The organism is Planctomicrobium stercoris, assembly GCF_051465655.1.
Classification (GTDB): Bacteria; Planctomycetota; Planctomycetia; order Planctomycetales; family Planctomycetaceae; genus Planctomicrobium.
Window position 1 is genome coordinate 5,806,872 of the sequence record NZ_CP195791.1, and the last position, 52,754, is coordinate 5,859,625.

General features: G+C 57.6%; 37 protein-coding genes (1 of these 37 only partly in view). 20 read left to right on the forward strand and 17 right to left on the reverse strand.

What is annotated here, in order from left to right; translation table 11 throughout:
* Positions 1-142, forward strand: the final stretch of a protein-coding gene (locus tag SH661x_RS23585) for an alkaline phosphatase family protein (protein ID WP_437226684.1). The gene continues 1,235 nt to the left of window position 1, outside the view; only the last 142 of its 1,377 coding nucleotides appear in the window; its start codon lies beyond the left edge, outside the window; it ends in the stop codon at positions 140-142.
* A 193-nt stretch (positions 143-335) separates the two neighbouring features.
* Entirely contained in the window at positions 336-5,024 is a 4,689-nt protein-coding gene (locus SH661x_RS23590; RefSeq protein WP_437231242.1) for a DEAD/DEAH box helicase, read from the forward strand.
* A gap of 173 nt (positions 5,025-5,197) precedes the next feature.
* Here SH661x_RS23590 and SH661x_RS23595 read toward each other — a convergent pair whose 3' ends face one another.
* On the reverse strand, positions 5,198-5,749 hold the full coding sequence (locus SH661x_RS23595) for an RNA polymerase sigma factor (protein ID WP_437226686.1): 552 nt from the start codon (positions 5,747-5,749) through the stop codon (positions 5,198-5,200).
* A gap of 1,047 nt (positions 5,750-6,796) precedes the next feature.
* Between SH661x_RS23595 and SH661x_RS23600 the strand changes: the two genes are divergently transcribed.
* From SH661x_RS23600 to SH661x_RS23635, 8 genes are all read left to right on the forward strand, one after another.
* Entirely contained in the window at positions 6,797-8,344 is a 1,548-nt protein-coding gene (locus SH661x_RS23600) for an alpha/beta hydrolase-fold protein (RefSeq protein WP_437226688.1), read from the forward strand.
* A 108-nt stretch (positions 8,345-8,452) separates the two neighbouring features.
* Positions 8,453-9,505 (forward strand): transaldolase family protein, encoded by a 1,053-nt coding sequence (locus tag SH661x_RS23605; RefSeq protein WP_437226690.1) that lies wholly within the window; start codon positions 8,453-8,455, stop codon positions 9,503-9,505.
* 12 nt (positions 9,506-9,517) lie between these two features.
* Positions 9,518-10,135 carry a YcxB family protein gene (locus tag SH661x_RS23610; RefSeq protein ID WP_437226692.1) on the forward strand — a complete coding sequence of 206 codons (618 nt, stop codon included), beginning with the start codon at positions 9,518-9,520 and terminating at the stop codon, positions 10,133-10,135.
* Positions 10,136-10,194: 59 nt separating this feature from the next.
* Positions 10,195-11,949: a glutamate mutase L gene (locus SH661x_RS23615; protein ID WP_437226694.1), complete on the forward strand. Its 1,755-nt coding sequence runs from the start codon at positions 10,195-10,197 to the stop codon at positions 11,947-11,949.
* 381 nt (positions 11,950-12,330) lie between these two features.
* Complete coding sequence (locus tag SH661x_RS23620; protein ID WP_437226696.1) at positions 12,331-13,293, forward strand: PhoH family protein; 963 nt, start codon at positions 12,331-12,333, stop codon at positions 13,291-13,293.
* A gap of 124 nt (positions 13,294-13,417) precedes the next feature.
* The gene (locus SH661x_RS23625) at positions 13,418-15,700 is read left to right on the forward strand and encodes an HD family phosphohydrolase (protein WP_437226698.1); all 2,283 of its coding nucleotides are present in this window, start codon (positions 13,418-13,420) and stop codon (positions 15,698-15,700) included.
* The gene (ybeY, locus tag SH661x_RS23630) at positions 15,700-16,179 is read left to right on the forward strand and encodes an rRNA maturation RNase YbeY (RefSeq protein WP_437226700.1); all 480 of its coding nucleotides are present in this window, start codon (positions 15,700-15,702) and stop codon (positions 16,177-16,179) included. Before SH661x_RS23625 ends, ybeY begins: the two co-directional genes overlap by 1 nt.
* 96 nt (positions 16,180-16,275) lie before the next feature.
* Positions 16,276-17,571, forward strand: coding sequence for a hemolysin family protein (locus SH661x_RS23635; RefSeq protein WP_437226702.1), 1,296 nt, complete (start codon positions 16,276-16,278; stop codon positions 17,569-17,571).
* Between the two features lie 73 nt (positions 17,572-17,644).
* On the opposite strand, the gene SH661x_RS23640 is transcribed toward SH661x_RS23635, so the two are convergent.
* Both SH661x_RS23640 and SH661x_RS23645 read right to left on the reverse strand, forming a co-directional pair.
* The gene (locus SH661x_RS23640) at positions 17,645-18,259 is read right to left on the reverse strand and encodes a superoxide dismutase (RefSeq protein WP_437226704.1); all 615 of its coding nucleotides are present in this window, start codon (positions 18,257-18,259) and stop codon (positions 17,645-17,647) included.
* A 113-nt stretch (positions 18,260-18,372) separates the two neighbouring features.
* Complete coding sequence (locus SH661x_RS23645) at positions 18,373-21,696, reverse strand: YCF48-related protein (RefSeq protein WP_437226706.1); 3,324 nt, start codon at positions 21,694-21,696, stop codon at positions 18,373-18,375.
* Between the two features lie 328 nt (positions 21,697-22,024).
* Between SH661x_RS23645 and SH661x_RS23650 the strand changes: the two genes are divergently transcribed.
* Both SH661x_RS23650 and SH661x_RS23655 read left to right on the forward strand, forming a co-directional pair.
* Positions 22,025-22,831: a phosphoribosylformylglycinamidine synthase subunit PurQ gene (locus tag SH661x_RS23650; protein ID WP_437226709.1), complete on the forward strand. Its 807-nt coding sequence runs from the start codon at positions 22,025-22,027 to the stop codon at positions 22,829-22,831.
* A gap of 313 nt (positions 22,832-23,144) precedes the next feature.
* Positions 23,145-24,242, forward strand: a complete 1,098-nt coding sequence (locus SH661x_RS23655; protein WP_437226711.1) for a peptidylprolyl isomerase — start codon at positions 23,145-23,147, stop codon at positions 24,240-24,242.
* Positions 24,243-24,278: 36 nt separating this feature from the next.
* Here SH661x_RS23655 and SH661x_RS23660 read toward each other — a convergent pair whose 3' ends face one another.
* The 3 genes from SH661x_RS23660 to clpX form a co-directional block, all read right to left on the reverse strand.
* On the reverse strand, positions 24,279-25,352 hold the full coding sequence (locus SH661x_RS23660) for an esterase/lipase family protein (RefSeq protein WP_437226714.1): 1,074 nt from the start codon (positions 25,350-25,352) through the stop codon (positions 24,279-24,281).
* A gap of 9 nt (positions 25,353-25,361) precedes the next feature.
* On the reverse strand, positions 25,362-26,186 hold the full coding sequence (locus tag SH661x_RS23665) for a sialate O-acetylesterase (RefSeq protein WP_437226716.1): 825 nt from the start codon (positions 26,184-26,186) through the stop codon (positions 25,362-25,364).
* Between the two features lie 169 nt (positions 26,187-26,355).
* Positions 26,356-27,627 (reverse strand): ATP-dependent Clp protease ATP-binding subunit ClpX, encoded by a 1,272-nt coding sequence (clpX, locus tag SH661x_RS23670; RefSeq protein WP_437226718.1) that lies wholly within the window; start codon positions 27,625-27,627, stop codon positions 26,356-26,358.
* A gap of 868 nt (positions 27,628-28,495) precedes the next feature.
* Here clpX and SH661x_RS23675 point away from each other — a divergent pair.
* Together SH661x_RS23675 and SH661x_RS23680 are read left to right on the forward strand one after the other, a co-directional pair.
* Positions 28,496-28,981 carry a CBS domain-containing protein gene (locus tag SH661x_RS23675; protein WP_437226721.1) on the forward strand — a complete coding sequence of 162 codons (486 nt, stop codon included), beginning with the start codon at positions 28,496-28,498 and terminating at the stop codon, positions 28,979-28,981.
* Positions 28,982-29,158: 177 nt separating this feature from the next.
* The gene (locus SH661x_RS23680) at positions 29,159-30,826 is read left to right on the forward strand and encodes a HEAT repeat domain-containing protein (protein ID WP_437226723.1); all 1,668 of its coding nucleotides are present in this window, start codon (positions 29,159-29,161) and stop codon (positions 30,824-30,826) included.
* Between the two features lie 102 nt (positions 30,827-30,928).
* Here the strand turns inward: SH661x_RS23680 and SH661x_RS23685 are convergent, their stop codons facing one another.
* Together SH661x_RS23685 and SH661x_RS23690 are read right to left on the reverse strand one after the other, a co-directional pair.
* A complete protein-coding gene (locus tag SH661x_RS23685; protein ID WP_437226725.1) occupies positions 30,929-32,842 on the reverse strand; it encodes an ATP-binding cassette domain-containing protein in 1,914 nt (637 codons plus the stop codon).
* A 171-nt stretch (positions 32,843-33,013) separates the two neighbouring features.
* Positions 33,014-33,994, reverse strand: a complete 981-nt coding sequence (locus tag SH661x_RS23690; RefSeq protein WP_437226728.1) for an ABC transporter permease — start codon at positions 33,992-33,994, stop codon at positions 33,014-33,016.
* A gap of 253 nt (positions 33,995-34,247) precedes the next feature.
* Between SH661x_RS23690 and SH661x_RS23695 the strand changes: the two genes are divergently transcribed.
* Both SH661x_RS23695 and csrA read left to right on the forward strand, forming a co-directional pair.
* Positions 34,248-34,628: a hypothetical protein gene (locus SH661x_RS23695; RefSeq protein ID WP_437226730.1), complete on the forward strand. Its 381-nt coding sequence runs from the start codon at positions 34,248-34,250 to the stop codon at positions 34,626-34,628.
* 233 nt (positions 34,629-34,861) lie between these two features.
* On the forward strand, positions 34,862-35,068 hold the full coding sequence (gene csrA, locus SH661x_RS23700) for a carbon storage regulator CsrA (RefSeq protein WP_437226732.1): 207 nt from the start codon (positions 34,862-34,864) through the stop codon (positions 35,066-35,068).
* 104 nt (positions 35,069-35,172) lie between these two features.
* On the opposite strand, the gene SH661x_RS23705 is transcribed toward csrA, so the two are convergent.
* The gene (locus tag SH661x_RS23705; protein WP_437226734.1) at positions 35,173-39,777 is read right to left on the reverse strand and encodes an outer membrane protein assembly factor BamB family protein; all 4,605 of its coding nucleotides are present in this window, start codon (positions 39,775-39,777) and stop codon (positions 35,173-35,175) included.
* Between the two features lie 329 nt (positions 39,778-40,106).
* Complete coding sequence (locus tag SH661x_RS23710) at positions 40,107-40,643, reverse strand: hypothetical protein (protein WP_437226736.1); 537 nt, start codon at positions 40,641-40,643, stop codon at positions 40,107-40,109.
* A 319-nt stretch (positions 40,644-40,962) separates the two neighbouring features.
* Between SH661x_RS23710 and SH661x_RS23715 the strand changes: the two genes are divergently transcribed.
* Together SH661x_RS23715 and SH661x_RS23720 are read left to right on the forward strand one after the other, a co-directional pair.
* Entirely contained in the window at positions 40,963-41,847 is an 885-nt protein-coding gene (locus SH661x_RS23715; RefSeq protein ID WP_437226738.1) for a phosphoribosylaminoimidazolesuccinocarboxamide synthase, read from the forward strand.
* 224 nt (positions 41,848-42,071) lie between these two features.
* Positions 42,072-42,851, forward strand: coding sequence for an enoyl-CoA hydratase (locus SH661x_RS23720; RefSeq protein ID WP_437226740.1), 780 nt, complete (start codon positions 42,072-42,074; stop codon positions 42,849-42,851).
* A gap of 67 nt (positions 42,852-42,918) precedes the next feature.
* Here the strand turns inward: SH661x_RS23720 and SH661x_RS23725 are convergent, their stop codons facing one another.
* The 7 genes from SH661x_RS23725 to hisI form a co-directional block, all read right to left on the reverse strand.
* The gene (locus tag SH661x_RS23725; protein ID WP_437226742.1) at positions 42,919-43,410 is read right to left on the reverse strand and encodes a hypothetical protein; all 492 of its coding nucleotides are present in this window, start codon (positions 43,408-43,410) and stop codon (positions 42,919-42,921) included.
* A 259-nt stretch (positions 43,411-43,669) separates the two neighbouring features.
* Positions 43,670-44,806, reverse strand: a complete 1,137-nt coding sequence (locus SH661x_RS23730) for a DUF6754 domain-containing protein (protein ID WP_437226744.1) — start codon at positions 44,804-44,806, stop codon at positions 43,670-43,672.
* 218 nt (positions 44,807-45,024) lie between these two features.
* Positions 45,025-46,146 carry a hypothetical protein gene (locus SH661x_RS23735; protein ID WP_437226746.1) on the reverse strand — a complete coding sequence of 374 codons (1,122 nt, stop codon included), beginning with the start codon at positions 46,144-46,146 and terminating at the stop codon, positions 45,025-45,027.
* A 280-nt stretch (positions 46,147-46,426) separates the two neighbouring features.
* A complete protein-coding gene (ftsY, locus tag SH661x_RS23740) occupies positions 46,427-47,371 on the reverse strand; it encodes a signal recognition particle-docking protein FtsY (protein ID WP_437226748.1) in 945 nt (314 codons plus the stop codon).
* A 42-nt stretch (positions 47,372-47,413) separates the two neighbouring features.
* Complete coding sequence (gene rhaB, locus SH661x_RS23745) at positions 47,414-48,907, reverse strand: rhamnulokinase (RefSeq protein WP_437226750.1); 1,494 nt, start codon at positions 48,905-48,907, stop codon at positions 47,414-47,416.
* An 83-nt stretch (positions 48,908-48,990) separates the two neighbouring features.
* A complete protein-coding gene (gene hisG / locus SH661x_RS23750) occupies positions 48,991-49,869 on the reverse strand; it encodes an ATP phosphoribosyltransferase (protein WP_437226752.1) in 879 nt (292 codons plus the stop codon).
* Positions 49,870-49,967: 98 nt separating this feature from the next.
* Positions 49,968-50,351 carry a phosphoribosyl-AMP cyclohydrolase gene (gene hisI, locus SH661x_RS23755; RefSeq protein ID WP_437226754.1) on the reverse strand — a complete coding sequence of 128 codons (384 nt, stop codon included), beginning with the start codon at positions 50,349-50,351 and terminating at the stop codon, positions 49,968-49,970.
* A 275-nt stretch (positions 50,352-50,626) separates the two neighbouring features.
* On the opposite strand from hisI, the gene cysC reads away from it, so the two are divergent.
* Both cysC and SH661x_RS23765 read left to right on the forward strand, forming a co-directional pair.
* Entirely contained in the window at positions 50,627-51,292 is a 666-nt protein-coding gene (cysC, locus tag SH661x_RS23760; RefSeq protein ID WP_437226756.1) for an adenylyl-sulfate kinase, read from the forward strand.
* A gap of 120 nt (positions 51,293-51,412) precedes the next feature.
* Positions 51,413-51,814, forward strand: a complete 402-nt coding sequence (locus SH661x_RS23765) for an HU family DNA-binding protein (RefSeq protein WP_437226758.1) — start codon at positions 51,413-51,415, stop codon at positions 51,812-51,814.
* The last annotated feature ends 940 nt before the right edge of the window (positions 51,815-52,754 follow it).

Consider the following 52,754-nt stretch of genomic DNA (forward strand, 5'->3'; position numbering starts at 1 on the left):
AGCCGGTATCAAACCCGGAGTCAAACTCGGAGTGTTCGAGAATACTCGTGTCGCTCCGACGATCGCGCGGCTGCTGGGGGTTGAACTGAAATCCGCCACAGCCGAGCCGCTGAACGAGATTTTGCTGGCTCCAGCACGCTAGACCAGTTTGGTCTATCATGTGTAGGCGATTCAGGATTCCCATCGCATGAAAGTCCATATTATCGCCTGCGGAACGCGATAGATCTTTTGCAAAACCGCTCTGAAGAGCGAATTCGGCAGCCCCGTCACCTGCGTGGATGGAAAACACGGGGCTGCCGGAATATCATGTTCGGGCGTACAGGAGGTGAGTTCTGATCGCTCGAGATGCGTTAGCTTCGTTTCACCCGGTCATTCAGGACTGGTTTCGTTCCCGGTTTCAGGGTCCGACCGAGCCCCAGGCTCAGGGATGGCCATCGATCGCGGCGGGCGAGCACACTCTGATTTCCGCGCCGACCGGAAGTGGAAAGACTCTGACGGCTTTTCTCGCAGTGATTGACCGGCTCTTCCGCCAGGCTGCCGCAGGCGAACTGGAACCGGGCCTGCAGGTCGTTTACATCTCCCCGTTGCGAGCCCTCTCCAACGACATGCAGCGGAATCTCGAAGGGCCGCTCGCGGAGATTCACCAGACTGCCGCTGAATGGGGCATCGACATTTCCCCTCTGCGAACGGGACTGCGGACCGGTGACACGAGTGCCTATCAACGGGCACAGATCGTCAAGAACCCTCCTCACATTCTCGTGACCACTCCGGAGTCACTGTATCTGCTGCTCACTTCCGAAAAGAGTCGGGAGATGCTGCGGAGCGTGAATACGGTCATTGTGGATGAAATTCATGCACTCGTGCGGGACAAGCGGGGTTCACACCTGGCACTGTCACTCGAACGACTGGAGGCGCTGACCAGCCAGAAGCTGCAGCGGATCGGACTCTCCGCCACGCAGAAGCCGATTGAACGCATGGCGGACTTTCTGGTGGGTGTTGAGAGACGAGAGTTGAGTGTTGAGTGTCAGGAAAAGCTGAACGGATCGCTCCCTGAAAACTCCTCTCAACGCTCAACCCTCAACACTCAACACTCTCTGCTCAACGTGCAACGCTCAGCCCGCATCGTCAACGTTGGTCACTCGCGCGAGCTGGATCTCGCGGTGGAAGTTCCTCCCAGCGATCTGCAGGCAGCCTGCTCCCACGAACAATGGGCCGAGGTGAACGCTCGAATCGTCGAGCTGATCAACTCGCATCGCAGCACACTCATCTTCGTCAACACGCGTCGACTGGCCGAGCGACTCACCCATCAGCTGACGCAGCTTCTGGGAGAAGAGGCTGTCGGCAGCCATCACGGATCGCTTTCGAAAGAGATTCGACTTGATACAGAACAACGCCTGAAGAATGGCGAGCTGAAGGCTGTTGTCGCGACATCGTCATTGGAACTGGGAATCGATGTCGGGTATATCGACCTCGTGATTCAAATCGGTTCGCCCCGAGGGATCGCTCCGTTTTTGCAGCGAATCGGGCGGTCGGGACATGCGCTGGGACTGGTGCCGCGAGGCCGTCTCTTCGCCCTGACCCGCGATGAACTGGTCGAGTGCATGGCGCTGATCCGCGCGGTGCGAAACGGGCGTCTCGATGTCACCCCGATTCCCATTGCCCCGCTGGACATTCTGGCTCAGCAGATTGTGGCTGAGCTGGCAACAGCCGAATGGGACGTCGATCAACTCTACTCGACGTTCACCCGGGCCTGGCCCTATCAGTCGCTCACCCGTGAGTCCTTTGAGCAGACTCTGGACCTCCTCAGCACCGGTCTGACCGGCACCGAGGGACGTGGCCGGGCCATGATCTACTACGATCGCATCAACGGGCGGGTCAAAGGGAGGCGAGCTGCGCGGCTGCTCGCCCTGAGCAACGGCGGAGCGATCGCAGAAATCGATTCGGTGCGAGTCGTCCTCGAAGATGAAAACACGGTCGTCGGATCAGTCGATGAAGAGTTCGCGGTCGAGAGCTCATCGGGCGACATCTTTCTGCTCGGGAACACGTCATGGCGGATACAGCGTCTGCGTGGAAACGACCTGATTGTCACCGACGCTCAGGGAGCTCCGCCCACGATCCCGTTCTGGCGCGGAGAGGCCCCCGGCCGCACCATTGAACTTTCTGAAGAGATTGCCCGGCTCCGCGAAGAAGTGGAACGACGACTGATTCAGGCTGACCAGGAGCATGGGAGTTATTCTCCATCCGAGGAATCGCCCACTGAAGATGTTGAACGCCCCGCGAAATGGCATCCCATTGCAGGTTGGCTCCAGCAGGAAACGCTCTCTTCAGAATTCGCAACCTGGCAGGTTGTCATTTACATGGCCTCTCAGCGGGCCGCAATCGGACTTCTCCCAACTCAGAACAAGATTGTCTTTGAACGGTTCTTCGATGAATCCGGCGGGATGCAGCTGGTCGTGCACGCCCCGTTCGGTGGACGGATCAATCGCGGGTGGGGTCTCGCCTTTCGAAAACGATTCTGCCGGTCCTTCGATTTCGAACTGCAGGCATCGGCAGACGATGACGGATTCCTGCTCTCACTCGGACCACAGCACAGCTTCCCCATCGAATCGCTGTTCCCGATGATGCGGACCGACAATGCCCGCAATCTGCTCGAACAGGCACTGCTGGTCGCCCCGATGTTTCATCTCCGCTGGCGATGGAATATCACACGTTCGCTCTTTCTCGAACGGATGCGCAGCGGCAAGAAAGTCCCGCCGGCACTTCAACGATTCCGTTCTGAAGACATGCTGACAGCCGTCTTCCCAAAGCTGACGGGCTGCCAGGAAAACATCGTCGGGGACCACGAAATTCCCGATCATCCACTGATGCGACAGACAGTCGAGGACTGCTTGTTCGAAGCTCTGGATATCGACGGTCTCACCGCCGTGCTGGGGAAGATTGAGGCGGGAGAGATCACCCTGATCGGTCGGGACACCCGTGAACCGTCCCCATTTGCCTACGAACTGCTGAATGCGAATCCCTATGCATTTCTCGATGGAGGAGAAGTGCAGGAACGCCGTGCCCGCGCCGTCGCCACGCGTCGTTCACTCAGCGTTGAAGGGATGCGGGATCTGGGCCGTCTCGATCCCCGTGCGATTCATGATGTTGTCGCTGAAGCGCAGCCTGAAGTCCGCGATGCAGATGAACTCCACGACCTTCTCGTCAGCAGAATTCTGATTCCGATCGGGCAACACTGCGACTCCCCGGCCGCAGCCACACTCGCACTCGCTGCAAATCAACTCCGGGAGAAAGAGGAGTTGTTCGAAGAGCTGCGCGAACAAGGCCGCGCGGTTCGCGTGAGCTATCAGGGGAATGAGAAAGCCCATCAAGGATGGATTGCCACAGAATGCTGGTCAGCGATCAGCACACTGTTCCCGGAAGTCATCGCTGAAGACCCGGTCTCGCTCCCCGCTTCGCTTGTCAAAACCTGGGAAGCGACCGAAGCATTGGTCTCACTTCTGCGCGGCTGGCTGGAGACCTGTGGCCCCGTGACGGCATGTCAGCTGGCCGACCTGCTCGGACTGCCGGAAAGCCGGATCTCCGCATCACTGGAAGCGATCGAAGGGGAAGGACTCATTCTCCGCGGACGGTTTCTGGAAACGGTTGAAAGCGCAAGTGGACCGCCCCCACTCTCAACACTCAACGCTCAACCCTCAACGCCCCCCGAATGGTGCCATCGCCGACTGCTGGCCCGCATCCATCGCCGTACGATTTCCGGTCTCCGACAAGAGATTGAAGCGGTCGATCCTTCGGTGTACCTGGAATTCCTTGCCCGGTCTCAAGGGGTTCTGTCCGGCCATCACAAACAGGGAGTCGATGGGCTGCACGAGGTGATCTCCCAGCTGCAGGGGACCGATGTGGCAGCGGGAGCCTGGGAGCAATCGATCCTGCCGCTGCGAGTGGAAGGCTATCGCAGCTCCTGGCTGGATGAACTTTGTCTTTCCGGCAGCGTCGGCTGGGGGAGACTGGAACCACAGGCGAAGCGGAAATCCTCAGGTCGCCCCATGGCCTCCATGACGCGAGCCATCCCGGTCTCGCTCTTTCTGAGAGAAGACCAGCCGTGGCTGATGCAACGTTCGGTGGACGCTCCCGTCGAAGAGTTATCCCCCTGCGCACAGGAATTACTGGCGTTGCTGCAGACTCAGGGGGCACTGTTTTCCTCGGATCTCTGCCAGCGACTGAAGCTGCTCCCCTCGCAGCTTGATGAACTGCTCGGAGAACTGGTCGCCTACGGATGGTTAACAGCCGATGGCTTTGCCGGTCTGCGACAGTTGATCAACTCGGGCACAAACGACTCCCGACCCGGTTTACCCAGCCGATACCGAAGAGTCCGTCAGAGAACACAGGGACTCGGTCGATGGACGTTGATGAACCGGCCGGAATCCGACCTGACGCCGGATCAACATGTTGAAGAATGGGCGTGGCAGCTGATTCGCCGCTGGGGAGTCGTCTTCCGGGATCTGGTTCTCCGGGAATGTCTGGCCCCGCAATGGTGGGAACTGCTGAAGGTCTATCGCCGACTGGAGGCACGCGGCGAATTACGCGGCGGTCGGTTCATTCGCGGAGTGAGTGGAGAACAGTTCGCCACCAGTGAGGCGATTCGAGAACTCCGCTCGATCCGTTCGGACGAGTCCCCTGCGCAGCTTCTCATTCTCTCCGGAGCCGACCCGTTGAATCTCACCGGCGTGGTCGGTTCGGGCATGCGAATTCCAGGCCTGGCGGCCCATGGAGTCGCCTATCGCAAAGGACAGGTGGTCGGTTGGAAGAAGGGGGAAGACCACTGGATCTTCTCCGGACTGTCGAAATCCGAACAGCACTTGCTGGCGAGCCAGTGGGGAATCGTCGGAACTTCTGAAACGGTGCAAGGGCCAGAGCACCGCGAAACGGAACGAACCAGTACCGAAGCAGAGCTGCAGGCCGAAAAGAAGAAGCGTCGAAACCGGACACCGGCCCGCGCGGGGATTCCCAAGCCGTTTCCGTTCTGAAGAAAAAGACCGAGCCGCGAAAGAGAATCTCTCGCGGCTCGGGAAAAGGTCAACGTGAAAACTGAATCGACAGGTGGGGCAATCAACTGTGACTGCGCGAACCTGAAAGACTCAGACACTTTCGAACAGGCAGAAATGCCTGTTCCACCTGGTCAGATTTGAGTCATACGAACTCAAACCAGTTGCGGCTCGTCCAGCGCCTCACGCAACCGATGACGGGCGGTGTGGAGGCGACGCTTGATCGTCCCCACCGGGCTGCTGAAACGATCACTCATTTCCTTCAGCGACTGCCCTTCAAAGTAGAAGGCCAGCAGCGTTTCACGGTCGAGCGTCCGGAGTTGTCTTAAACCCACGCGAACCTGATCAGCCCGTTCACGCTGCAGAACGCCGTCCACAGGAGTCGCCCGACTCGCGACCACCGTAAAGGTTTCGGGGGCCTGACAGGTTTCGCGAGGTCGTCGCACGGCACGATTGATCGACATCCGCACGGCAATCCGCTTCAACCAGCCGACGAATCGCTCCGGCTCCCGCAGCTGCGGCAGTTTTCGCATCGCCCGCAGGAAGACTTCCTGGGTCACTTCGACCGCTTCCGCCTGATTTCGCAGACGTCTGACACAGACCGCGAAGACCATGGATTCATATTCTCGTGCCAGTGCACCAAACGCATCGCGATTGCCTTGCTGAGCGCGGAGCACCAGCGTTAACAACTCGTTCTCATCGAGCATAGCTTCCTCCCCTTCATGGGGACTCTTTCAGGAGTCAGCAGCCGGCCAGGACACCCCTTCGTCAATTGCGAGAGCGGGTGAGCGAACTGCAAGTCGTTCAGATCAGATCCGTTCAAAACTTCCCGCTCGTTCGAACGGGATGAACACCTCTGGCAAGTCAGGCTGCGACAAAGCGTCCCTGCGGGAAACGACAGCACGACCAGCTGTCCGCTTTCAACAATCTGACTCCGGTCCCTGCTGAAGCGGGATTTGAAAGCAATGTTGTCCAGCAGCACATGTGCAATGGACGAGTTGTTTCAGATCCGAATGCTTGAGATCAGGACCGGGGACACTCTCCGAATTCGGGTCTCAGCAGATCACGACGAAAAATGATGGGTATGAAACGGCAGGCAACACACCTGCAGAGACTGCATCACTCTTCGAAATGAACCGGCTGTTCCCCGGGAATCGCTGGGGCGATTCAGACGGAGGTCGTTCGATTCAGGACGAACGCCGCCCACGCGGCTGCCGGCAAGTCAAAAGACGCCGTTTGCCACATTGCCGTCGGTTGTTCCGCAGTGAGGCATTTCGCAGTTGGTCGCTCGCAAAGCGACCCGGTAACTGGGCCTACTGGGACCTCGACTTTTTTAGGTAGCCGTTTCCCGGTGCGCATGTCAGACGCATGCAGACCACGAGCGGCGACAATGGCGCGGACGGAGCTGTTGCTCACCGAAATGCCAGTGTTGTTGCTGTGATTGATGGCGTGACGCATGGCTGCACTCCCTGCGAACAAGTCGCAGTCAGGAAACACAATTAAGACGGTTCCGCACATCCGGAACCAGGTCATGATGGATTGGCTCATCCCTGACCGGTCATACACAACCGGAAATTCCAGCGGGCTTCTCCCGGCTGGTCTTTGCCAACACTCTCCTCTACGGTACTTTGACCCCCATTCGATCAAAATGGTTCGCGGAAAATACCAAAAGTCAAAGATTTTTCGAATCCCGTTTTCCGACGGCCTTTGCCGCGCGCTCTCACCTTTTCCGCCAGTCATCAGGACCTTCCTCCGTGCTGCGAATTATTCGTAAGTGCCAATACACAATCCTCTTAGGACTACTCCTTGTCACCGCCAGCCCCGCCTGGAGCGACGAGCCGAAGTGGTCCTTCAAGCTCCAGTCCTCCCCTTCCGTTCACCAGACTCCGTTCACCGGACGGGTTTACGTCTTTTTGAAGCCGGCCGACCAACGGGACCGGAAAGAACCGAAATCGGGTCCTGACTGGTTTCAACCGCAACCCATGATTGCCATGGACGTTACGAACTGGAAACCAGGCGAGGAGCTCGTTCTCGATCTGGACAATCCAGCCGTTTTGAAGTTTCCAAAAGACCTGAACGCGGAAATGATTCGCTGGACCAATGCTCAGGCCGTGGTCCGGGCACATCCGGAAGAACGGGAAGTCGGGGACGGCCCGGGGAACTGGTACAGCCAGGTCGTCACGCTGCAGAATCCAACCGCTGTCACCTTTCAGTTGAACCGTGTCGTTCCGTCTCCGCAGTTTCCGGAGACCGCCTGGACGAAGCTCCTGCGGGTTCGCTCGGAACTGCTCAGCCAGTTTCATCAGCGTGACATCTTTCTGAACGGAGCAGTCACCCTTCCAGCGAGTTACTTTTCCCAGCCGGGGCGTCGTTACCCGGTGATCTACGAAATCCCCGGCTTCAGCGGCAGCCACTTTCATGGCGTTCACCGGCAGCCGGTCCGTGAAACAAACCGGCTGGGAGTCGAATTCATCCGGGTCATGCTCGACCCGAACTGCCAGCTGGGTCACCATGTCTTCGCGAATTCCGCGAACAACGGTCCCTGCATGGATGCGCTCCTGCAGGAATTCATTCCAGCGATGGATGCTGCCTATCGAACGGACGCCCGTCCGGAAGGCCGGTTTCTCACAGGACATTCCTCCGGCGGCTGGGCCAGTCTCTGGTTGATGATCAATGCTCCAGATCAGTTTGCGGGCACATGGAGCACAGCTCCGGATTCGGTGAGCTTCCGGGACTTTCAGCTGATCAATCTTTATCGAGACGGCGAAAACATGTTCCACGATGAAAACGGACAGCGACGCCCCATTGTCCGTCTGCGAAACCGTCCGGTGGTCTACTACGACACCTTTTCGAATATGGAAGATGTACTGGGCCACGGGTGTCAGCTTCAAAGCTTCGAAGCAGTCTTCAGTCCGAAAGCTGCCAATGGTGAACCTGCAAAACTCTGGAACCGTGAGACAGGCGCGATCGATCCGGAAGTCGTCGAAGCCTGGAAGAAGTACGACATCCTGATGCTTCTGGAGGAGAACTGGGAGACACTCGAGCCGAAACTCCGAGGGAAGCTGCACGTCTTCATGGGAACGGAAGATACGTTTTATCTCGACGGAGCAACCCGTCTGATGCAGCAGTCCTTGCAGCAACTCGGCAGCGATGCTCACATCGAACTGATCCCCGGACGCGACCATATGAATCTGTTCGTCGGCGGACTGGACCAGCGCATCAATCAGGAAATGGCTGCGAAGTATCGTGAAGCGCCTGCCCAAAACTTGCAGAACAGTCCCGGATCGACGATGGTGAAGTAGTCAGGAAAAGTGGGCAGCTGCATGTGGATCGGATTCAGCGTTTCGAAAATTCCTGCCCACCACTCCCTGTCGACTCCCCACATCTCATCTCGTCGAAAGCTGCTCATCATGACCTCTCTCGAATCTCTCGTTTCCACGGGCACTAAACTCTGGCTGGATTCGATCGATCCGGATCTGGTCAAAGAGAACTTTCAGTTCGGCGCGACCGGAGCGACTTCGAACCCCATCATCATCTCGGATCTCATCAAGACAGGACGGTTCGATTCTGAAATTGCCCGCCTTGTCGAAGAAGGACTCGACGACGATGCCATCGCCTGGAAACTGACAGATGACCTCGTGCAGCGGGCCCAAAACGTCTTCCTTCCCGTGTGGGAAAAGACCAAGGGAAACGACGGGTACGTCAGCTTCGAACTGGATCCGCTCATCGAAGACGTCGACGTTCAGCTCCCCACGGAAGAACGCGCCCAAAGATACATCGACCTCGGACTGAAGTGGTCCACCGGACAGAAGAACCGGATGATCAAAGTCCCGGCCACGCCCGGAGGACTGGCAGCCCTGGAAGAGCTCTCCGCCGCCGGAGTGACGATCAACGTCACCCTCATCTTCAGCGAGCGGCAGTACCATGCTGCCCGTGAAGCCATCTGGCGGGGAGCCCAGCGACGCAAGGACCCGAAATCGCTCAAGTCTGTCTACAGCATCTTTGTGAGCCGGATTGACGTTTACACCAGCAAGCAGATTCCGGATCTCTCACCAGCTGCCCAAGGTCAGGTAGGCATCCTCAATGTGAAGCGGCTGTGGAAGGACAACGAAGAGTTCTGGAAAGACAAACAGCTGCCCCTCAAGCAGGAAATCATCTTCGCCAGCACCGGGACGAAGATGCCGGAAGATCCCAAAGACAAGTACGTGGCAGCCCTGGCCGGTTCTGACATCCAGACCAATCCTCCGGAAACAAACGACGCAGTCCAGAAGCTGGGCCACACCTATACCCGGCAGGTCGACAAGCTGCTCCCGCAAGAGGTGATGGACGAGATCGATCAGAAGGTGGACTTCCAGAAAATGGAAGAGGTGCTGATGGAAGAAGGGCTGGAGAAATTCGCCAAACCCCAGAAGGCGCTGCTGGACCTGATCGCAAAGAAGAGAATGCTGCTGCGTTCGGAGTAACGCATTCGGTGCATGCAGATGCACCTCAGCACGGAACACGTCTATCCTCTGGTGCATTTCCCTGCACCAATCGGGCTCAACATGCACATCGACTTCAATGTCACCGCCGAGGATTACCTCGCGTTCCTCGAATATTTACTGGCGAAATCTCCTACCTTCAGGCGTCAGAAGCTTCGCGGCGCGCTCCTGGCCTGCCTGATACTCTCCATTCTGCCGTTCATGATTCTACGGGGAAACCAGAAACCGCTTTTGCAGACGGCAGCGGCAATTTGGCCACTCCTGATCGGCCCGCTGGTCGTCATCCCCCTGTACTATGTGATGATCAATCGAACGGCACGCCGGGCGATGCGAGAGATGTCACAAGGCCCCGAGGCCCAGGGGGTGTTAGGGGCTAAGTCGATCTCGCTTGGCGATGAGGGACTGATTGAGCGAAGCGAGTCAGGAGAGCAACGGGTGAACTGGACGGCGATCAAGAACCTGGCTGTGGGCGCGCGCCGGCTGTTCATCGTCCTCGACAACGCCAGCGGGTTCGTCATCCCTGTCGATGCGTTCGACAGCGAGCAGAAGTTTCAGGACTTTCTGGCGGAGTTGACCAGGTATACGAAACTGACTCCGGAGGTGATAAAGTAGGCATCAACGGCTTCGCCCAGCTTCAACCGCTCGGGTCACTCACCAACCCTTGAGACCGTATGCCTCCGCTCAATCCCGATGACATCAACGTGATCCTGGCCACCGACTGCGGGAGCACAACGACCAAGGCCATTCTGATCGAGAAAATCGACGGCCATTATCGCCAGACCTATCGGGGTGAAGCTCCGACGACCGTTGAAGAGCCGGTGGCGGATGTCACTGTTGGAGTCATCAACGCTGCCACTGAAATTGGTGAGCTGGCCGGTCGAAGACTGATCGATGAGAACGGCAATATCATCCGTCCCGCGCGAGGCAAGGATGGCTGTGACATCTACATTTCCACCTCCAGTGCCGGCGGGGGCCTGCAGATCCTCGTGACCGGGGTGGTCAAGGAAATGTCGGCAGCCAGTGCCGAAAGGGCTGCTTTGGGAGCGGGGGCTATTGTTCTGGATCTCATCGCCTCCAATGATCGACGGCGACCTCATGAACAGATCCAGAGAATCCGCGATCTGCGACCTGACATGGTCGTCATGGCGGGGGGAACCGATGGTGGAACAGTCAAGCACGTGGTGCAGATGGCCGAACTGATCGCCCCTGCGAAGCCCAAGCCACGATTTGGCGACAACTATCAGATGCCGCTCATCTACGCCGGGAACAAGGCCGCTGCCGACGATGTCTCGAAGACGTTCGATGAATCGGTCGCACTCTCCGTGGTCGAGAACGTGCGTCCCTCACTCGAGCGGGAGAATCTCGCCCCGGCGCGAGACATGATTCACGATCTGTTTCTGGAGCATGTCATGGCACACGCTCCGGGATACGACAAGCTGATCGCCCTGGCGGATGTCCCGATCATGCCGACTCCCGGAGCTGTCGGGGACATTCTACAGGCAATTGCAAAGGCCCGGGGGATCAACTGTGTCGGCGTCGACATCGGCGGTGCGACCACGGATGTCTTCAGCGTCTTTGCCGGTGCGGATGGAGCTCCCGTTTTCAACCGGACCGTCAGTGCGAATCTCGGGATGAGTTACTCGATCTCGAATGTCTGCTCCGAAGCGGGGATGCCCAACGTTCTTCGCTGGGTCCGCCATAAAATGGACGAACGCGAGCTGCGAAACCGGGTCAAGAACAAAATGATCCGCCCGACAACGATCCCCCAGACTCTCGAAGCACTGGAGTTTGAGCAGGCGGTCGCCCGTGAAGCACTGCGACTGGCGTACAAGCAGCACAAGGAATTCGCAACGACACTCAAAGGAGTGCAGCAGCAACGGACTGTGGGAGACACCTTCAGCCAGAAAGGGGGCGGGGAATCGATCGTCAACAACATGACACTGAATCTGCTCGTCGCTTCCGGAGGAGTCCTTTCACACGCACCTCGCATGGAACAGACCGCGCAGATGATGATCGACGCGTTCGAGCCGGAAGGGATCACCGAGCTTGCCAAGGACAGCATCTTTATGATGCCGCATCTGGGGGTGCTCGCCTCTGTTCATCCGCAGGCAGCCATGGAAGTGTTCGAGAAAGACTGCCTGATCGCGCTGGGAACGGTCGTAGCTGCGAAGGGATCAGGCCGTCGCGGCAAACCCTGTTTTCGTTACCGCATGACCGGGGCACTGGAGCGGAGCGGGGAGATCAACGTCGGCGAACAGCAGATCCTCGAACTTCCGCATTCAGAAAGTGTCCAGATTGAACTGGAGCCGATGCGAGGCTTCGATCTGGGAAACGGTCCCGGCAAGAGAGTGACCGCAACCGTGCGGGGGGGGACGGTGGGGCTGATTCTGGATGGCCGCGGCCGACCGCTGTGGCCGGACCATTAACTACTCAGGTATGAAACCTCGGGAGATTCATCTGAAATGGACCTCTCTCGTTTAGGTCAGCAGACAGGCCCGTTGTCAAGACCTTCGAGCCGCGATTTTCGGCCTTCCTTCTCCGGTTTCAGAATCCGTTACGAAATCCTTTCCAACAGAGGCTGTCCCTTCTAAAATTCTGATGTCGCAAATTGAACCACGGATCACCGCTACGGTGACCAAGCTGACAAGCACAGACGATCCTCCGAAGTAAATCGCGACTGGAGGAGGCTTCCTGATCTGAAACAGGAAGCCGGCGGACAGGACAGTCCGTATTATTGACCTTCACCTTGTTCACGATCCCACACGTCGAACTCAGACCGGTCTGTGCCCCTCTTCCTGGCTCAATGCATGTCTCACGCGTCCACACTGATCCAACTTCCCCATCCTGACGAAGCTCGACTGCTCTTCGGTCCCGGAGATACGCACGTGCGTAAGATCCGTGAAGCCCTCGGAGCCAGCATCGTGCTGCGGGGAGATTCTGTCGTCATCGAGGGGACCAGCGACCAGGTTCGCCAGACGAACAACGTCTTCAAGCGTCTTCGCGAAATCCTCCGCAGAGATGGCGTTATCAACGAAGATGCCGTCACGCGACTGCTCGCGGGGACTGCCCAGAACGATGGTCCCAGCAGCGAACTGGCCATCGACCTGTTCGAGAAAGCCAAGAAGGTCCGGGCCCGGACAACCGGACAGCAGCGTTACATCGACGCCATCCGCCAGCACGATCTGGTCTTCTGCAAGGGTCCGGCCGGCTGCGGCAAGACCTATCTGGCAGTCGCCATGGCTGTGAACGCCCTGCGATCGGAGCAGGTGCGGCGGATCGTCCTTGTCCGACCGGCAGTGGAAGCGGGAGAGAAACTCGGCTTCCTCCCCGGAGACATGCTCGCCAAAGTCAATCCGTTCCTGCGACCGCTGCTGGACGCAATGAACGACATGCTGAATTTCGAACAGGTCCGCCTGTACATGGAAAACGATGTTGTTGAGATTGTCCCTCTTGCGTTCATGCGGGGACGAACTCTCAACGACACCTTCATCATTCTGGATGAAGCTCAGAATACGACCGTTACCCAGATGAAAATGTTCCTGACCCGAATGGGGGAAGGTTCCAAGATTGTTGTGACGGGCGATGCCACCCAGACCGACCTGCCGGACAATGTCGCTTCCGGATTCAACGATGCCATGCAGCGACTGCAGGGGATCCAGGGAGTAACGCTCGTTGAGTTAAGCGGGGAAGACATCGTCAGACACCGACTGGTACGTGAAATTGTCAAAGCCTATGACCAGGGTCCCGCCGCCGGACCTGCTGGAAATTAACACACAGGAGTCGTGATCGCGTGTTGTGCGCGATCCGCCAACAGATATGTTCGGGATTGGCCAGAAACGTTCTCGTATTCCACGTTCGGTGACGCTCCGTCGTCCCGTGACGATCTGGACGAGATTGTCGAGTCTGTTCCAGAATCGCAGCCTGCAGCTTCGCCTCAGCATCACGCTCATGGCGCTCTTTCTGCTCGTGGTCGCATTGCAAAGCTGGCGCGCCCCCTTCCCGTTCCGGCAGGGGGACTATGTTCCACACGGAATCTCCGCGAAGATCCCTTTTGAGCGCATCGATCAGGAAGATACCGAACGGGCCCGGGACCGTGCCGAAGATAATGTCGCTTTCATCTTCCGCAACAATCCTGCCCCGCTGCAGTCGCTGGCCGAGGAACTTCGGGCCCAGCTGGGTGACCTTGCCCAGGCCGACTCTCTGAGCAAACTCAATACAGACACGCTGGAAGATTTCGGTCTCACGACAGCCGGTCCCCAGAACGAAAAGGCGCGGGAAGCTGCCGAGCGCTTTGGAGCAAAGTCTCCGGAAGACCGCTTTGAGAAGCTGCGGGCGGCCATTGTCGGTCCGGACATGAGCATGGCTCAAAGCCGCATCGATGAAATGGTGGAAGAGTTTCGGCAGTTCATCGCTCCGCTGTTCGAAACAGGGATCATCGATCCCAAAGATGTTCGGCGCGGCATCACCGCGGACAAGACGCTGTTGATCGTCGAAGAGAACCAGCCGGATTCCACCGGGAAGGAAGCTCTGGTGACACAGGTTCGCCTGCAGGATCTGCTTAACGAGGCTGGTCAACTGGGCCGTTCCTGGGCCCGGTTTCCAAGCTTGAAGAAGGACATCCAGCCGGCCCTCTCCTACTGGCTGTTCAAGCGGGTCCAGCCCACCTTGCGCTACGACCAGGTGGCGACCAAGACCGCCATCAGCCAGGCGCGGGAAAATGTCGAAATCCGCATGGAGCGGTTTATTGAGGGAGACACCCTGATCCGCCCCAAAAAGACGATCGATGCGGATGACCTGACGCTGCTGAAGGATGAATATCAGGCAGCGGAATCCGAGATCACCTGGGGGGCTCGCCTGACCCGAATCGGAATTGTGTTCATACTGGTGCTCGTGCTGGCGGGACTGAACGGTTATTACATTGTCTGGAACGAACCGAAACTCGCCACCGATGTCGGTCGACTCGTCACCTATCTGAGCGCGATCGTCATCACCGCGTTTCTGGGACGGCTGGTCTCGTTCGACCCACTTCGCGCCGAAATCGTGCCCCTGCTGACGGCGGTCCTTTTGATCGGTGTGGCCTACAACCAGTTTCTGGCCACCCTGACCGCCTTCTCCCTGGCACTCGTTTTGACGATGTCGACGACAGGGCGACTGGAAGATTTTCTGGTGCTGCTCAGCACATCCGCTGCCGCCATCATTCCGCTACGTCGGGTCTCTTCGCGAGCCACCTTGATCAAAGTGAGCTTCTTCTCCGCGCTGACCTACTTTGTCATCAGCTGCGGTGCAGCGGTGGTCGAAACTCAATCGCTCAATGAAGTCTACCACAACACCTCATTCCTGGTGATGAGTGCGAAGGGAGCGTCATTGTGTCTGGTGGCAGGTTATCTCGTCGCCGGAAGTCTGCCGTTCGTGGAAAAGATTTTCGGTGTCGTCACCGACATGACGTTGTTGGAACTCAGCGATCCATCTCATCCCCTTCTGCAGGATCTGGTGCGTCTCGCCCCGGGGACGTACAACCACTCCGTGGCAGTCGCGAGTATTGCGGAAACGGCGGTGGAACGCATTGGCGGGAACGGGTTGCTGGTCCGAGTCGGCGCGTACTTCCATGACATCGGCAAGATGCTCAAGCCGCAGTACTTCATTGAAAACCTGCACGGGGGAGCGGTCAGCCGACACACCCAGCTGAACCCGGCCATGAGTACCCTGATCATCATCGGGCACGTCAAGGACGGGGTCGATCTTGCCGATCAGTACGGACTCCCCGCACCGATTGTCGACTTCATCGAACAGCATCACGGGACCACGCTTGTCGAATACTTCTTCCGGGAAGCCACCCGCATTGCGGAATGCACGCCCGACCATCGCACCGATGCTGAAGAGTCGGCATTTCGCTATCCCGGTCCGAAGCCGCAGACCAAGGAAGCAGGTGTGCTGATGATCGTCGACGCCTGCGAAAGTGCGTGTCGAACGCTCACGGAACCCACGCCCAAACGGATTGAGTCCCTGGTCAGCAACATCGTCATGCGACGTCTGCTGGATGACCAGTTCGACGAGTGCCCGCTGCGGATGTCCGATATCCGGATCATTCAGGACTCGGTGATCAAGTCGCTGATCGCGGTTTACCATGGACGCATCCGGTATCCGGAAGTGAGCAGCAGCGAAGTGCGGACGGCCTGATGTATCACGTCGATGTGGCCGATGATCAGTCCCAGCTGCAGGTCGATCCCGAGTGGGTCGCTGACGTGGTTCGAAAGACGCTGGCCGCGCAGGAAGTTGCTGCAGCGGAGATCGAAATCGCCCTGCTCGATGATGCCGCGATTCACGTGGTGAACCGGGAACATCTCGAGCACGACTATCCCACGGACGTCATCAGTTTTCTGTACTCCAGCACACCGGGAGTGTCCGCTGCTTCGAGTGAATTACGGGGCTCGGGATGCGCCATTGAAGGCGAAGTTCTCGTCAGCACCCAGACGGCCCTTCGCATGAGCACGGAAGCCGGCTGGTCTACCGAGGCCGAAGTGATGCTCTACATCATACATGGCCTGCTGCATTTGTGCGGATATGACGACCTGACAGCGGAAGAACAGACGTTGATGCGGGCTCGGGAGCGGGCCGTCTTGCAAATCTGGAATCTCACGCCACACTATCATTCGTAGCAGGTCATCGGGCGAGCGTTCAGGGGAGGCGGGTCTGAAGCCCATCCGGTTCCCTGCCCATGACCACTGGTTTCACCTCCCTGTCACCGGCTCGTCGTGATCAACGCCATCGTTGTTGTTCTTTGTTTTCTGCTGAGCGCGTTCTTCGCGACAATCTGCGAGTCTTTACGGAACTTCCTTCGCAGCCGACTGGCTTACCTGTGCCGGGTCCGTGGCAACGAGACCCGTTTCGGCTTGATCCTCCGGGACGATGAGCTGGCATTGCAGGTCTGCGAACTGGCCAAACTCACGACGCTTGTCACCTCGCTGATGCTCGCCACCGACGCCCGCAACTGGCCCAGCGAACCTGCTTCGCATCGTCAGTTCTGGTTCGACCTGGTCACGGCGCTGGTCATCACCTGGCTGGCCATCCGTGTGATCCCCTGGTCCATTTCGCGCGTGGCAGCGGAATCCGTGCTGTACCGCTGCTGGCCTCTCATTCAAATTCTGATCCCGGTCGTCAGACCCATTCTCGTGGTCGCGCGGTGGATCGATACACTGATGCACCGGGTAGCTGGCCGGAGCGATCCGACCCCCGAAAACCTCGAAACGTTCGCGGAAGAAATTCAAAGCGTCGTCGATGAAGGAGAACGGGAAGGAATTCTTGAGTCCCACTCGGGCCGGATGATTCAGCGGGTCATGGAGCTACGCGAAGACGATGTCCGTTCCGTCATGACTCCCCGCACGGACATGGTCGCCATCCAGGCGAGCTGCTCGCTGGAGGAAGCCCGCCGACAGCTGCTTGAAGCGGGGCATTCCCGCATTCCGGTCGTGGACGGCTCCATGGATGACATCGTCGGTTTGCTGTACGCCCGGGATCTTCTCGAGTGTTTTGTCGACGGCGAAGGGAAATCGCTGCGGGACATTGTACGGCCTCCGTTCTACGTTCCAGAAACAACAACCATCAACGCCCTGCTCGACCGGATGAAGCTGGAGCGACTGCATCTGGCCATCGTGCTGGATGAGTATGGCGGAGTGACAGGACTGGTCACGCTGGAGGATATTCTTGAAGAGATCGTCGGGGATATCGCCGACGAGTTCGATGAACGTCCGGAAGAGCTGTTCCAGGTCATCGATCCACACACACTCTGGGTCGATGCCCGGATGCATCTGGATGAACTCAACGAGCTGTTCGACCTGAATCTGCCCGACGATAAAGACTTCGACACGATCGGCGGATTTGTGTTCTCGGAGCTCGGCCGAGTCCCCAAGCAGGGAGAACAGCTGACCTGGGACCAGCTGCGGATCACGGTCATGGAAGTGACCGAACGCAAACTGGTTCGACTGGAACTGTACAGCACCGTTCCCTGGCCGCTGGAAGATCTGCCCGCGAGCGAATCGCCTCGACCCTGAGTTTGCTGGCGATAAAAAAATCCCGCGCTGCTCGCGCGGGATTTCGACTGGATCACATTCAGCGAAGATCACCCTACTTCGCTTTGGCCTTTGCATAGCGACGGGCCACTTCGTCCCAGTTGATCACGTTCCAGAATGCGGTGACGTAATCGGGACGACGGTTCTGATAGTTCAGGTAGTACGCGTGTTCCCAGACGTCGAGTCCGAGAATCGGAGTGCGACCTTCGGACAGTGGAGTATCCTGATTCGGAGTGCTTTCAATCTTCAGCTTGCCGCCATCGACGGTCAGCCAGGCCCAGCCGCTGCCGAAGCGGGTGGCTGCCGCAGCTGCGAAATCGGTCTTGAACTTGTCGAAACCGCCCAGCTCCGACTTGATGGCTTCTGCAAGTTCTCCGGTCGGCTCACCGCCGCCGTTGGGCTTCATGATGGTCCAGAACATGGAGTGGTTCCAGTGTCCACCCCCGTTATTGCGAACAGCTGTGCGGATTGATTCAGGAACGGCAGCCAGATCTTTCATCAGGTCGCAGATGGACTTGGCAGCCAGTTCCGGGTGCCCTTCCAGTGCCTTGTTCACATTGGTGATGTAGGCCTGATGATGCTTGGTGTGGTGAATTTCCATGGTACGGGCATCGATATGGGGCTCGAGCGCGCTGTACGCATATGGAAGTTCTGGCAGGGTATATGCCATTTCGGAGACTCCTCTGGCTGATTGTTGTTAGTGGCAATGTCCTCTGAGGTGTATTCTAGACTCCTCCTGCAACCTCACAACCATCAGCCACATCTTTCGTCAGGCAGCATGATTTACTCGAATCGAATTAACCCGAACAACGCCGGCTGAGGGACCGTGGCCCCCGCTGACGTCCAGCTCTGCGAGCCGATTCCCGGCAGAATCCGGGTGATTCCCATCCCCCAGCTGGTTCCGACGATCCGTTCCGGAGGAAGCAGTTCTTCCAGCGGGATCGCACATTCCAGTCTCCAGGCGTCCACTTCCCGCGTCGTCGCACAATACCATTTGGGATTGTAGGCCCAGTTGTCCCAGCAGGCTTCGCGGGTCTGTCCACGCTGATCGACTTCAAACCGGTAAAACGTGGAGTAGTCCCGGTCGACGTCGAGTTGCAGACTCAGGTAATCAAACGCATCCAGATTGGCGTCATGTTCCCGGCCTGCCCTCTCCGGCGGGTCCTGTGGAAGTTCCGCATGAATCGGGACGCTCGCTGCGATGTAGAGAAATTTCTCATCGTACGTGAGAAAGACGACCGGCTGTGCTCCGGTGCGTGTGCTTCGTCCGTTCGACTGAACGGCCGCGCCGACATAGGTCTCGGCAGCAGACTTCTCTGTCAGTCGAATTTCAGTGGCATCTTTCCAGCAGTCGTCCGAGAGAATGCCGTCCAGGATCGGTGGGGTACGGGTCTGCCTGCATGCCACAATCGGTTTGGGTGACTGAACTCCGGGCCGCAGCAGGTATGCTTCTCCCCGGGCTGCAATGTTCCATGGATCGTCACTGAGTGTCTTCAGAAACTCCCCGTAGATCTCGTCCGCTTTCTTGTTTTCATTGCGACGCCGATGCAGTGCAGCGGTGAGGAACTGCATCTCCGGCTTTTCGAAGTAATGGGGATAAGCATCCCGCAGCCCGTTTGCGACAGACATTGCGGATAACTGCCAGCGGCGCAGCTGCATGTCGGTCTGACTGACAGAATTTCCACTGCCCCCCTGAAACGACTGCACGCTTCCATTCGCAAGCACCAGGGGCTGAGACTCTTCGGAAGTGGGAGCTGAAAGAGTCGGCGTATTCAAAGTGGCGGCGGTTTTCGTCTTCTGATCACGGAAGACCTGAATCGCCTCTTCCAGCTTGGCCTGTGCGACACCCGAGTCCATGCCGCCACCCGCACGCACAATCGATCCGGTCGCCTGCATGGTTCGCAGCCGCTGCCAGTTCATTTCGGCGCTGGTCCAGTACCGCATCAGCCAGAGCATCGCATCGACAGCCACCGGCTGGTCGGGGTAACGGGTGATCAACTCCGTATAGATCGACTCTGCTAACGCCCATTCACCTCGCGTGTGGTACATCAGTCCGAGTGATGCCAGTTGCTGGGCAGCCTGTTCGGGAGACAACGGAGCGATGATCTCTTTCAATTGCCCGAGCAACTGCCCTGCCTGAGCGGGCGAAGCGGTCATGCGGTCGCTGATCGCGGTGATCCTCCGCCGATGCTGCGACTGCTGTAACAGCTTTTCATAGTCCTGTGTGGTGATGATCGTCTGAGCCCTGCGGGCGTCCGAGCCGAAGGGGATCGCCAGATCACCCAGGAGATTCTTCTCCGAAAGCGGTTCCTTGCCGTTGGTTCGCAGCACCAGATAACTGCACCCCGGGACAATGGCATTCTGTCCGGCAGCCAATTGTCCCAGTGCATCCGAAGCAGCAAGCTCAAGAGTCTTACCGACACGCGGTAACACTTCCAATGGATCCTGGGTGATGCATCCGGGAGTCGGCTGGGCTTTCTGCATCACCAGCTTCTTCACACTCCACGGCTGCAAGGATGCATAGTGCTGCTGATCAAGTGCATAGGCTGAGTCGGCCGCCTGTTCCATCGCCTTCGTCACTGCCCGTTGAATCAGATCAGAAGCGAACTCCCCTGATGCAGATTCGTCGATGAGAAGTAGAGAAGGCCGCCAGATGCGAATCTCAGCGACCAGACTTTCCAGCAAGACTTCGGTCAGTCGCTTATCTGTCAGAAGCGTCCATTCACGGATCAGCTTCTCGCGGTCCTTTTCGAGATTTGGCAGTCCGATGGGAAGCCGCCAGTCGATCCACCCCCGGTTTCCTCCAGCAGACTGCACCGCGTGAGAGAGTCGAAAGTCAGCCTGTCGGGCGATGTGCGCATCGTCCCCGGTATCTTTGCGCGTGGCGATCATGACAGCGGAACGATAACCCTCTTCATGAGCCCAGCGGGTCAGAAAGGGAATCGCAGCAGACTCGAAGTGTGTCTGCACAGCCAGACAGGCAAGGCGTCGACCTGCTCCCCGAACTGGGGTCCACGTCTTGCCGCCATCATTGGTCAAAATAATGCGCCCCAGTTCTCCAACTGCAGCACCTTGCTGTGGATTAATAAATCGGACCGACTGCAGCGGGACCGGATCGCCGGTCGACTGAGCCTCCCACGTATTCCCGGAATCGGACGAATGCCAGATGACCGACCCGGGACTTCCCACCACCCAGGTATGGTCACCAGCATGTGTGACGCTGCGGAAGTTCGAAAAGTCTTCGAGCTCAGGAGGAAGTTGAGGGTGAATCGGCTTCCAGGAAGCTCCGCCGTTATCTGTCCGGAAGAGATAACAGCCATCTCCGGTCAACCAGCCCCGTCCGCCCGTATCGAGTGAGGCTCCATGAAAGGCACGGAGCCCTGAACCGGCCACGCTTCGATTGAGTACCGCCCCGCGCGCCACCACCGCTTGATGTCCGTAGTCACCTGCAAGCAGTCCCGTCTGAGCCGAAGTGAACGCGGCTGCATTCCAATATCCCGAAGCAGGTGCCTGCATGGGGGTCCAGGTCAATCCGCCGTCGGTGGTTTGGAGAACACCAGACGGGAATGCAGTGGATCGGTCTCCCGCAGCGATTCCGTTTTCCAGATCGAAGAATCGAACGTACTTGAGATAAGGCAGATTCGCGGTCTGCCTGACCGTCCAGGTCGCCCCGCCATCAAGCGTCGACAGCACGACACCCACCGAAGTCCCGCCCACAGGCAGAACCGTCCCTCCGGCAATCCAGCCGACACGGTCGGTCAGGAAGCAGACGCTGTGCAGTGAATATCGTTCCAGCATCGGAGAGACCGAAATGAATTTCCAGCTCGCTCCGCCGTCTTCCGATTTCCAGATCGCTCCCCGGTCACCGACAGCCCAGATCCGTGCCCCTCCCATGATCGCAACATCGCGCAGGGTGGCGTCATCCTGAAGCGGAGTCGGATCGATCACCTGAGCGGTGACCTGAGGAGCATCCTCCTGGGCGCGAACGTCTCTTCCCATCCCTGTCATCAACAGAGTCAGACAGACCAGCAGCCCACGACTGCAGGTCCAGCTGCGTATATTCGGTACGAAACCGGCGATTCGAAAGTTGTGTCGAAAGTTTGTCATCGCGAGCCCTTCCTCCTTGAAGGGGGAGAGATGCCGGCAGGTCCAACTCCTCATTCCGGCGAATCCGTCGAGAGTTTAACTCCCTTGTCGCGACTCTCCTACGGCGATTTTGCAGCGCCGCCCGCCGGGACACTGTCCATGATTTTCTGGCAGCAATTCCGCGTGTCCGGATCCTTTTCGAATTCGTCCATGCATTCGTAACGTGTTAGATAGTCACATCTTGTCGTGGAGTCCGAACTTCAAAAAAGCGGGGAACCCACCGCTTTCGATTTCAGAGGCAGGCAACTAAAATGCCTGTTTCGCCCCCCGAATGAGGATCAAGACTTCCATGGCCACTCCCCGTGTCTGCGTGCTGCGAGCCCCGGGCACCAACTGCGATCACGAAACCGCCTTTGCATTCACCCACTGCGGTGCGGAAGCCGAACGGCTGCACCTGTTTCGCGTGCTGGAACAGCCCGAAATTCTCCAGAATTTCCAGGTGCTCTGCATCCCGGGAGGGTTCAGCTACGGCGACGACGTGGGGGCCGGAGTCGTCTTCAGCAGCCAGCTGAAGAATCGGCTCGGTGACGCGATTGGCGAATTCCTCAACCGGGACACTCTCACCCTGGGGATCTGCAACGGATTCCAGGTGCTGCTAAAAGCCGGAATCCTTCCCGGAGGAGCAGCAGGCTGGTCCAGCGAAAAAGAATCCGCACCTCAGGCCACGCTGACATGGAATGCGAATGGGCGATATACCGACTTGTGGGTCAAGCTGAAGAATTGCTCGAAGAAGAACGTCTTTCTGCGAGGAATTGAGACGCTGGACTGCCCGATTGCCCATGGTGAAGGACGCCTTGTCGTCACCGATCCGGCTGTGGTCAAGGCCTGGGAAGACGCGGATCAGATCGCGCTTCGCTACACCGGCGAAACGGAATCCGCTTCCGATTCCGAGTTGCTCCCGTTCCCACAGAACCCCAATGGATCGATTGAGAACATCGCGGGGCTGGGCGATCCCAGCGGACGCGTTCTCGGTTTAATGCCTCATCCGGAACGATTCCTGTTCGCGACGCAGCATCCCCGCTGGACTCGGCTGGGACTTCGCGGCGAAGGGGCCGGATTCCAGGTCTTCCGCAACGCTGTGGAGTATTTCCAGTAGGCAAGGCTTCAGCGGTCCATGGTCATTCGTGGACATCAACTCCGGACATGCTCCCCTCAACAACAGCGGGGGGCGTGTCGGCACTTGATCGATTGATCTTGACCTGAATTTGCAGATTTCGCTAAATCGCCCTCGTCATTGGTCGTTGACACGCTGCGGAAGGTCCGTGACCTGGATGGTCACATCCTGACCCACATGAACGTTGTGGGGCTCGCGAGCTGATTTTCGACTGATGAAATGCCGTTCTCCGCGTGGCGGGATGCGGCAGATAAACATGGAATTGCCCCGAAATTTCCTTGCTGGAGTCCAGATTATGAGTGAACGGATTCACTCCGCACAGCCTGCTGCATCACCGAAATCACGAGGAAAACTCCTTACGGCCGTTGCAGGAACCTGCGTACTTCTGGTCGTGGCGGGAGTCTGGTTGCAGTTCTTCCGGGCTCAACCGGCCGCTTCCCAGACGGCGCCAGCCGAGACAGGGAAAGCCTCGCTCACTTCCGCTCCTGCCACCAATCGGGCGATGGCCAAAGTGAATGGACAATCCATCGGTTATGACGTGCTCGCTCGGGAATGCGTGGCCCGTCACGGAACCGAAGTTCTCGATACGCTGGTCAATCGATTGATCATTCAGCAGGAATGCGAAACCCGCGGCGTCGTCGTCTCGGCTGCGGAAGTGGAAGCCGAAGTCAAGAAGACCGCTGAGAAGTTCAATCTTCCGCTCGACACCTGGTACAAGATGCTGGAAGCCGAACGGCACCTGACCCGTGATCAGTATCATCAGGACGTGATCTGGCCGATGATCGCCTTGAGAAAGCTCGCTGGCCAGGACATCCAGATTTCCGAAGAGGACATGAAGAAGGGCTTCGAGAGCAATTACGGTCCACGCGTAAAGGCCCGTCTGATTCTCGTGAGTGGAAACATTCGTCATGCCAGCATGATCTGGGAACAGTGCAAAGCCAATCCAGATGACTTCGATCGTCTGGCACGCGAGTACTCTGCCGACCCCAACACTCGTCCGCTGGGCGGGGTCATTCCCCCCATCCGTCGACACGGGGACAACAAGCAGGTTGAAGAGCAGGCATTCCGGATGAAGGTGGGCGAGATCTCTCCCGTCATTCAGCTCCCGGATGTGGAAAACCGATACATCATCCTCAAGTGCGAAGGCTTCACCGAGCCCGTCGTCACCGACATCAAGGATGTCTGGAACGACCTGTACGCCCAGCTGATGGAAGAACGAACCCAGCAGGCCGTCGCCAAGGTCTTTACAGAAATCAAAGAACAGGCCCGGGTCGACAACTTCCTCACCAACAAATCGACCGGCGGCCGTAAGATTCAGATGACATCCGGAACTGCCATCCCCGGACAGGGAGTGCAGCCGGCTGCAGCTGTTCATACGGCTCCTGTCCGCTGATCGGACCGCTCGTCCAAAACCCATCCATCGACAACGTCACTTCTTCGGGGGAGTGACGTTGTCTGCATCTGGTGAAGAAGAATCGTCACTGTCTGACACGGGGATCGGCACACGAATCCCCGATTCCCGCAACGCGCCGGTCTTCAGAAAGCGAACCGTGGCGTCGATGACGTTGGCATTCCACACCATCAGTGAATGCAGTGACGGAATCTCGATGAAGTCGGCAGCTCCAGGCAACTTCGTCGCCTCAACACTCACAGTCCCGTCATCGTCCCCAGGAATCAACGGATTCCACCCATCCGGTGTTCCCCGCACTCCTGCAATCACCGCGAACTCCGCATTCGGAACCGGAAGCGTGGCAATGAACCCTTCAGGATCTTCCACCAGTTGCTGCCCGGCGGGTCCATAGGCAACACGAAACAGCCAGTTGTTCTGAAGCAGATTGGCCATGCGGGCTCCCTGATTGGGAACACCGAGCATCACCACGCGGTGCAACCTCGGGTCGGGGTGCGTCTGAGACTCCCGCACATAGGTTCGAAGCAGCAGCCCTCCCATGCTGTGGACGACCACATCGATCTGTTCCACTCCCTGCAGCGACTCGATCACGCTCGCGAGGTACCGAGCCGAGTCGACCAGTGCATGACGCGTGCTGGGATAGTCGAAACCGACGACGAGGTAGCCCTCTTCTTTCAGTCGATTGGAAATCGTCTCGAGCGATTTAGAGGACCGGAAGATCCCGTGAATGAGGATTACCGCCTTTCCGGTCATCGGCGGAAGCTGTAATTCGGTCCGGATGCGATCCAGTGCTGACTGGCAGTCTTCCCGTGCTCCCCATGCCCTTCGAACATCGCCCGGGTCAAGCAGTCGAAAATGATTCGTCAGAACATTGTGCTGAATCCGATAGCCCTGGAAGAACACCACGTCGCCCCAGAACTGTCGGCCCCCCAGAGTCGGGGTATCGAAATTGAATTTGGGGAGACCGGGAATCATGTCTTCAGACTCCTGAACCACATCTGTCGGCAATTTATCAACATGAATGACGTCGCTCCGTGCAAAGAGTGCTGTCGTCACGAGCGATGGGTCACGACGACGAAGCAGCTCTCTGAGCATTGAGGATGATCAGTGCCTGCTTTTCGCCTCTTCGTCCGTCAGTCTGAAATATTCGTTCGCATACCTGCGCCCCAGTTCGCGATAGGCAGCACTGTCGAAGTGGATGCTGTCTCCCTTGTGATTCAGGCCATCAGAATTCACATACCCGATCCGGGGTAGCTGATTCGGAAGGTCCCGGGTCGCGCCGTCGACCTGGCGATGGGAGTCCGTCCACGGTCGCATTGGAAACTGGCCCATCTGGCCGACGATGAACGGGACATCGGGGGCATTAAGTTCCCGGCGGAACCGAACGACCAGTTCTTTCAACTTCTCTGAATAGACCTTAGACAAATCCGGCTTGCAATCGGATTCCCCCTGATGCCAGAGAATCCCCTTGAGCTCGCCAGCGGGCAAAGCCACTTTCACGCGGGCCATGCAGTCGTCCCAGGGATGCGTATTCGTCGCGGCGTCAAATACGCCGGGCTCCCAGGAAGAAATCGGCGTTCCTCCAACAGCACATGGAATCAGGCCGACGGTCACGTCGGGATCATCCTTGGCGATCTCGATCGCGAACGTTTTCCCCAGCCCGGTCCCGGCTGCCGATCTATCAAAATGCAGCGGGTCTGCTGCCGGAATCCATTCCTTCTTCTTATCAAAGACCAGCACCCGCGGGTGAATTTCCCGATCTTCGTCACTGACGACTCCGCGTCCCGCCATGTTCGACTGGCCGACAAGCAGGAAGAGATAGAACTGATCCTTCGCCGGAAGCGTCACTGCTTCTGCGTCCTGAGCACGAACAATCGGGGCTGTCAGACAGAGAAACAAGCCTGCGATCAGCCAATGACGTTTTCGCATCACGATGAATTCCAGTCTGCTCGAGTTTCTGAAACCGTTCACGTTGCAGGGTCAGTGCCGTCCCAGAAGTGTACCCGGTGCGTTCTGGATTCTCGACGGCGTCCAAATGCAAAGAACCCCGGGAAAAGCTCCCGGGGTTCTTTCTGCAATTCAAAGAGATCGGCCGAACTTAAGCTGCTGCCGAACCATCTTTCGTGAACAGGTTCTTCTCTCCGCGGACAACTTCCGGAGTGATCAGGTAACGATGACCTTTTTCCTTTTCCGGCAGTTCGTACATGATGTCGAACATGACCGATTCGATCACGCTTCGCAGTCCGCGTGCTCCGGTTTCTTTCGCCCGGGCAATTCTCGCGATTTCCCGCAGAGCCTGAGGCTGGAATTCCAGTTCGGCCCCTTCCATCTCGAACAGCTTGGTGTACTGCTGCACGAGGGAGTTCTTCGGTTCGGTCAGAACGTGCATCAACTCGTCTTCGGTCAGAGTCTGCAGCGTGCTGAGAACCGGGAGGCGTCCGAGCAGTTCGGGGATCAATCCGAATTCAAGAACGTCTTCGACGGTCACGTGCCGCAGCAGTTCGCGCCGCTGTTCTTCCTCGTTGCGTGACTCATGTCCAAAGCCGATCATCTTGCGGCCCAGGCGTTTCGCAACGATGTTCTCCAGACCGACGAACGTTCCGCCGCAGATGAAGAGGATGTTCGAGGTGTCGACCTGGATATACTGCTGCTCGGGGTGCTTGCGTCCCCCTTGTGGAGGAACGTTGGAGACGGTTCCTTCCAGCATCTTGAGCAGCGACTGCTGAACCCCTTCACCGGAGACGTCACGGGTAATCGAGACGTTCTGGCTGGTCTTGCCGATCTTGTCGATCTCGTCGATGAAGATGATGCCGCGCTGAGCGGATTCAATATCGAAGTCGGCGGAGTGGAGGAGTTTGAGAATCAGGTTCTCAACGTCTTCTCCAACGTACCCTGCTTCGGTGAGGGTGGTGGCATCACCGATGGCAAAGGGGACCTGCAGGAACTTGGCGATCGTGCGGGCGAGCAGGGTCTTCCCGGAACCGGTCGGTCCGATGAAGAGGATATTTGACTTCTCGATCTCGACGTCGTTGTCCACGTCCTGCGAGAGCATGAGACGCTTGTAATGATTGTGGACCGCCACAGCCATGGTCTTCTTGGCGTGCATCTGTCCGACAATGAAGTTGTCCAGGTGGGCCACGATCTCGCGAGGGGTCGGCACCTTCTGGAACAGCTTCTTGCTCTCGCCACGCCGTCGGCGATCCTGATCGAGAATCGACTGGCACAGGTCAATGCATTCGCCGCAGATGTACACGTCCCCAGGCCCTTCGACGAGCGGACCAACATCCCGGTAGCTCTTGCCGCAGAAGGAACAGTTGGCGTTTTTCTTTCCGGTCCCTTTACGGCCGGACGTAAATTCCTTGGAGGTCATGTAGAACCCTTTAACGCTGGCGTGCGAGAACGCGCTCGAACGAGTGCTTGCCCCGCGGCCCCCTCCATGTTTTGGCCACGGAAAATCGATTCTGAGATCGTCATCATGAACGGATACAACAACTGTCTCAACACTGAATGGAGTCCCGGGTGAAGTTCATCAGGAAAGTCGTCATGCGATTCCCTGCGAATCAACTTACCCAATCACCATCGGATTCATGGAACACTCTTTCCCTCCCGGGCCTGTTCCCCTCCCGAGAGCGCTGTCCTGTCCCGGCCTCCTGAAATCCGACCCTTGATGGATCGGAATTCTTCGTCCGTGAGGTCACCCCGCCGTTTCAATTCTTCTATTTGGGTGACGATTTCCTCGGCGGCGTCGGCAGGATCATCACCATCCCGATACCATGCACGTAATCGGTGAACGATGACTGCGAGAACCACAAAAGCAATTCCGAGGCCAACCCAGTAAATTGACGTCGAATCCAACAGTTTCTGGATCGAATTCGCGTTCGGTGGATTCATCGTCGCTCTCTCCTGTGCCGCTTTCGGCATTATCCGCCACTGCCTCCGGAAGGACAAGATCAGGCCTTCGGAAACCGGCAAGAACTGCCTGACCGCACGCGTTCACGATATGCAGAAATTGCAATGGACTCTTGGCGAAATGACATCGACATTAGCGAAGCCGATTTAAAAAATTTTCGCGATTCACCGGACAGTCAACGTGCAGGTGCAGAACATTCCTGAACTATGCCGATCACACGCAGACGACCGGATATTCCCGACGCTCATCACTGTGATGCACTGGCCGATAGCCGCTCCAGATGCAATCCCGCGAACACTCTATTAGATAGACCAAGAGGATGAATCGCATGGCACTGACGGTGCGAGAAGTCGCATTACGGACTCCTGTGGCCGTGTTGCCCGAAACTCCCATCGCCGATGCGGAACAGATGCTCATCAGCTGCACTGCCAGCGAAATTTATGTCACTGATCATGACGACAGGATCCTGGGGATGATCCCCGATCAGGAGATCCTGAAATACCGTCTTCTGGGGGGAGATGGACAAGGGCGGGTAGCTGCACTCATGACCCCCGTCACCCGATATCTCACGCCCGCAGCAAGTCTGATCGAAGGTGCCAGACTCCTCAGCGAAATCCCGCACTCCAGCGTTCCGGTGCTGGACGGAGAACGACTGATCGGACAGCTCTGCCGCAGCAATCTGCTGCGAATCCTTTCCGAACAGCAGATTGAGCCGAGTATGGACGCACATCCGGTCCCGGGTGCCTATCTGCCGACCCCCAAGTTCCTCCAGATTCGGATGGGCGTGGGAACTTCGGGAAAGTTCACCAGATAGATCACGCGGGCAGGGGCCATTTTTCAGTATTCACGTGCAGGCTTTCATCATAGTCGACCGATAGAAAGATCACGGATTGTGCCGAAGGCCAGTCTGTGGATGTGTGCTTTCAAGGAATGATAGCACTGACCAACATCAATGCTGGGAGCCCGGGGGGGCTTTCAATTGGGGGCAAGGATGCGACGTATTTCGAAGCTGTCGTTATTGTTGGCACCGATCCTGCTGGCGAGCATCTCCGGATGTGCCACGCCCAGCTGGATGAGCCGATCTGAGCCGACCGACCCTCGGGAAGCACGCGTGAACCGTCTGATGACGGTCGCTGCGGAATTCGAAAAAGAGGGGAAGCCCGAAGCGGCCATGCGCGTGTATGAACACGTGCTCGCACAACAGCCCCAGCATCCAGATGCAACCTTGAAACGAGATCTGCTCGCCCAGCAGGGAGTCAAGAGCGGCGCTCGTCCTCTGCAGAAAGACGCGGCTCCGGGAATCAATACTGCTCCACAGCAGATGTACGCGTCTGCTTCAAAGCCGAAAGCGCCTGCTGAGCCAGCGGCACAGAAGGATATCGCTGCCGAAATCCATCGCAAGAACGCTGAGCTTGCCAAAATGCTGGCTGAGCAGAAAGCGTCCACGCACCCGATCGTCGCAGTCCCGGGTGAAAAGTCGGCACAGGATAATGACCTGACACCCACGCCGATTCCCGAACAGTCGCTGGCAGCAAAAAGCAAAGCCAACCTGCTGGAAATGTTGAATCAACCTGCGTCCGTGGAAGATCCAGGTTGGGCTTCGACAGGATCCAGCGGTGACTGGCAGATCGTCAGCAATGACATCGAAAGCAAGGAGAGTGCGTGGAAGCCCACCGGCCAGTCTCAGGCCGCCGAAGAGTTCGCCAGTCCGACTTCTGTCGCATTCAGCGAATCTTCGCCGGAATTTGACAAGGTGCAGGCACCGGAAGCGGAGACCAGCGACTGGGCTCTTGTCGAAGCCGATGAACCCATGCCGAAATCTGAGCAGGTCGCGTCTGTATCAGAACCGGATGCGGATGCATGGCAGACAACAGACCTGACTCGTCCACCCGCTGTGGAAGAGAAAACAGTTGCCTCCGAGGAAAACTGGCAGACCACTCGACTGGCCGGCCTGTGTGACAACCTCGCTCCAGGGCTGATTCCCATCGTGGACAGACTGGAGAGCAAGGAATCGAGCGACCGGGTGGCAGCCCTGTTTGAACTGGGCGAACTGAAATCCGAAGCCCGCTCTGCGTCTGTCGCGGTGTATTCCCTGATGCAGGATCAGGATCCGGTTGTGGCCGTGTACGCTGCCGGGACGTTGCGTCAGATCACCGGGGATGCCTGGAGTTCGGTACACACACTGACCAAGTATCTGGATCACACAGATCCGGGAATTGCCCAGCTGTCGGCCTACATGCTCGGGCAGATGGGGCCTGAAGCCATGGACGCTGTCCCTGCACTCGAGCGACTGCGGAACAATTCGCAGGGGATGACAAGCCTGCATGCCGCTGAAGCACTGACTCACATTGCTCCTGCAGATGTCTCTTCCGTTCAGAAGTTGACGGCGGCTCTTTCGGAAACAGACCGGGAACTGAGATGGTTTGCAGCCGTCTCGCTGGGAACCGTCGCGGGTGAATGCGAGAAGCAGGCTGCTGAAGCCCTGAAAAACGCATTGAACGACGGTGAAATGGAAGTGCGGATTGCAGCCTGCCTGAGCCTGGGAGGCCTCGGCAGCCATGCTGCGATCGCAATCCCCGATCTGGAAAAGGCAGCCCGCTCGGAAAGTCCGGACGTGAAGTCCGCTGCCGAGACGGCACTCGCCTGTCTGCGTGGATAAACCGGCGAGCGGGGGGACGTGAGTCTCCCGATGAGTCCGTCGCTGAGTCCCTCGGTCATCGGGAGACTGATGTCTCCCGCTCACCGAGATGTGATTGCGTGGTTAAGCCTGCTGCAGTCGACGCGATCGCTTACTGAAGGAGTTGAACGTCACGTAGTCCCAGTGGCGGAACAGATCCGACCCTTTGGTCAGCTCCTGATGAGTCCCGATCGCTTCGATCCGGCCATCGTGCAGCATCACCACCTGATCGCAGCGGCGGCTGGTGGTGAGCCGACCGGGCAGGTAAATCATCGTGCGTTTGGCGGCCAGCCGCTGAAAGGCATCATCGATCAGCGCCTTGGTGTCGTCATCGAGCAGAGTCTTCGGCTCCTCGATGATCATGACCGCAGGATCACGCAGGGCAGCACGTGCCAGTCCGATCCGGAAGGCCGCGCCGACATCGAGCTGCTCTCCATGTTCCCCCAGCACCGTGTCGTAGCCTTGCTTCATCCCAGAGATCAGCTTGTGGACATGCACGAGCTTGGCCGCTTCCATCGCGTCCTGCAGCGTGTATCGAGAATCACCGCAGATGATGTTGTCAGCGATGGTGCCGGAGAGGACCGGATCTTCACAGCTGACAAAAACAGCTTCAGTACGGATGGATTCCAGAGTCCCCCACGCGATGTCTTCGCCGTCAAAGAGCACTCGGCCCTTGGTCGGTTCGATGAAGCGGGGAATCAGATAGGCGATCGCCTTGGGAAGCAGTGGATCGAGCGAGACCAGGGCCACCTGCGTTCGGGCTTCAATCCGCAGGTCGATCCCGCGCAAAAGCTGGTGCCCCATCTGCTGATAGTGCACCGATTCCAGGACGATCGACTTGGAAACAGGCTCGATGAACTTGGCTCCAACCGCCTGCCCCACTTCCGGAATTTCGTCCAGATAGCGATAGATCCGGTCCCCACTGGCGGTCAGTTCCTTACGGTACTGAACCAGAAGATCCCAGCTGTTGAGTTCCACAGCAATCAGAATCAAAGCCACGATCATCGCTACGGCACTCGCCAGCGGGATGGGAGCTGTCGCGGAGATCACCCGCAACGAGATCAGCAGCAGGACGAGAGTCAGTCCCACCCAGGTGACAAAGCGGGCTGTGGATAAGGCTGTCCTTTCCAGGCGTCGACCGGTCTGAGCTTCCTGCGTCATTCTCGCCAGATGCCGGTTGAACAGCGTCTGCTCGAACTCTTCCATGTTGTAACCCCGCACCAGCCGGGTCTGCTTGAGTCCTTCCGCCAGAAAACGGACTTCGGTCTCCGCGTGGGATTCTGAGATCAATCGTTTGGTCAGGCCCTGCTTGCGTTCATAACGGAAGACGAACCAGCAGGCGACCGTGGGAACCAGACATTCGATCCCGAGTCTCCAGTCGATCGCCAGGACACAGACCGTCAGCAGCGGGAGAAAGAAGCAGCACCGCACATAGCGCCATCTCCACTCAGCCGCTGATTCGCGAACAGACTCGGCGTCGTCAACGAAATGTCTGAGAGCGGTGTGATAGCGCTGCCCGGTCAGGTCACTGGGCCCCAGTCGCAGTGTCTGCCGGTGAATCGAGCTGCGCAGCCACGTGGCCAGTTCACGAGCCGACCGTGCGGAATGAACCCGGGCACGCCCTCGGGCGAACGAGAACGTCACGATCGTGACCAGCGTGAGGCTCACCAGGATGGAGAGCGCCCCCGAGGTGGTCTGCAACACAGGGAACGCGTCGCAAACGGGACCGAGCCACCGCCACAGCGGCAGGGTGCCATACCGAATCGCCTGCATCTGCAGCCCGATATCGGGTTCCACATTGGGAGGAACGATCGAGGAGCTGCGGAACTGCCCCGCTCCGCGCGCGACGAGGAGATCGACCAGCAGGGTCAACAGGATCAGGAGAGCCACGATCGACGCGGACGCGACCGTAATCCAGGCAAACAAGGCGATTCCGTGCCGGTCCACCCAGGACCGACGCGTCACCAGCCGCCGCATGGGAGTGATCATCGCAGACATGTGGTTCAATCACGGCAGAAGATTCAAAGATGTGTCCGCATCCGGGAGAGGCAGAACTCTCCCCACTCCATCAGAATCGATTCAGCATCCGCTGCCTAGCTGCTTTTTGTCTCTTTGACTCCTGAAAAACTGATTTTCAAATCCCGATCTTCATTCACAAAGCATTGTCGACTATGCCAGATCGCGGTCTTCGAACAGCAGGAACCCCAGCATGACCATGGCGGCCACGTAAGCCAGACAGTACAGGCCTGCCAGGCCAATGTAGTCAGGTGGAATGACCTTCCCGGTGGAGATCGCCGCTGACATATTGAAGTTTTCAAACCCGGGCAAGATGGTGGCCAGCAGCTGTGCCACGAACTTCACGAAAACGTTCTGCACGTTGGAAAGCACCAGCACCGGAGTCAGGTGACCGATGACGAACACGGCAAAACAGGTGCTCATGTTCACCAGCATGGGAACACGGGTCGAGATCGCGACGCTGACAGCCGTCATCACCGCCACTTCCATGGAGATCAGCGTCAGTCCCGGAAAGACAGTTCTCGCAACTTCGAAGTAAATACGGTTCATACTCGGAAGCTGGAACGGCAATCCGGCGAACGTCTTCCAGTAAATCAGCGGTGTCTGTTCCTGAGAAGCTTCCTTCTGATCGTAGTGGAACTTGTAGTAGGTCAGGAAGAAGAACACGACCCCAAGAATGGCGATCATGATCAGGGCCGACTGCAGAATTCCCACGTATTTCCCGAAGACGAACTGACGGCGATTGATCGGCTTGGACAGCAGCGTCATGGCTGTCTTCCCTTCAATTTCTTCCGCCACGCTGATACTGGCAGTCCAGACACAGTGCAGCAGGGCACAGATCAGAACGGTCGCCAGACCGCAGTCGATGTACATCTTCGTGTCGTCCCCCATGGAGAAGAACGGCACCCAGACATTCATCACAATGACGGTGAGCCCCAAAGCAAGCATCAGCACAAAGACCGGCTGCCGGACAGCTTCTTTGGTCGTCGCGCGGGCAATCACTCCCGACTGGGTCAGATAGTTCACCAGCACCAGCAGGGGAACAAAAATACACCAGCCAATGACCAGTGCCACATAGGGCAACCGGATCGTCTCTTCAGTAGCTTGAGCCAGAAGGAACGGCAATCCACCCATGATCGGTGTCTCTCCAGAATCGACGGCAGTCAATGAGAACTGCGCTTCTGTCACAATTCAGACGGGAACTTCAGACCTCCCACTGTACCCGCCGGGACCAATACGATCAAATGAACGAATCTTCGATAAGTCCCCCGAAACCGTGAAATTCTCGGGAACATTCGATTTTTCCGACACGCGGAGCCGAAAACGGCCCTGCCCCCCCACGAGGCCCCTGCCGCTGAAAAGCCCGAGGAAGGAAAGCCCGCAAGCCATGGCCTCGTTTTCAGATCTGATTGCTTCCCGCCGAGCCTGGATTGAAACAGTCCTGGAGCCCTGGTGCCGGACTGCCAGTCGCCGGGACCTGTTGCTGGCCGAACAGGAATGGCAGGACATCGCCGGTCGTCCCGCTCCGCAGATGACCCTGTGGCTGTGGGCCTGGAGTCGGTTCCCGGATCTTTGCGATGCCGGCCTGACCACTCTGAACGAGACATTGCCGGTCCGGGTCGAATGCCATGACGGCCGCTCCGCAACGGGATACCCGGACGCCCGGAAATCGGAACGAGGCCAGCTGGTGCTGATCGGCGAACGTGGAGAAACGTTCGGCCCGTTCTCGATCGACGATCTGAGTTCAGTCCACAGAGTCACCGATTGACGAAAGAGCCCGGTCCGTCCCGGCCAGGAAGCCCCCGAGAAAATCGTTGCACGTGGCATGGCCGTCAGGACCGGCGGCTGCGGTCGCTGTCGGCAGAATGAGCCTCTTCGCGATTCTGTCCACGAAATGGTGACTTTCCACCACACCTCGCGTCTGAGGCTAAGCTAGGGTTGGACAACGTCCGACCAATGAAGGAAGGATGATCATCCGCAGAAGCGAGAGGAATGGAAGTCATGTTGGTACTCAGCCGAAAACAAGATGAGAAAATCATCATTGGCGATTCAATTACCCTGATGGTCGTATCGATTCAGGGGGACAAGGTGCGGCTGGGGATTGAAGCTCCTAAGCAGGTCAGCATCCATCGCGAAGAAGTCTATAACGCCATCCTGAAAGAGCGTGACGACAGCGACGTTCCGACAAGTTCCAGCGAAGTCCGCTGAACTTCGACGCCCTCGGTACTCGCATTGAACGAGACCGTCAGGCCGCGCAGCGCCCGGCTGACTCAGTCGTCCACTGAGATCCGTACTCGCTCTGGAAGTCTGATTCACTCTTCCTGTTCCGGCGCTGTCGGTGAGTCCGACGCCGGCGGGGTATCAGTTCCTGCTCCGAACAGCAGAGTTGCTCGATCGGAACCGAATTTCAGCTGAATTCGGGGAGGCTGCGTCTCCGTCATCCAGTTGACGCTCCCGGTGCCGTCGTCATTCCCATGCTTTTGGCGAATGACATCACCGGTCGCCCGGTTCAACACCAGCGATTCCGAAGCACCCCACACTCGATTGAAGACCAGCAACGGCCAGTTGCTTGGACCTTGAGTCAGAATTTCCTGACTCGGCAGCGTCTTCGACCAGAGGACTTTCCCGGTCTGGCGATCCAGCGCGACAACGGGCCCCTCCACATCCGCCATCAGAACTTCTCGAGATCGCATCGTCGGCAGATAATCCGGCGTATTCAACGGCTTCATCTCGCGCGCACTCGTCAGCAGAATCCATTCATCCGGAAACTCCAGCACAGAGATCTGTCCGACCGGTTGCTGCACCGGAACCTGAGCGGAGAAGAGTTCGCTCCCCGTCATGCCGTCGCGGATCGACAACTTTCTGTCGGGCGAGAAGAAGGCAACTTTTTTCCCCTGCACGATCGTCCAGCGAGTTCCCGCCGGCGCGGTGTGAGTCCAGAACGCGGTCTCCCTGACAGGGTCGAACATGCGGAACCGGAACATGTCTCCCTCCGCAGTATCAACGACGGGAAGCCCGATCCCCCAGTCCCCATAGTCGCGTGTCAGACAGTTGAGCGTCCCTTCCGGAAGAGCTGGGATCGATTTCACGAACCCGCCGTCAGTCGCTCGCAGAATCTGGATGGGACTGCCGTCCGAAGGTTTGAGGACGACGTAATTCTCATCCCCCAGGATCTCGGCCCCGATCGGCATGTCGCGCCGCCGCCACAGTTCTGCCCCGTTCACCGGGTTGATGGCGATCAGGTTGTTCTCTGAGCCGTAGCACAACACAGAGTCGGTCAGCGGACCGACGTTGGAGCCCATCCGTCCATTCCGAAGCTCCACAACCATGCTGCGGGTTCCAGGACGGGGAATGCCCATCAATGCTCCCCGCCCCGCAAACGCGATTTCGTCATCCCGGGCAAATTCGCGAACGACAAGTATCTTCGGAGACTGCGGATCTGTCAGGAAATCGAGTACCAGAAATCGGTCCAGCAGAACCACGAGCACCAGGTGGTTGTGCATGCAGACATAGCGGCCCAGTTCCCCTTCAGAGGCGAATCTCGTTCCGCCATAACTGGTGGCAATCCGGCCGCGATGCTGCCCATGCTGATCGAAGATCTCGATGTTCGCCCCCCCGGAATCCAGAAAGAAACTCCAGCCCTGCAACGGAGGAGAAGCTGCCCCCAACAGCGGAATCTGGAACGACGAGGTACGGATCTGGGCCTGAGTACTTTCGGCCACACGAACCTGATCCGGCCACACAAAATCCTGATGAATCAGATCCGCGAAGTCCGCTTGCTGACGCAGTTTTTTTGCCAGTTCGAATGACGTCTGTGGAGTCACTCCCGGCAACGGCACATCCTTCAGCTCCAGATGTGCCAGCATCTGCCTGGCAGTCACCGCATCCTTATAACGTCGGGCCTGCAGGATCAGCTGGGCAGCGGCCTGCGTGCGAACCACCGGATCTGAACTCGCGTAAAGCGACCGCAGAACCCCTTCCCGCTCATGGGCGTTGGCGTCTGTCCCTTCCGTCGCAGCCAGTCGTCGCAGGATGGTTTCGCCGTCGACCCAGCCTGCTGGGAATGCCGGAAGAACTCGCAGCACCAATGCGGTGTCGGTCGTATTGCGAACCCATGCCGCCAGGATCTGACGCAATTTTTTCTGAGTCGCTTCATTGGAAACGCTGAGCAATTCATCCAGACGAGCGAGCACCCAGCGGGAGTCGGTGGCTGCCCAGTTGCTATCGAAGTCGCTGAGTGATTCCGGCCAGGGGAGGATGCGCAGCACTTCCAGATAGCGTTCGAACGCAGGTTCGTACTCGCCCACCTTCTGCAGCCCCTGAGCATAGGTGCGAAGGAACTGCAGCTGCTGACTTCGCGAACCGAGAGTTCGTTCGATGGTTTCAGCCTGATTGCGATAGGTCGCGAAGTCGGTTCTCAATCCATCCAGCAGCGACCACGCCAGCACCTGCTGCGCTGCCTGACTGTTGATGGCAGCCAGCGACTGTTTCAGATCGGAAAGACCCGCATCGAACTCTCCCTGCTGCAGTCGCCACTCCCCACGCATCGCCAGCGCTTCCGGATCAGCTGTATTCTCCTGCAGGCGGTCTGCGATTTTCTTCTCCAGGATCGCACTCGATTGAAACGCGGTCACTCCGGTAGAGGTCTGCATGATCAGCTGTCCGCCGTGGGCGACCAGATTCCCGGGGATCTGACCGGACAACAGCGGCAAGCGCGTCAGCAACCGACCGGACTTGAGATCGATGACTCCAATCTCACCCGAGAGAAATGGCTGCAGGAACTGATCTCCCATGCGCACTCCGCGCCCGCTCGGTCCCGGGATGGGAATGGGAGACTTCCATGTCGGTGTCCCGTCTGCCAGTGAAATTGACGTGATTTCACTGCGACCCACCAGAAGCAGATTGTCTCCGAAAATCGTCGGTGCATAGACCATCTGCATGCGTTGCAGCGGGATCTTCCAGCGAGCCGTTCCATCTCGCAGATTCAGACAAACCAGCCCATCATCATCCGGGGGAGTGAAGACCACCGCATCGGAGGAGAGCATGACCCGGGAGTCGAACCAGCGCTGATCGGCCAGAAGCTCTTCCCGTGACTGGGCCGCGTTCTGATTCTGCGGGCGCATCATCCGCATGAGCATGATCTGATTCCGCAGCGGCGGAACCGACTCCGCATACATGTGCGTCCAGACGACCTGTCGCTTCTCGGGGTCGACCGCAGTGATCGATCCTTCTCCTGTTGGACAGATCAACAGACCGTCGCTGTAAGCAGGCATCAAACCGGCCAGCCGGCGGACATCGTCCCAGACCAGATCCCGATCGGGATTCAACAACCCCAGCGACCAGATCACCGAACCTGTGGCGGGATCAATCTCGAAAATCTGAATCTGGCCACGTTCTTCACCCAGCACATAGAGATGCCCCTGCACCGGCAACGGAGCCCCGTGGAAAAAGATTTCTCTGGCTTCGATGACGGCATCCGCGCCGGAGGGGTCCCTGGCGCCCCAGTCCGCTTCCGGTTCTCCTATCGACCAGAGCTTCTTTCCGTCCGCACCCAGACTGTAAGCGGTCAAACGATTCATCCGCTGGGGAAGCAGCGAATGCCGTTGCGTGTTCTGCATCATCCGCAGGGGACTGGTGGTCCCGACCAGCTGACAATTGGAAATCGCGTAAACGTTCTGACCGTCCGTACTCATCGAAGAAGACGTCAGGTCGCGCCAACCCCGAACGCTGGCGAACAGTTCCCGCATCTCTTCGCGAACGGGATCGTGGGATTCCCCTGCGGAGTAGGACTGCTTGGCGAGATAATCAAATGTTTCATCGAGGTCGACCCCGTTCCAGACCAGCTCCCCGGACTTGAGGTCAAATGCCTTCACAGTACCCGGTCCGGCGGCGATAACAAGATCATTCACAATCAACGGGCGGCCAGCAGGCATCGCGATCCGGGCAGGATTGGCCCGCACCTGCTGATCAATCGCAGTCGTCAGATTTCGACTTTCTTCAGCCAGATGGTGCCCGACATCCGGGGCCACCAGAAGTGCCGGGAAGTCGAATTCATCGTGAATCAGAGTCGCACTCCAGGCATCATCGAACAACGCAGGAGCTGGAGCTGCCTGACCGGTGTGACGGACATCGCCATACGGTGTCCGCCATTCGTAGATCCGGGCATCAGCTGCCCCACGAATGGGATCCTTCGATGCCGACTTGAGCGCAGCGAACGCCGGATCGTCAGCGGGAAATGTTTCCGAATGACTGCTGAGCAGACTCTGTGCACGACTCTCCTGACCGGTTCCAGCCAGGATCAGGGCTGCTTCCAGCAAGAGGGGACGGGGGTCAGCAGTCTGGGGATGACTCGCCAGCTCTTCGAGTCTTCGGGCCGCCAGTTCCGGTTCACCCCGGTCCCGATCGATATTGGCAAGCTCACGCAAAGCTGTCGCGCCGGCATTCGTCAAACCGAACCTGCGACTGACAGCCTCCAGCTGCACCCTGTTCTGGTCGGTCTGAGCTTCGGACAGGAGTTTGGCTGCAACGGGTCCGTACAGACGTTCATAGTCCTCTCGATGCTCACGAATGAGCAGGGAAAGTTCACGAAACAAAGAGCGCGGCCGCTGTCCCGGTTCATTGATGAAGAAATCGCTGTCTTCGTCCAGCAGCTCCTGGAGAGTCTCCAGCCCCGAAGTCACGTCTTCAGATTCGATTGCCTGCACGGCTTTCAGAACCGAGGCCTGAGTCAACGGGTCTCGCGGGAGGCGACGGGACGGATCTCCCTGGCCCTGACCCTGCATCTGCGCAGCAGGAGGAACCAGCACAGGACCGAACTGAGCCTGCGCCCGAACCAGTTTCGCTGAACCGATCAGCAGCAACAGCAGAAGACAAGCGAAAGACCGAAGGCCGACAGAAGCACGATTCTGCTTTTTCATCGTCGCAGACATCCGGAAACGTTTTTCACTTTCACCTCCGTGGGAAAGATCCGTCATCATAAGACTGTCCAGTGGAAGCACTGCCGGGGAAGGCTGTCCGCGATGCTCGGTGCATCCATCCTCAAAAGGCATGGTCCTGAATCTCGAATCGCCACAAACTCGGGAGCGGCGGACTCCCTACCAATTTATCCGTTCTGCTCCCGGCATGCGAAGCGTAACCAGCGAATTCGCGGCTGCGGCCAATAAAAAAGCGTCCATCACCGGTTGGTCATGGACGCTCGAAATTCACCAGAAATCAGCTGATCTCAGACTCAGCACCTGCCAGCAGATTAGTTGAGAATCTGGGAAGTCTTGCCGACCAGGCTGCTCACTTTTTCCTTGGTCAGTTCACCCGGCTTGTAGGCTTCGTTGACCTTCAGCTTGCCATCGACCCACATCATCACGGTCACTTCGGCATCCTGGCCAATCTTGTAATCGCGAGGACCGACATTGCTGTCGAAGGTGGTCAGCGGGGTGTTGGTCACTTTGGTCTCATCAGCCACCTTTTTCAGTGTCGCTTCTTTGGCTTCCGGCTCATCGCTCAGCAGAACGACGAATGCCTTCATGTCCTTGGCCTGATTCTTGCCGACCACGCCGTCAACCTGCTGAATCAGATTGGCGACTTCCCCATTCACGTCTCGGGCGAAAATGCTGACCACAGGTCGATCTCCGAACCGGCAGCGGTAGCACAGCTTCGTTCCGGCAGCCGGGCCGGTCACGTCTTTGACGTAGAATGCATTCACTGCCGAGCCCACTTCCAGACCGTCTGCAAAGGCAACGCTCGTCAGTGTTGAAATAGCCACGGCAACTGCGAAAAAGTTCTTCATGCTCTCCATACTCCTCAAAGGACGGGTCCAGCGTGATTGTTTGTCACGCCCCTACTCGAACACCGGATCGAATCCAAATTTCAACCCCTCGGATTCTAGACAGTTCCGGGAATTTCGTCGATAAGCCGAATGGCAGGGAAAAAGAAACCCCGCATCGATCACTCAGATGGGAAGACGCCGATTCTAGGACCGAAGTCTTCTACGTGACAAGAGGGATTCTGCAGCGAGGACGCAATGTGCTCCAGATGTTAAACTTCTCGCGGGCCCATTTTCCCCACTTTCCCGCTCTGCCATGAGCCTCACGCGGAATTCGTTTGATATGCAGGCATTTCTGGAATCCCACATCCCCGGTGTCCCGGTCCGCCGCGGCAAAGTCCGTGACGTCTACGATTTCGGAGACCGACTTCTGCTCGTCGCCAGCGACCGGATCAGCGCGTTCGACTGGATTCTCCCCGCCGGAATCCCGGACAAGGGACGCGTGCTCACCCAGATCAGCAAATTCTGGTTCGACCGCCTTCAGGTGAACGATCATCTCCTCTCACTGGACGTGACCACCCTGCCGCTTCCCGCGGGTGTCGATGTCGACTCGCTGCAGGGACGGTCCATGGTTGTCCGAAAAACCGAAGTGGTGCCGATCGAATGCGTCGTCCGCGGGTATCTCTCAGGGTCAGGATGGAAGGAATACCGGGAGACCGGCAAAGTCGCCTCGATGAAACTCCCGGCTGGACTCGTCGAGAGCAGCCAGCTCCCCGAGCCCATCTTCACCCCGGCCACCAAAGCGGAGACCGGGCACGATGAAAACATCTCCTTCATGGAGATGCAGCATCAGGTCGGAACGGATTTGGCCGATGACCTCCGCATGCTGAGTCTGCAGATCTATCAGAACGCCGCCGAGTACGCACTCACTCGCGGGATTATCATCGCGGACACGAAATTCGAATTCGGGCTGGTGGGCGATGAGATCGTGCTCATCGACGAAGTCCTGACTCCCGACAGTTCCCGCTTCTGGCCTCAGGCCAGCTATCAGGCTGGCAAGGGGCAACCCTCGTTCGACAAGCAGTTCATGCGGGACTGGCTGGAGACTACCGGCTGGGACAAGAACAGTCCTCCTCCTCATCCCCCTGAAGAGATCGTCCAGCGGACCCGCGAGAAGTACATCGAAGCCTATGAACTGCTCACCGAGCAGACCTTCGCCTGGAAGTGAAATTTTATGAACCACGGAAAGCACGGAACTCACGAAAGAAGAAAGTAAAAGGTCTTAACCGCGAATCACGCGAATAAGGCGAATGATTGGGTGAGCTCCCATGAGAAGCTTCAGGACCCAAATGTCCGTGACCTGATTTTCAATTCGCTGGATTCGCTTGATTCGCGGTTTAGACCATATCTTCCGTGAATTCCGTGCTTTCCGTGGTTCCTTTAAACACAGAGATGAACATGGACAATACCGAGTTGTTGATTCGATCCGATGCTGGCGTCACCACACTCACATTGAACCGGCCGGCCCGGCGGCATGCGTTGTCATTGTCGCTGCTGCAGGAACTCGAACGGACGCTGAACCAGATTGCAGAAGACGCAACCGTGCGGGTGGTGGTGCTCGCATCGTCCGGGGCAGTCTACTCCTCGGGGCATGATCTGGGTGAAATGAAAGATCGGACTGCGGACGAATACGAACAGCTGTTCGCCACCTGTTCCCGCGTGATGCAGAAGATCCGGACACTACCGCAACCGGTCATCGCCCGCGTACAGGGTTTCGCCACCGCAGCGGGTTGTCAGCTGGTCGCTGCCTGTGATTTGGCAGTTGCGAGCGAGAATGCCCAGTTCGCGACCCCGGGCGTCAAGATCGGGCTGTTCTGCACGACGCCGATGGTGCCGCTCGTCCGGAACATTGCTCCTAAGATCGCGATGGAAATGCTGCTCACCGGGCAACCAATCACCGCCCAGAAAGCGCTGGCAGCAGGGCTGGTCAACGCGGTCGTTTCAGAAGATCAGCTCGACCAGGTGATCAAGCAGTACACCGACGCCATCGTGTCCTCCAGCCGACAGGTGATCGCTCTGGGCAAGCGGGAATTCTACGCACAGCTCAACATGGACGAACCCGCTGCCTACGACAGAGCTGTCGACGTGATGACGAAGAACGCCGAAATGACCGACGCCAAAGAAGGCATCAAAGCGTTTCTGGAGAAGCGAAAGCCGCAGTGGGAGGTTTGACATTTCACAGCATGAATTACTGAGGCAGGGAAAGCCGCGGTCAAACCGCTAGGGAAATGTCCATAGTTCAGCGAAATCTGATATTCTTTGGATTCAGATCTCCAAGGTAGATCCCATGTCGGCGGAAGACAGCCCGGATTGACAGTACCTGGTCCCAATCCCCACCAAATCTCTCCCTCGCAGCTTCTTCGTACGATTCAATCTCCTCCTCAGAAAACTGAGGTGGTCGATCCAGCCTGGCCGCAACAAAATCAACCACAAAGGGAGGCTTTACGATTTCCATTTCAATAACGGCGAAATCAGCGCTGTGGTCGAGTAATTTTGGAACCGCGAAGCCTTCGACTTCAACAACTAGCCTTTCTTTCAATCGTTCGTATACTGCAAGTTCCTGCCGATATTGTGCAGAGAATTTGAAGCCCTTGACAGCTGTCTTAAGATTCGTCGAGTATACTTCGCCATCTTGTCCCCACCCAAGGCGGGGGGCGTGAATGAGATGCATCTTCTTCGCATCGCAATACGCATCCAATCGTCCCTTGACATTGTTAAGGCTGATGTCCATGAAACCCGAAATCCTTGATCGGTACTCGGCAACAGTTGAGCTTCAGCTCATTATGGACGGGCAGATATTCGGACTGTCAAGAATTGGCCCGAGCAGCATTTCACTTCAACAGGCTAAGGAGCTTCCTGCTGGTCCTGCAGAAGTCGTTATGACTATCGACGGTCACGTGAGAATCTGGCCGATCACGCTGACTCACGGTGCTGTTCCCTTTGAGAGAGAGGTTCAGATTCTGGAACGTAAGTGATTTCGCTCCAGAATCTTACCCGCCCGCGTGCAGAATTTTGTCCATCAGGTAATTGGCAGCATCAGCGATCACGAGACTGTCCGTCACCTGGGTCAGCGTCACCAGTGTCACTCCCACGATGATCAGCACCGCCACGATGATCTTGCCCACGTCCTGGCCTTTCAGGCTTCCCAGCTGATCCGGAGCACCGGAAAGGTACGCGCTGGCTGCAAAGAACTCTTCGCCAATCAGCGTGTAATCACAGGCCGCGACGAAGAACGGAAGCTGAGCCGGCTGAGCGGTTCCCGCGATCTGAATCGCCCCAATCGAATTTCCAGTCTCAGCGAGAATCAGTGACTCCGCGAAGAACGAACCCAGATAGAAGCACGCTGCCGGCTTCTCACGCACCATCTTCCCGGTGATGTAAGAGACGTAAGCAAACTGCTCATCCGAGACGTAATAGATATCGTCCGGGTTGTAGGCGTCCGGACGGCCTGCTGTCAGAAAAGCATTCTGAACGGTCTCGCGGGCAGCAGTCATCACCAGTGATTTGGAGGTCGGCGTTTCCAGTCGACAGTCGTACTCCGCAGCCCGCTCCGCGACGCGTGAGAGGATGGTCAGTCCAGCGATTGTCTGCATTTCGTTCATGTCCTGAATCCCGGGCACGAACAGACAGGACTGTCCCATCTCAGTAGCACGACCGACCGCTTCTTCAATCGCTTCCAGACCAGCGATCTGCCGCACTTTCAGCGGCATCCCGATCCACGCCAGAATCACGAACGTAAGAATCGCACCGCAGACGAGCAACATGATGATCAACAGCCAGAATCGACTGCCGTCAAACGCCTGCTGCTTCGCCATGACCGGTTGATCCCCAACCGGAGCGACCGTAGCGGATCGACCTCCTTCCGGTCCCGGATCGACGGCAGCCACGCGAAACCAGTAGGGCTCGCCGGGAATGCACTTCCCCACCACAATCGTGAAGTGGCCGTTCAGAATGTCACGGGCGGTGGGAGCTGCCTGAGCGACTTTCTCATAGATCCCGTTTCGCTCTCCACAGCGTTCGACACGGTACTGCGTGGGAAATTCCGGTGCCGGGCCTTCAACAACCGGCAGGGTGACGACCACATCAATGGCGTCCCCCTTGTCCTGAGGATGATCCGCAACATTCACCTCCAAAGGAGCCGGCGGAACCGCAGCGTAGACTGAACAAGCCGACCCGAGAACAAGCAAGAGACCGAAACACAACCGGAGAATCGACCGACAGTTGGACTCTTCAAACGACCAATGACTATTGACCAATGACAATTGACGAATATTTTCCACTCGTAAGCGCGCTCCTCTTCGAGTCGCAGCTAAACGGTGTTGTCTTGTTGGGGAAGTTTGAGATTTCATTCGGCCACGATCTCCACGTTGGCACGAGGAACGACGACATGCTGTCCCGACTGCGTTTCCACTTCGAGGACGCGGGCCCGTGAACCGGACTCCAGCTCGTGGGGTTCAACCGGCAACCCGGAAACAGTTCCCAGTTCTCCGAACCAGGGATCACGGATCAGTCGCACCGGTGCTCCGATTTCAAGGATGCCCCCGCCCACCCGGGCAGCGACATCCTGCACGCCGTCCACATTTTCCAGCGGAACAACAATCTCCGGGCGAAGCACGCCGGCACGTATCTGAGTGGCGCCGTTCACAGAGGCCGGTCTTCCCTGCAGCGACTTCAACAGTTTGAAGGTGCGATCCGCCATCGCAATCTGCCCGAAGCCTTCCGTGATGATGATCGTCAGCCCGATCGATTCCGAACCGGTGATCGCCACCCCCAGATCGTAACCGAGAATCTCTTTCAGGTCCTGATCATCGATCCCGCCAGCGATCAGTGCTGTCACTCCCAGTTCTCTGGCCCGGGCGACCGCCGAACCATGAATGCGACGACCGGCGACAACCACCGCCCCTTTCAAGCTGGGGGTGAGAATCTCCGGAGTGAGATCGGTGTGAGGGTCGGACGTGACGACCTGCAGAATCCCGTGCTGTTCGCCGCCGATCCCGAAGATCCCCTGCAGAAATGCAGCGGTCGTTTCGACGATCACACCGGTCTTGTCCTGTACCTCGACGACCTCGCCGTCGACGAAAGCGTTCACCTGAACCGGAACCGGAGGACCTCGTAGAATCACCTGACCGGTCACATTCGAAATCGATTCCAGCACGCTGTCCGCAGGGGATTCGACACGTTGGCGAAAGTAACCGAAGATCCCTTTCGAAATCGCCAGCAACTCACCTTTCCGGACGTGGTCGCCGACCTGATGCTGCATGGCTGCAGGGAGATCTGCTGCTGAAATGCCGAGCATGTTGGCAAGATTGAGCGGGAAGATGTCCCCCGGCTGATGAGTCTGTGCCACAATCTGCTGCGCGGCGACCCGGTCTCCCAGCTGGACAAGAATTTCACCCGAAATCGGCAGCGATCTCGCCACGCGATACCGCGTTCTGGCCTTGATCTGAAGTCCGGGTGTGTAGGCCATATCGGGATCAGAAGGTTTGAACCACGGAACGGGTGGAAAACGTCATTCGGCCAGGCCTCAGTTAAGAAAGTTTTGAACCACGGAAGGCACGGAATTCACGGAAGAGGAATTGAAACCGCGAATCAAACGAATCTGGCGAATTCCTGTTGAAGATTGCATGCGAAAGATTTTCTCATTGGAGTGTCTACTGAATCATTCGCCCAATTCGCTCGATTCGCGGTTCCTCTCTTCTATTGTTTCTTCCGTATATTCCGTGCTTTCCGTGGTTTTATCTCTTTTTTCAAACCTCTGAGAACAGCGCGTTCACGAAGTCGTCCGCCGAGAAGACCTGCAGGTCTTCGATCTTTTCTCCCACGCCGATGTACTTGACCGGGATTCCCATCTTCTGACGAATCGCGACGACGACTCCCCCCTTGGCGGTGCCGTCCAGCTTGGTGAGGATAATCCCCGTGCATCCAGCAGCTTCGCTGAACTTCGCAGCCTGACTGATCCCGTTCTGACCAGTGGTCGCATCGAGCACCAGCAGGCTTTCATGCGGCGCCCCTTCAATCCGTTTGCCGATCACGCGGTGAATCTTCTGCAGCTCCGACATCAGGTTCTGCTGTGTCTGCAATCGCCCGGCGGTATCAATGATCGCAAAATCCGCTTTCGACTGAATCGCCTTCTCACACCCTTCAAAGGCGACGCTGGCCGGGTCGCTCCCCGGGGGCTTCGTGACGATTTCACAGCCGATCCGCTGACTCCACATCGTCAGCTGATCGACGGCAGCAGCTCGAAACGTGTCCCCCGCAGCCAGCACCACCTTGCGGCCGGACTGATGCAGAATGCGGGCAAGTTTGGCAATGGACGTGGTCTTGCCGACCCCATTGACCCCCGACACGAGAATGATCGTCGGCCCCGATTCGGCCATCCGAAGAGGAGATACAGGCTGCGCGGGATCCCACTTGGCGTCGGTTTCTCCATGCAGAATCTTCTTCACGCGGCTGCGGACAAGTTCCCAGATCTTGTCGGGAACAACAGTCCGACCACCGAACTCTTTGCGCAGCTCTTCGACAACTTCTGTCGCGGAAGCGACCCCCATGTCGGTCGTGATCAGTCCGCGATAAAACTCCTCGAGCTTCGCCTCATCGAGGATCTCACCTGCCTTGAGCAGATCGCGGACATCGGTCCGCAGGACGTCCTTTGTCTTCTTGAGCGCCGACTTGAGATTGTCAAAGAATCCCATGGAGAATCATGTTCCTCAAAATCGATGTTCGTTGTCTGTCGTTCAAATACTTGCGGAAACGAGCTTCTGATAACGCTCGTACGCAGCATTCCATTCTTCGGTCTGCCGCGGTTCGAATGTTTCCAGCTCGGAACTCGCTTTCACCACGCTGCGGATCTCTGACAGAGAACCGATTTCGCCCGCAGCACGAGCCTGAATCAGCACGTTCCCCAGTGCGGTTGCTTCCACGGGGCCGGCGATGACCGGTCGTCCGCAGGCATTGGCTGTGAACTGATTGAGCAGTGCATTCTTGCAGCCGCCGCCGACGATATGAATCACTTCCACTTTCTCGCCGGTCAGTTTTTCGATCCCCTCGAGAACGTCGCGATACTTCATCGCCAGACTTTCGAGGGCACAGCGAATGATCTGTCCTTCATCCTGCGGAACCGGCTGATCATGCTTGCGGCACCATTCCTGAATCGATTCCACCATGTCGGCGGGGTTCAGGAATGCAGGATCGTTTGGATGCACCAACGACCGGAACGGCTCGGATTTGGTCGCGAGATACGTCAGCTGGGAATAGTCGAAGTCGTTCCCGGTTCGCTCGAAGGAACGCCGGCACCCCTGCACCAGCCAGAGCCCCATGACGTTCTTCAGCAGTCGGTAAGTGCCGTCAACGCCCCCTTCGTTGGTGACGTTCTGTTTCAAAGCTTCATCGTTGAGAATCGCCTGCTGAACTTCGACGCCGATCAGCGACCATGTCCCCGAGCTGATGTACGCCCACTTGGCGGTTCCCGTGGAACTCGTCGGCACAGCCGCGACGGCTGCACCGGTATCGTGAGTCGCTGGAGCAACAACATCAATCCGCGGCAACCCCGTCAGCTGGGAGACTTCCGCCCGCAGCTTGCCGAGATTGGTCCCCGGAGTCACGACCGGCGGAAGCATCTTTGTCGGGATGTCGAACTTCCGCAGAAGGTCTACGGCCCAGTCGCGCCGTTTGGGGTCGAAGAACTGCGTCGTCGTGGCGTTCGTGAATTCGACAACTTTGCTGCCACACAGCAGCCAGTGAAAGAAGTCTGGGATCATCAGGAAGCGATCCGCCATCCCCAGCAACTCCGGATCTTTGAGCTGCATGGCAATCATCTGGTACAGCGTATTGATCGGCATGAACTGCAAACCGGTCGCTGCAAAGATTTCTTTTCGGGGGACGCGGCTGCAGGCGTTCTCGAGGATGCCGTCCGTACGGGGGTCGCGATAATTGTAGGGTTGGCCGAGCATTTCCTCCTTCGAGGAAAGCAGGACATAGTCCACGCCCCAGGTGTCGACGCCGACGGAGACGATCTTCTTTCCGAACTTCAGGGATGCCTGATGCAGTCCGGTCTGAATTTCCTTCCACAGACCGATCAGATCCCAGCGACGGGTCCCTGCGACGGAAATGGGCCCGTTTGGAAAACGGTGCAGCTCTTCGAGCCGAATCTGCTTGCCGTCGAACAGACCGGCGATCACACGTCCGCTCTCCGCACCCAGATCAATCGCCAGATAGACTCGTTCGGACATATTTGGAAGAGGGAAAAGGGAACAGAGGGCAGGGAATAGAAAATCGCGTTTGGCCGCCATCCCGCAGGGATGCGTTCAACGCATCAATCAATGATCTTACTGATCGGGAACTCGACGATGCCGTTGGCTCCGGCTGCCTTCAGCTTCGGAACGATCGAGCGGACGACCGATTCATCGATGATCGTATTCACAGCCACCCATTCCGGATCCGACAGCGAAGCAACAGTCGGGTCCTTCAGGGCCGGCAGATCATTCAGGATTCCGGGCAGGTCGACTCGCCGGACATTCATCATCAGCCCGACCTTGCCTTCAGCAGCCAGGCAGGACTGCAGCATCAGCGAAATCCCTTCGAGTTTTTCGCGCTTCCACTCATCGTCCCAGGCGGCCCGGTTGACGATCAGACGCGTGGTACTCTGAATCACTTCATCGAGAATGCGAAGGTTGTTGGCGCGCAGCGAGGAACCGGTTTCGGTCACTTCGACAATCGCGTCTGCCAGCCGGGGCGGTTTAACTTCCGTCGCTCCCCAGGAGAACTCGACGTCGGCAGTCACTCCATGCCGGGCGAGATACCCCTGAGTGAGTCCGACTGCTTCCGTGGCGATCCGTTTCCCCTGCAGATCCTGCACAGACTGGGCCGGAGAGTCTTCGGGAACGCACAGCACCCAGCGGACCGGTCGGCGGCTCGCTTTGGAAAAGACCAGTTCGCACACTTCATGAACGTTTGCCTGAGTCTCCATGACCCAGTCGTAGCCGGTGATGCCGGCATCCAGAATGCCGTCTTCGACGTAGCGTGCCATCTCCTGGGCGCGAATCAGCAGGCACTCGATCTCGTCATCGTCGATGGAAGGGTAGTAGGACCGGGAGGAAAACGTGATCTTGTATCCCGCTTTTCGAAACAGTTCAGCGGTCGCTTCCTGCAGACTCCCCGCTGGAATCCCCAGCTTCAACTTCTCGCTCGACATCTTGATTCCTTGTTGAGGTCCTGGCCTCGGTGATGAACGCAGATCCATGACAATCGGTCCCGGCGACACGCCGCCAGGATCGAATCGACATGCATCCTTCACTTCTTCTGGTAGACGACAGCAGGGTCGAAGACCCGTTCCCCTTCAACGCTGACGGTTCCGGTGACGGGATCGATCTTCCGGAAAAAGCAGCTCTTGAAGCCTTCATGGCAGGCGGCCCCGCCAATCTGGTGTACCTTCACCAGCAGCGTGTCGGCATCGCAGTCAAAATACAAGCCTTTCAGCTCCTGAACATTCCCACTTTCTTCCCCCTTGCGCCAAAGTTTCTGGCGACTGCGGCTGTAGTAGCAGACTCGCTGGGTTTTCAGGGTTTCCTGATAGGCCTCTTGATTCATGTATGCCAGCATCAGGACTTCTCCGGTCTGGGCATCCTGGGCAATGACGGGAATCAATTCCATCTTGTTGAAGTCGGGTCCGCTCACGAAAGTTCAGCCTGTCTGCATGTGCTCCCGGCGAGCGAGGGACGTCGCATCGGGAAACGAAATTTCAAGGATCGATCTCTTCGGGAAGGCAGAATTCACCCTTCCCGTCGTGCTCCACTTTAGCACGTCCGAAAACCAGCCACTAGCGGCCGGAGAAATGAAAACCGCCTCCGCAGCTTCCCGGGGGGCCGGTATGCTTTTCTTCAAACTTCGCATGCTCTAGGATGGCCCGGGTTTTTTCAGGAACGGATGCTACAGCGATAACGGAAGCAAACATGGCAGAGAGCGGCGTCAACATTACTTGGCATGAGCACAAGGTCTCCAGCGACAAGCGCAAGGAGCTGATGGGACACAAGGGAGCGGTCCTCTGGTTCACCGGACTGAGCGGTTCGGGCAAGAGCACGATCGCCAACACCGTGGACCACAAACTCCACGAAGCAGGCAAGCACACCTACGTTCTGGACGGCGATAACGTCCGATTCGGCCTGAACAAGGACAAAAAGTCCCTCGTCGAAAAAGCCGGCTTCTCGGAAGCGGCTGCCGCCCGTTTTGGCGTCGGTTTCTCTGCGGAAGACCGCATGGAAAACATCCGCCGCATCGGCGAAGTCTCCAAGCTGTTCTCGGATGCCGGGGTGATCACCCTGACCGCATTCATCTCTCCATATCGCATTGACCGGGACAACGTCCGCAAGATTCTGGCTCCGGGCGAGTTCATTGAAATCTACGTGAACGCTTCGCTCGAAACCTGCGAAAAGCGAGACCCGAAGGGACTTTACAAGAAGGCCCGCGCCGGAGAGATCAAGGGATTCACCGGGATTGACGACCCATACGAAGCCCCTGAGAAGCCCGAGCTGGTGCTCGATTCGGACTCCAAGGGAATCGACGAACTGGCTGATGAAGTGATCGCCTACCTGAAGGCAAATGGCTATCTGTCTGCCTGAAAAAGCAGGTGCTGTGTTCTGCCACAATCGACGCTGTCGGAGGGTGACGCCAGGGGCAACACGCGTCCGACAGCATATTTTCCGCGAGAAAATGTCATTTTTTGCGGACTTTGGCAGTGCATGATAATTGACAAGCTGAAACACGCGGACTCTACTAAGCCTGCATTTCAGCAGATCAACGTCCCCTTTGATGCCATTTTGAAAGGAGCCACGATGGCCGATAAGCCATTGACGAAGACACAGATTCTCAACGAATTGTCCGAGCGTTCGGGCGTTGCCAAGAAAGATGTTTCCGAAGTTCTGGAAAAGCTGGAAGCACTGATTGAAGAAGCTCTGGGCAAGAAAGGCCCCGGCGCCTTCACTCTCCCCGGCCTGATGAAGATCTCCATCAAGACCGTGAAAGCTCGTCCGGCCCGCATGGGACGAAACCCCCAGACCGGCGAAGAGATGATGATCCCCGCCAAAAAGGCGAGCAAGAAGGTCAAAGTGACCGCTCTGAAGAAGCTGAAAGAAATGGTCTGAAGTTTCGCGTGATGCGATGCTTCACGGAGCACGACATTCGCAGACATTCACTCAACGACAACCCCGCCCGCAATGGTCGGGGTTGTCGCTTTTTGGGGCCGCCACAATTCTCTCGCTGCACTCCCCTGGCAGAGCATCACGCCCCATGGTCAAGCACGACGATCAACTGCCCAGAGCCCCCTACCGACTCAAGTGGACACTCCACCTGTCAGTCCAACTCTCGCGTCACCACACATCACATGCCACCCATTCGCGTGCGAAGCTCCAACCCACTTTACCCTGCTGAATTCACGCGCAGATTCGTCCACATCTGCATACTTACCAAGCTGCGCAAACAACGCTGAACCGACAGACTCAACCTCACTCGCAGGGTTGCAATTCATCTTCGAGCGGACTGCGACTGAAATGCGTTTCGCCTGAGAAAACACTGGGTTTCGTGAAAATCCTGAACAACGACAACACGATGTTCGCACCGCTGGTGATCGCGCCGTCGACAACTTTTCGACATGCCCGGAATCGACCGAAAAAATCTTTGTCGACGCAATTGTTGATTGTGCAAGACGATCGTGAACAGCACTCAAAAAAGTCCCTTCTCCGTGATCGATTTTGGTTTGACTAAGCTTTGAGCCCTTGTAGGATCACCCCCGTTGAGTGAGTTATCCATTTCCGAACGCGAACCTTTCTGGTCGATCTTCAATACTGAAATGACAACCCAGATTGCCGAAGGCTCCGCAGCTTCTGCTGCCGCTCTTGCAATGTGTGTTTCAGGACAGACTGGGCAAGACACTGGTTCCGTTTAACGATTCATGCCGCTTCCCCGCAGCTCGTGTTCCCTGATGCCATTGTGGAATGGCAACGGAGTGCTGACACATCGCGTGACACCCCCGACCGTCAGGGTTGGACATTGGGTGCGGAAGAAGTGCGCCAGAAGGGTTGCAAG

What these genes read in the sequence shown, in the direction of transcription:
- SH661x_RS23595 (WP_437226686.1), bottom strand. Translation starts at nt 5,749, where the DNA reads ATGCTCGATGAGAACGAGTTGTTAACGCTGGTGCTCCGCGCTCAGCAA.
- SH661x_RS23605 (WP_437226690.1), top strand. Translation starts at nt 8,453, where the DNA reads ATGACCTCTCTCGAATCTCTCGTTTCCACGGGCACTAAACTCTGGCTG.
- SH661x_RS23610 (WP_437226692.1), top strand. Translation starts at nt 9,518, where the DNA reads ATGCAGATGCACCTCAGCACGGAACACGTCTATCCTCTGGTGCATTTC.
- SH661x_RS23615 (WP_437226694.1), top strand. Translation starts at nt 10,195, where the DNA reads ATGCCTCCGCTCAATCCCGATGACATCAACGTGATCCTGGCCACCGAC.
- SH661x_RS23620 (WP_437226696.1), top strand. Translation starts at nt 12,331, where the DNA reads ATGTCTCACGCGTCCACACTGATCCAACTTCCCCATCCTGACGAAGCT.
- ybeY (WP_437226700.1), top strand. Translation starts at nt 15,700, where the DNA reads ATGTATCACGTCGATGTGGCCGATGATCAGTCCCAGCTGCAGGTCGAT.
- SH661x_RS23640 (WP_437226704.1), bottom strand. Translation starts at nt 18,259, where the DNA reads ATGGCATATACCCTGCCAGAACTTCCATATGCGTACAGCGCGCTCGAG.
- SH661x_RS23645 (WP_437226706.1), bottom strand. Translation starts at nt 21,696, where the DNA reads ATGACAAACTTTCGACACAACTTTCGAATCGCCGGTTTCGTACCGAAT.
- SH661x_RS23650 (WP_437226709.1), top strand. Translation starts at nt 22,025, where the DNA reads ATGGCCACTCCCCGTGTCTGCGTGCTGCGAGCCCCGGGCACCAACTGC.
- SH661x_RS23655 (WP_437226711.1), top strand. Translation starts at nt 23,145, where the DNA reads ATGAGTGAACGGATTCACTCCGCACAGCCTGCTGCATCACCGAAATCA.
- SH661x_RS23660 (WP_437226714.1), bottom strand. Translation starts at nt 25,352, where the DNA reads ATGCTCAGAGAGCTGCTTCGTCGTCGTGACCCATCGCTCGTGACGACA.
- SH661x_RS23665 (WP_437226716.1), bottom strand. Translation starts at nt 26,186, where the DNA reads ATGCGAAAACGTCATTGGCTGATCGCAGGCTTGTTTCTCTGTCTGACA.
- clpX (WP_437226718.1), bottom strand. Translation starts at nt 27,627, where the DNA reads ATGACCTCCAAGGAATTTACGTCCGGCCGTAAAGGGACCGGAAAGAAA.
- SH661x_RS23675 (WP_437226721.1), top strand. Translation starts at nt 28,496, where the DNA reads ATGGCACTGACGGTGCGAGAAGTCGCATTACGGACTCCTGTGGCCGTG.
- SH661x_RS23680 (WP_437226723.1), top strand. Translation starts at nt 29,159, where the DNA reads ATGCGACGTATTTCGAAGCTGTCGTTATTGTTGGCACCGATCCTGCTG.
- SH661x_RS23685 (WP_437226725.1), bottom strand. Translation starts at nt 32,842, where the DNA reads ATGTCTGCGATGATCACTCCCATGCGGCGGCTGGTGACGCGTCGGTCC.
- SH661x_RS23690 (WP_437226728.1), bottom strand. Translation starts at nt 33,994, where the DNA reads ATGGGTGGATTGCCGTTCCTTCTGGCTCAAGCTACTGAAGAGACGATC.
- SH661x_RS23695 (WP_437226730.1), top strand. Translation starts at nt 34,248, where the DNA reads ATGGCCTCGTTTTCAGATCTGATTGCTTCCCGCCGAGCCTGGATTGAA.
- csrA (WP_437226732.1), top strand. Translation starts at nt 34,862, where the DNA reads ATGTTGGTACTCAGCCGAAAACAAGATGAGAAAATCATCATTGGCGAT.
- SH661x_RS23705 (WP_437226734.1), bottom strand. Translation starts at nt 39,777, where the DNA reads ATGAAAAAGCAGAATCGTGCTTCTGTCGGCCTTCGGTCTTTCGCTTGT.
- SH661x_RS23710 (WP_437226736.1), bottom strand. Translation starts at nt 40,643, where the DNA reads ATGAAGAACTTTTTCGCAGTTGCCGTGGCTATTTCAACACTGACGAGC.
- SH661x_RS23715 (WP_437226738.1), top strand. Translation starts at nt 40,963, where the DNA reads ATGCAGGCATTTCTGGAATCCCACATCCCCGGTGTCCCGGTCCGCCGC.
- SH661x_RS23720 (WP_437226740.1), top strand. Translation starts at nt 42,072, where the DNA reads ATGAACATGGACAATACCGAGTTGTTGATTCGATCCGATGCTGGCGTC.
- SH661x_RS23725 (WP_437226742.1), bottom strand. Translation starts at nt 43,410, where the DNA reads ATGGACATCAGCCTTAACAATGTCAAGGGACGATTGGATGCGTATTGC.
- SH661x_RS23735 (WP_437226746.1), bottom strand. Translation starts at nt 46,146, where the DNA reads ATGGCCTACACACCCGGACTTCAGATCAAGGCCAGAACGCGGTATCGC.
- ftsY (WP_437226748.1), bottom strand. Translation starts at nt 47,371, where the DNA reads ATGGGATTCTTTGACAATCTCAAGTCGGCGCTCAAGAAGACAAAGGAC.
- rhaB (WP_437226750.1), bottom strand. Translation starts at nt 48,907, where the DNA reads ATGTCCGAACGAGTCTATCTGGCGATTGATCTGGGTGCGGAGAGCGGA.
- hisG (WP_437226752.1), bottom strand. Translation starts at nt 49,869, where the DNA reads ATGTCGAGCGAGAAGTTGAAGCTGGGGATTCCAGCGGGGAGTCTGCAG.
- cysC (WP_437226756.1), top strand. Translation starts at nt 50,627, where the DNA reads ATGGCAGAGAGCGGCGTCAACATTACTTGGCATGAGCACAAGGTCTCC.
- SH661x_RS23765 (WP_437226758.1), top strand. Translation starts at nt 51,413, where the DNA reads ATGATAATTGACAAGCTGAAACACGCGGACTCTACTAAGCCTGCATTT.